This is a genomic window from Pseudomonas sp. CBC3 (assembly GCF_037967085.1).
Lineage (GTDB): Bacteria > Pseudomonadota > Gammaproteobacteria > Pseudomonadales > Pseudomonadaceae > Stutzerimonas.
The window spans coordinates 1-57671 of sequence record NZ_JBANEO010000005.1 but is presented as its reverse complement, the minus strand read 5'-3'; the positions used below and the strand labels follow the sequence as shown (position 1 = coordinate 57671).

General features: G+C 59.7%; 50 protein-coding genes and 1 rRNA gene (1 of these 51 running past the window's edge). 17 read left to right on the top strand and 34 right to left on the bottom strand.

What is annotated here, in order from left to right; genetic code table 11:
* Positions 1–597, bottom strand: the 5' portion of a protein-coding gene (locus V6943_RS18915; RefSeq protein ID WP_340555064.1) for a cytochrome-c peroxidase. It extends 435 nt beyond the left edge of the window; the window shows 597 of its 1032 coding nt (coding positions 1–597); its start codon is at positions 595–597; its stop codon lies beyond the left edge, outside the window.
* Positions 598–913: 316 nt separating this feature from the next.
* Here V6943_RS18915 and V6943_RS18910 point away from each other — a divergent pair, with 316 nt between their 5' ends.
* The 4 genes from V6943_RS18910 (at position 914) to V6943_RS18895 (ending at position 5253) form a co-directional block, all read left to right on the top strand.
* Positions 914–3358: a Lon protease family protein gene (locus tag V6943_RS18910; RefSeq protein WP_340555063.1), complete on the top strand. Its 2445-nt coding sequence runs from the start codon at positions 914–916 to the stop codon at positions 3356–3358.
* 175 nt (positions 3359–3533) lie between these two features.
* Positions 3534–3869, top strand: coding sequence for a PA4575 family protein (locus tag V6943_RS18905; RefSeq protein WP_340555062.1), 336 nt, complete (start codon positions 3534–3536; stop codon positions 3867–3869).
* 164 nt (positions 3870–4033) lie between these two features.
* On the top strand, positions 4034–4522 hold the full coding sequence (locus V6943_RS18900) for a TIGR00645 family protein (RefSeq protein ID WP_131651883.1): 489 nt from the start codon (positions 4034–4036) through the stop codon (positions 4520–4522).
* Between the two features lie 113 nt (positions 4523–4635).
* Entirely contained in the window at positions 4636–5253 is a 618-nt protein-coding gene (locus V6943_RS18895; RefSeq protein ID WP_256049976.1) for an FKBP-type peptidyl-prolyl cis-trans isomerase, read from the top strand.
* A 14-nt stretch (positions 5254–5267) separates the two neighbouring features.
* Here V6943_RS18895 and V6943_RS18890 read toward each other — a convergent pair whose 3' ends face one another.
* Positions 5268–5495 (bottom strand): PA4570 family protein, encoded by a 228-nt coding sequence (locus V6943_RS18890; protein WP_131651881.1) that lies wholly within the window; start codon positions 5493–5495, stop codon positions 5268–5270.
* Between the two features lie 158 nt (positions 5496–5653).
* The gene (locus V6943_RS18885; protein WP_340555061.1) at positions 5654–6622 is read right to left on the bottom strand and encodes a polyprenyl synthetase family protein; all 969 of its coding nucleotides are present in this window, start codon (positions 6620–6622) and stop codon (positions 5654–5656) included.
* Positions 6623–6869: 247 nt separating this feature from the next.
* On the opposite strand from V6943_RS18885, the gene rplU reads away from it, so the two are divergent.
* From rplU to V6943_RS18860, 5 genes are all read left to right on the top strand, one after another.
* Complete coding sequence (rplU, locus tag V6943_RS18880; RefSeq protein ID WP_019339712.1) at positions 6870–7181, top strand: 50S ribosomal protein L21; 312 nt, start codon at positions 6870–6872, stop codon at positions 7179–7181.
* A gap of 35 nt (positions 7182–7216) precedes the next feature.
* Positions 7217–7474 (top strand): 50S ribosomal protein L27, encoded by a 258-nt coding sequence (gene rpmA / locus V6943_RS18875; RefSeq protein WP_003281574.1) that lies wholly within the window; start codon positions 7217–7219, stop codon positions 7472–7474.
* Between the two features lie 163 nt (positions 7475–7637).
* Entirely contained in the window at positions 7638–8855 is a 1218-nt protein-coding gene (gene cgtA, locus V6943_RS18870) for an Obg family GTPase CgtA (RefSeq protein WP_340555060.1), read from the top strand.
* 107 nt (positions 8856–8962) lie between these two features.
* On the top strand, positions 8963–10081 hold the full coding sequence (gene proB, locus V6943_RS18865) for a glutamate 5-kinase (protein ID WP_340555059.1): 1119 nt from the start codon (positions 8963–8965) through the stop codon (positions 10079–10081).
* A gap of 8 nt (positions 10082–10089) precedes the next feature.
* Complete coding sequence (locus tag V6943_RS18860; protein WP_340555058.1) at positions 10090–10551, top strand: CreA family protein; 462 nt, start codon at positions 10090–10092, stop codon at positions 10549–10551.
* Positions 10552–10895: 344 nt separating this feature from the next.
* On the opposite strand, the gene rpsT is transcribed toward V6943_RS18860, so the two are convergent.
* The gene (rpsT, locus tag V6943_RS18855) at positions 10896–11174 is read right to left on the bottom strand and encodes a 30S ribosomal protein S20 (protein WP_003281567.1); all 279 of its coding nucleotides are present in this window, start codon (positions 11172–11174) and stop codon (positions 10896–10898) included.
* Between the two features lie 214 nt (positions 11175–11388).
* Here rpsT and murJ point away from each other — a divergent pair, with 214 nt between their 5' ends.
* From murJ to ispH, 6 genes are all read left to right on the top strand, one after another.
* Positions 11389–12933 carry a murein biosynthesis integral membrane protein MurJ gene (gene murJ / locus V6943_RS18850; RefSeq protein WP_340555057.1) on the top strand — a complete coding sequence of 515 codons (1545 nt, stop codon included), beginning with the start codon at positions 11389–11391 and terminating at the stop codon, positions 12931–12933.
* An 84-nt stretch (positions 12934–13017) separates the two neighbouring features.
* Entirely contained in the window at positions 13018–13968 is a 951-nt protein-coding gene (gene ribF, locus V6943_RS18845) for a bifunctional riboflavin kinase/FAD synthetase (protein WP_340555056.1), read from the top strand.
* A gap of 1 nt (position 13969) precedes the next feature.
* Complete coding sequence (gene ileS / locus V6943_RS18840; RefSeq protein WP_340555055.1) at positions 13970–16801, top strand: isoleucine--tRNA ligase; 2832 nt, start codon at positions 13970–13972, stop codon at positions 16799–16801.
* 201 nt (positions 16802–17002) lie between these two features.
* The gene (gene lspA / locus V6943_RS18835; RefSeq protein WP_256049984.1) at positions 17003–17506 is read left to right on the top strand and encodes a signal peptidase II; all 504 of its coding nucleotides are present in this window, start codon (positions 17003–17005) and stop codon (positions 17504–17506) included.
* The gene (locus V6943_RS18830) at positions 17499–17936 is read left to right on the top strand and encodes an FKBP-type peptidyl-prolyl cis-trans isomerase (RefSeq protein ID WP_340555054.1); all 438 of its coding nucleotides are present in this window, start codon (positions 17499–17501) and stop codon (positions 17934–17936) included. The genes lspA and V6943_RS18830 overlap by 8 nt, the downstream gene beginning before the upstream one ends.
* 152 nt (positions 17937–18088) lie before the next feature.
* Positions 18089–19033 carry a 4-hydroxy-3-methylbut-2-enyl diphosphate reductase gene (gene ispH / locus V6943_RS18825; protein ID WP_340555053.1) on the top strand — a complete coding sequence of 315 codons (945 nt, stop codon included), beginning with the start codon at positions 18089–18091 and terminating at the stop codon, positions 19031–19033.
* Between the two features lie 76 nt (positions 19034–19109).
* Here the strand turns inward: ispH and V6943_RS18820 are convergent, their stop codons facing one another.
* From V6943_RS18820 to V6943_RS18790, 7 genes are all read right to left on the bottom strand, one after another.
* Positions 19110–19526, bottom strand: a complete 417-nt coding sequence (locus V6943_RS18820; RefSeq protein WP_340555072.1) for a type IV pilin protein — start codon at positions 19524–19526, stop codon at positions 19110–19112.
* 34 nt (positions 19527–19560) lie between these two features.
* The gene (locus tag V6943_RS18815) at positions 19561–23262 is read right to left on the bottom strand and encodes a pilus assembly protein (RefSeq protein WP_340555052.1); all 3702 of its coding nucleotides are present in this window, start codon (positions 23260–23262) and stop codon (positions 19561–19563) included.
* An 11-nt stretch (positions 23263–23273) separates the two neighbouring features.
* Positions 23274–23885: a PilX N-terminal domain-containing pilus assembly protein gene (locus V6943_RS18810; RefSeq protein ID WP_340555051.1), complete on the bottom strand. Its 612-nt coding sequence runs from the start codon at positions 23883–23885 to the stop codon at positions 23274–23276.
* Positions 23882–24733, bottom strand: coding sequence for a PilW family protein (locus V6943_RS18805; RefSeq protein ID WP_340555050.1), 852 nt, complete (start codon positions 24731–24733; stop codon positions 23882–23884). The genes V6943_RS18810 and V6943_RS18805 overlap by 4 nt, the downstream gene beginning before the upstream one ends.
* Complete coding sequence (gene pilV / locus V6943_RS18800; RefSeq protein WP_340555049.1) at positions 24730–25287, bottom strand: type IV pilus modification protein PilV; 558 nt, start codon at positions 25285–25287, stop codon at positions 24730–24732. The genes V6943_RS18805 and pilV overlap by 4 nt, the downstream gene beginning before the upstream one ends.
* 8 nt (positions 25288–25295) lie before the next feature.
* Positions 25296–25820: a GspH/FimT family pseudopilin gene (locus V6943_RS18795; protein ID WP_340555048.1), complete on the bottom strand. Its 525-nt coding sequence runs from the start codon at positions 25818–25820 to the stop codon at positions 25296–25298.
* A 162-nt stretch (positions 25821–25982) separates the two neighbouring features.
* Positions 25983–26480, bottom strand: a complete 498-nt coding sequence (locus V6943_RS18790; RefSeq protein ID WP_340555047.1) for a GspH/FimT family pseudopilin — start codon at positions 26478–26480, stop codon at positions 25983–25985.
* Between the two features lie 140 nt (positions 26481–26620).
* On the opposite strand from V6943_RS18790, the gene thiO reads away from it, so the two are divergent.
* Positions 26621–27715 (top strand): glycine oxidase ThiO, encoded by a 1095-nt coding sequence (gene thiO, locus V6943_RS18785; RefSeq protein ID WP_340555046.1) that lies wholly within the window; start codon positions 26621–26623, stop codon positions 27713–27715.
* A gap of 235 nt (positions 27716–27950) precedes the next feature.
* On the opposite strand, the gene V6943_RS18780 is transcribed toward thiO, so the two are convergent.
* From V6943_RS18780 to tssA, 23 genes are all read right to left on the bottom strand, one after another.
* Positions 27951–28778, bottom strand: coding sequence for an XAC2610-related protein (locus V6943_RS18780; RefSeq protein WP_340555045.1), 828 nt, complete (start codon positions 28776–28778; stop codon positions 27951–27953).
* Complete coding sequence (locus tag V6943_RS18775) at positions 28775–29113, bottom strand: glycoside hydrolase family 19 protein (RefSeq protein WP_340555044.1); 339 nt, start codon at positions 29111–29113, stop codon at positions 28775–28777. The genes V6943_RS18780 and V6943_RS18775 overlap by 4 nt, the downstream gene beginning before the upstream one ends.
* Positions 29077–31488: a hypothetical protein gene (locus V6943_RS18770; RefSeq protein WP_340555043.1), complete on the bottom strand. Its 2412-nt coding sequence runs from the start codon at positions 31486–31488 to the stop codon at positions 29077–29079. The genes V6943_RS18775 and V6943_RS18770 overlap by 37 nt, the downstream gene beginning before the upstream one ends.
* A 227-nt stretch (positions 31489–31715) precedes the next feature.
* Positions 31716–32195: a hypothetical protein gene (locus tag V6943_RS18765; protein WP_340555042.1), complete on the bottom strand. Its 480-nt coding sequence runs from the start codon at positions 32193–32195 to the stop codon at positions 31716–31718.
* Between the two features lie 8 nt (positions 32196–32203).
* On the bottom strand, positions 32204–34279 hold the full coding sequence (gene tssI, locus V6943_RS18760; protein ID WP_340555041.1) for a type VI secretion system Vgr family protein: 2076 nt from the start codon (positions 34277–34279) through the stop codon (positions 32204–32206).
* A 20-nt stretch (positions 34280–34299) separates the two neighbouring features.
* Positions 34300–35277: a serine/threonine-protein kinase gene (locus tag V6943_RS18755; protein WP_340555040.1), complete on the bottom strand. Its 978-nt coding sequence runs from the start codon at positions 35275–35277 to the stop codon at positions 34300–34302.
* Positions 35274–36011 (bottom strand): PP2C family protein-serine/threonine phosphatase, encoded by a 738-nt coding sequence (locus tag V6943_RS18750; protein ID WP_340555039.1) that lies wholly within the window; start codon positions 36009–36011, stop codon positions 35274–35276. The genes V6943_RS18755 and V6943_RS18750 overlap by 4 nt, the downstream gene beginning before the upstream one ends.
* Positions 36011–39559 (bottom strand): type VI secretion system membrane subunit TssM, encoded by a 3549-nt coding sequence (gene tssM, locus V6943_RS18745; protein WP_340555038.1) that lies wholly within the window; start codon positions 39557–39559, stop codon positions 36011–36013. The genes V6943_RS18750 and tssM overlap by 1 nt, the downstream gene beginning before the upstream one ends.
* Positions 39560–39574: 15 nt before the next feature.
* Complete coding sequence (gene icmH / locus V6943_RS18740) at positions 39575–40447, bottom strand: type IVB secretion system protein IcmH/DotU (protein ID WP_340555037.1); 873 nt, start codon at positions 40445–40447, stop codon at positions 39575–39577.
* Positions 40448–40452: 5 nt separating this feature from the next.
* A complete protein-coding gene (gene tssK, locus V6943_RS18735) occupies positions 40453–41784 on the bottom strand; it encodes a type VI secretion system baseplate subunit TssK (RefSeq protein WP_181104860.1) in 1332 nt (443 codons plus the stop codon).
* Positions 41781–42266, bottom strand: coding sequence for a type VI secretion system lipoprotein TssJ (gene tssJ / locus V6943_RS18730; RefSeq protein WP_340555036.1), 486 nt, complete (start codon positions 42264–42266; stop codon positions 41781–41783). The genes tssK and tssJ overlap by 4 nt, the downstream gene beginning before the upstream one ends.
* Positions 42267–42271: 5 nt before the next feature.
* A complete protein-coding gene (tagH, locus tag V6943_RS18725; protein WP_340555035.1) occupies positions 42272–43465 on the bottom strand; it encodes a type VI secretion system-associated FHA domain protein TagH in 1194 nt (397 codons plus the stop codon).
* 20 nt (positions 43466–43485) lie between these two features.
* The gene (locus V6943_RS18720) at positions 43486–43620 is read right to left on the bottom strand and encodes a type VI secretion protein (RefSeq protein WP_340555034.1); all 135 of its coding nucleotides are present in this window, start codon (positions 43618–43620) and stop codon (positions 43486–43488) included.
* 232 nt (positions 43621–43852) lie between these two features.
* Positions 43853–45397, bottom strand: coding sequence for a sigma 54-interacting transcriptional regulator (locus V6943_RS18715; protein WP_340555033.1), 1545 nt, complete (start codon positions 45395–45397; stop codon positions 43853–43855).
* Positions 45369–47969, bottom strand: coding sequence for a type VI secretion system ATPase TssH (gene tssH / locus V6943_RS18710; protein ID WP_340555032.1), 2601 nt, complete (start codon positions 47967–47969; stop codon positions 45369–45371). The genes V6943_RS18715 and tssH overlap by 29 nt, the downstream gene beginning before the upstream one ends.
* A 10-nt stretch (positions 47970–47979) precedes the next feature.
* A complete protein-coding gene (gene tssG, locus V6943_RS18705) occupies positions 47980–48987 on the bottom strand; it encodes a type VI secretion system baseplate subunit TssG (RefSeq protein ID WP_181104842.1) in 1008 nt (335 codons plus the stop codon).
* On the bottom strand, positions 48951–50741 hold the full coding sequence (gene tssF, locus V6943_RS18700; RefSeq protein ID WP_340555031.1) for a type VI secretion system baseplate subunit TssF: 1791 nt from the start codon (positions 50739–50741) through the stop codon (positions 48951–48953). Before tssF ends, tssG begins: the two co-directional genes overlap by 37 nt.
* A 27-nt stretch (positions 50742–50768) precedes the next feature.
* A complete protein-coding gene (locus V6943_RS18695) occupies positions 50769–51155 on the bottom strand; it encodes a hypothetical protein (RefSeq protein ID WP_340555030.1) in 387 nt (128 codons plus the stop codon).
* Positions 51148–52593, bottom strand: coding sequence for a PAAR domain-containing protein (locus V6943_RS18690; protein WP_340555029.1), 1446 nt, complete (start codon positions 52591–52593; stop codon positions 51148–51150). Before V6943_RS18690 ends, V6943_RS18695 begins: the two co-directional genes overlap by 8 nt.
* A gap of 9 nt (positions 52594–52602) precedes the next feature.
* A complete protein-coding gene (gene tssE / locus V6943_RS18685; protein ID WP_256050012.1) occupies positions 52603–53010 on the bottom strand; it encodes a type VI secretion system baseplate subunit TssE in 408 nt (135 codons plus the stop codon).
* 4 nt (positions 53011–53014) lie between these two features.
* Entirely contained in the window at positions 53015–54493 is a 1479-nt protein-coding gene (gene tssC, locus V6943_RS18680; RefSeq protein WP_340555028.1) for a type VI secretion system contractile sheath large subunit, read from the bottom strand.
* A 20-nt stretch (positions 54494–54513) separates the two neighbouring features.
* Entirely contained in the window at positions 54514–55020 is a 507-nt protein-coding gene (tssB, locus tag V6943_RS18675; RefSeq protein WP_340555027.1) for a type VI secretion system contractile sheath small subunit, read from the bottom strand.
* A 33-nt stretch (positions 55021–55053) separates the two neighbouring features.
* Positions 55054–56616: a type VI secretion system protein TssA gene (tssA, locus tag V6943_RS18670; protein WP_340555026.1), complete on the bottom strand. Its 1563-nt coding sequence runs from the start codon at positions 56614–56616 to the stop codon at positions 55054–55056.
* A gap of 888 nt (positions 56617–57504) precedes the next feature.
* Here tssA and V6943_RS18665 point away from each other — a divergent pair.
* A 16S ribosomal RNA gene (locus V6943_RS18665) occupies positions 57505–57671 on the top strand; the annotation flags it as partial.

Here is a 57671-nt window from a genome sequence, read left to right as displayed (position 1 = left end):
GTCGTCACCCTTGAGGAAGCGGTCGAACGGCGAGTTGGGCGTGGTCAAGCTAACTTCGAAGGCCTCCAGGGCATAGGCCATATTGTCGAAGCTGACCGGGTCCTTGTCCTTGGGGAACGCCTTGGTGAACTCGGCGACGTATTCGGGAATGCTCTTGAGCGTCGCTTCCACGCGCTCCGGCGTGCTGTTCATCTCGACGCTGGCCTGCACGGGGCCCTTGGCCTGTTCCTGCAGGTCCTTGGCGCGGCCATCCCAGAACTGCGCGGCGTTGAATACGGCGTTGAGCACGGTCGGCGAGTTGCGCGGCCCTTTCTGCCAGCCATGGCCGATGGAGGTGGTGACGTTGTCGCTGCCGCCGATGCTGAGGTTGTGGCAGGTGTTGCAGCTGATCACGTGGCTGCGCGACAGGCGCGGCTCGAACCACAGCTTGTGCCCAAGTATCGCCTGGTCTTCGCTGACGGTCTGGCCACGGACTTCGGTGACCTTATCCGGGATCGGCTGGAAAATGGCGTTGGCGCGGTCGCGCAGTTCGTCGGCATGGGCGGTGCCGGCGACCAGCAGCAAACCGCTGAGCAGCAGAGGAAGTGGGGCGCTCATCAGTGGGGCTCCTTATAGATGTTGGCAGGTTCTAGGAGGCCTGTTTCCGTCGAGCGACGGCTTGATTCAGGTCAAGCGATAGCGAGCTTCAGACGCTTGCTATCAATTAGCTCGCTACTAAATGTTTCGACGTTAGTTGCGTTGAAGCCCGGTGATCTGGTCAAGAAAAATGCCCACTCGATCTTCCGCCTCTGAGCCGCGCGCTTGTCGTACGCCGTCTCGGGGCGCTCGCCTGCCAGCCTTGCAGCAGGGCAGTGGCAACGCCAGAATGGCGGCATCAATCGTGGTCACACGGCCACTCCAGCAAGGATTTCCGATGCCCCAAACTGACGCTGCCGGCCTGCGCCTGGCGCCCGAGGCGCTGACCCGCCCCTTCGAACCCAGCCAGTTCGACTTCAAAACCACTGATGAACTGGAACCTTTCCTGGGCGTTCTTGGCCAGGAGCGAGCCGTCGAGGCCTTGCAATTCGGCGTGGCGATGCCGCGTCCCGGTTACAACGTCTTCGTGATGGGCGAGCCGGGTACGGGGCGTTTCTCCTTCGTGCGGCGCTATCTCAAGGCTGAAGGCAAGCGTCTGGATACGCCGTCGGATTGGGTGTACGTGAATAATTTCGACGAGCCCCGCGAGCCGCGCGTGGTGGAACTGCCACAGGGCGGCGCGGGTGAATTCATCGCCGACATCGGTCAACTGATCGACAATCTCATGGCGACCTTCCCGGCGGCGTTCGAGCATCCGAGCTTCCAGCAGAAGAAGAGCGCCATCGACCGCGCCTTCAATCAGCGCTACGACAAGGCGCTGGATGTGATCGAGAAGCTCGCGCTGGAAAAGGAAATCGCACTTTACCGCGACAGTAGCAATATCGCCTTCACGCCGATGAAAGACGGCAAGTCGATGGACGAAGCCGAGTTCGCGCAACTGCCGGAGGCGGATCGCGAGCGCTACCACGAAGATATTTCCGCGCTGGAAGTGCAGCTGAACGAGGGGCTCGCCAGCCTGCCGCAGTGGAAGCGCGAGTCGAGCAACCAGTTGCGTCAGCTCAACGATGAAACCATCAGCCAGGCATTGCAGCCGCTGCTAGCGCCGCTGTCGGAAAAATACGGTGAAAACGCGAGCATCGAAGCTTATTTGCAGGCCGTGCAAGTCAATCTGCTGAAGACCGTGGTGGAGCAGCTGGTCGACGAGAATCGCCCTGACGCCCAGACCCGCCAGCTGCTGGAAGAGCAGTACAGCCCGAGCCTGGTGGTCGGGCACCCGCTGGACGGCGGCGCGCCGGTGGTGTTCGAACCGCACCCGACCTACGACAACCTGTTCGGTCGCATCGAGTACAGCACCGATCAGGGCGCGCTTTACACCAGTTATCGCCAGCTGCGTCCGGGTGCGTTGCACCGCGCCAACGGCGGCTTCCTGATGCTCGAAGCGGAAAAGATGCTCGGCGAGCCTTTCGTCTGGGAAGCGCTCAAGCGTGCGTTGCAGTCGCGCAAGCTGAAAATGGAATCGCCGCTGGCCGAGCTAGGGCGTCTGGCCACCGTCACCCTGACGCCGGAAGTCATACCGCTCAACGTCAAGGTGGTGATCATTGGCTCTCGGCAGCTGTACTACACCCTGCAAGACCTGGATCCGGATTTCCAGGAGATGTTCCGCGTACTGGTCGACTTCGACGAGGAGATCCCGCTGGCCGAGGACAGCCTCGAACAGTTCGCCCAGCTGATGAAGACGCGCACCTCGGAAGAGGGCATGGCGCCGCTGACCGCAGCGGCGGTGGCGCGTCTGGCGACCTACAGCGCGCGCCTGGCCGAGCATCAGGGGCGCTTGTCGGCGCGTATCGGCGATCTGTTCCAACTGGTCAGCGAAGCGGATTTCATCCGTCAGTTGGCCAAAGACGAGGTGACCGATGTTGGCCATATCGAGCGAGCGCTGAAAGCCAAGGCGACTCGGACCGGCCGTGTCTCGGCGCGAATTCTCGAGGACATCCTCGCCGGAGTCATCCTCATCGACAGCGAAGGTGCGGCCATCGGCAAGTGCAACGGCCTCACTGTGCTGGAAGTCGGCGACTCGGCGTTCGGCATGCCAGCGCGCATCTCCGCCACCGTTTATCCGGGTGGCTCGGGGATCGTCGATATCGAACGCGAGGTCAACCTCGGCCAGCCGATTCACTCCAAGGGCGTGATGATCCTGACCGGCTTTCTCGGCAGCCGCTACGCACAGGAATTCCCGCTTGAGATTTCCGCCAGCATCGCGCTGGAGCAGTCCTACGGGTACGTCGATGGCGACAGTGCATCGCTGGGCGAATGTTGCGCGTTAATCTCAGCCATTTCACGTACGCCGTTGAAGCAGTGCTTCGCCATCACCGGCTCGATCAACCAGTTCGGTGAAGTGCAGGCGGTTGGTGGCGTGAACGAGAAGATCGAAGGCTTCTTCCGTCTCTGCGAAGCGCGCGGTTTAACCGGCGAGCAAGGCGCGATCATACCTTTCGCCAATGTGACCACATTGATGCTCGATGAGCGTGTGCTGGAAGCCGTACGTCAGGGGCGCTTCCACGTATATGCGGTCCGCCATGTGGATGAGGCGCTTTCGCTGCTGGTGGGCGAGCCGGTAGGTGCGGCGGACAAGGACGGAAACTTCCCCCGAGGCAGCGTTAACGGCCGGGTGGTGGAGCGCTTGCGCGATATCGCCGAGATCGAACTCGAGGACGACGGCAAAAGCGATGCGGCGTCTCCGGAGGAGGTGCTGGCACAGGCGAAGGGGGACGAGCAGAACTGACCGGTTCTGCATTGAGCAAAAACCGGACGGAACGATACGGCCGGCGGCGGGTCTGCAGTGGACGAGAATTCCCACTCTCTGTCCACATGGTTATCCACAACTTCTGGGGATAAACAGGTTGGCCCGCCCATTCGTCCTGGATGACGGTGCGCAACCGAGCGCGAGGATCGCCGTCATGTCGCAAACACTCTGTCTGAACCGTCAATGCCTGGGTCTGGTTACCCGTATCGAATGCATCATTCTTCCACTAAACGGCGGCCAAGGCTTGTGGACCTTGCTTTGTGCGGCCGGTATCGACGCCGGCCAACCCACCGCGATCAAGGCGCAGGGCCCATTCCATGGGCCTCGCGAGGCCGAGACGGTGCTACAGGCGATCGCCAGCAATCTTCACGGGCAGGGTTATTGTGAATCCGACTCGCCGTCGATCTGGCAGCTGCACATGCACGCCGAGTTGCGCAAGATCAACGCCAATCAGGCGCGCTATCTGAGCGGTTGGGAATCCAGAACCTGATTCCTGGCGACGCTCGTGCTGGGCTAGCAGAGCTGACTTTGCGAATCGAGCCGGCGCTCAAGATTCTTATCCACACGAAAATCTGCTGTCATAAAGGCATTCTTGAAGGCGCTGTGGCGCTGCGTATACTCGCTGCCGATATCAGCTCCTCATAGTGAGAACAGATGGAACGCTTCGTCGAGAACACCATGTATGCGGCCCGCTGGCTGCTTGCGCCTATTTACTTCGGCCTGGCATTCGCCCTGCTGGCCTTGGCGATCAAGTTCTTTCAGGAAATCTGGCACATCCTCCCGGCCGTGCTCTCGCTGAGCGAAGGCGATCTGATCCTCAAACTGCTTTCGCTGATCGACATGGCGCTGGTCGGTGGCCTGCTGGTCATGGTGATGCTCTCTGGCTACGAGAATTTCGTATCGCAACTGAACGTCGATGAGGGCAAGGAAAAGCTAGATTGGCTGGGGAAAATCGATTCCGGCTCGTTGAAAATGAAGGTCGCGGCATCGATCGTGGCGATCTCATCCATTCATCTATTGCGCATGTTCATGGACGCTCAGCAGCTCGAGAGCGAGCAATTGATGTGGTACGTGATCATTCATTTGACGTTCGTCTTCTCCGCCTTCGCCATGGGTTATCTGGACAAGATCACCAAGCACTGAGCGAAAATCTTCCAGCTGCAAGCCGCACGTTTAGGCCACGAGGTGCGTGAACGGGCAGGCCGGGCCGCAAGCTGTGCTAGGCTAGCCGCCCTTTTTTCCAGCGGAGCTCAGGCATGACCGACCTCAACCTAACCACCGACGAAACGCGCGTGAGCTATGGCATCGGCCGCCAGCTGGGCGATCAGCTGCGCGAGAATCCGCCGCCCGGCATCAGCTTGGATGCGGTCATCGCTGGGATCCGCGACGCCTTTGGCGGTGTGGCCAGCCAGGTCAGCCCGGAAGACCTGAACGCCAGCTTCGCCGTGATCCGCGAGCGCATGCAGGCCGAAGCCCAGAAGAAGGCCGAAGCCGCTGCCGGCGAGGGTAAGGCGTTCCTCGCCGAAAATGCCAAGCGCGAAGGCGTCATCACCCTGGCCTCGGGGCTGCAGTACGAAGTTCTGACAGCCGGCGAAGGCGCTAAGCCGAGCCGTGAGGATCAGGTCCGTACGCATTACCACGGCACCCTGATCGACGGCACTGTATTCGACAGCTCCTACCAGCGCGGCCAGCCTGCCGAGTTTCCTGTGGGCGGCGTGATCGCCGGCTGGACCGAAGCGCTGCAACTGATGGGCGTCGGCAGCAAGTGGCGTCTCTATGTGCCGAGTGAACTTGCCTACGGCGCCCAGGGTGTCGGCAGCATTCCGCCGCACAGCGTGCTGGTTTTTGATGTCGAGTTGCTGGCCGTTCTGTAACGGCAACCAGTCCGCTACGGGCGCAACGCCCGGGCATAGGAGAACAGGAACAGGTTGCGTACCTGTTCCTTGAGCACGCAGGGTTCACTGGTGCTCAACTCCTGCAGATCCAGATCGCCCTGATCACGAAGCTCGTTCAGGGCGTCTCCCTCCAGCGAAATGCATACCGCACCGGTATCGCGATCGAGTATGCGCAGGTAGGGTTGTGGGCGGTCCAGCCATGCATCAATCAGATAAGTCATGTTCGGCTCCAGTTGATTTCCTTAATGAGAATAATTGCTATTTGCAAAGATGCAAGCGCAAAAACGCTCATCGGGATCGATGGCCGAGCGGAGTGTCGAGGAGGGGCGAGGCGGGCGGCAAGAAACTGAAGGGTGCCAATTGCACCCTGTTTGCTGGATCAGTGCGTGCGAGCGACGGCGAAGCGGCTGAGTTCTACCAATGCATCGCGATACGCGTTGGGCGGAAGCAGTTCAAGACAGTCGATTGCTCGATCGGCATAGTCGCGTGCCAGGCGTGCGGTGTATTCCAGCGCGCCGCAGGCCTGTACGGCGCTGCGGATGCTTTCGAGGTCTTCGATACCGCCTTTCTGGATGGCCTTGCGCACCAGTGCGGCCTGCTCATCGGTGCCTTCGCGCATGGTGTAGATCAGCGGAAGGGTCGGCTTGCCTTCAGCCAGGTCGTCACCGACGTTCTTGCCCAGGGTTTCGGCATCTCCCTGGTAATCGAGCAGGTCATCGACTAGCTGGAAGGCAATGCCAAGATAGTCGCCAAAGGTGCGCAGCGCTTCGCGTTGTTCCTCATTGGCCTCGGCCAGAGTGGCGGCGCTGTGGGTGGAGGCTTCGAACAGCATGGCCGTCTTGCCGCGAATGACCTCCATATAGATTTCTTCGGTGGTGCTGGCGTCGCGGACTTTGGACAGCTGCAGCACCTCGCCTTCGGCAATCACGCGCGTGGCCTGGGAAATGATGCGCATGACTGGCATCGAGCCCAAGTCGACCATCATTTCGAACGAACGTGCATAAAGGAAGTCGCCGACCAGTACGCTTGGGGCGTTGCCCCATAGTGCATTGGCGGTGGAGCGGCCGCGGCGCATGCCGGACATGTCGACCACGTCGTCATGCAGCAGGGTCGAGGTGTGCAGGAATTCGATGATGGCGGCCAGTAGGCGCAGCTGATCACCCTTGAGGCCGAGCGCGTTGCCGCTGAGCAGGACCAGCAGCGGACGCAGGCGCTTACCGCCGGCGGAAGTGATGTAGTCCCCGATCTTTTCAACCAGCGGTACGCGAGACGTCAGCTGGTTACGGATGATGCCGTCGACTGCGGCAAAATCGTCAGCCACTACTTGGTAAAAGGACTGGGGGTGCATCGGGGACGAGTACTCCTCGGAGGTTGCGCGGCATGCTATGGGGCGGGTCTGGTACTGTCAAGGCGAGGCCAGGCGGCTATTGCGCCGGGTCTAGTGGATGCGTACAATCGCGGACCCTGAACATTCCCCCTGGGCATTTCCCTGCCTTACGCAATTGCAAGAGTGTCCCTCCGGACCTCGAGCAGCCATGCCAGCCACTAACTATTTCACTTAAGCGCTGGGTGAGCAGGATCAACGGAGATACAAGATGTACGCAGTTATCGTTACTGGCGGCAAGCAATATAAGGTCGCCGAAGGCGAATACCTCAAGATTGAAAAACTCGAAGTTGCCACTGGCGAGGCAGTCACTTTTGACCGCGTTCTGCTGGTTGGCAACGGCGATGATGTCAAAATCGGCGCTCCGGTGGTCGATGGTGCCAAGGTCACTGCTGAAGTGATTGCTCAGGGCCGTCACGACAAGGTCACCATCATCAAATTCCGTCGTCGTAAGCACCACATGAAGCGTCAGGGCCACCGTCAGTGGTTCACTGAGGTCAAAATCACCGGTATTCAGGGCTAATCGGGCCTGAATCCCCTTATAGGAGTATTGAACTCATGGCACACAAAAAAGCTGGCGGTTCTACCCGCAACGGTCGCGACTCAGAAGCCAAACGACTTGGCGTGAAGATGTACGGCGGCCAGGCCATCAAGGCCGGTAACATCATCGTGCGTCAGCGCGGCACCCAGTTCCACGCCGGTTACGGCGTTGGCATGGGCAAGGATCACACCCTGTTCGCGAAAGTCGAAGGCGTGATCAAGTTCGAAGTGAAGGGCGCTTTTGGCCGTCGCTACGTGAGCGTCGTCGCAGCCTAACTGCGGCGTTGCTGGAAAAGCCCTGTCATGCGACGGGGCTTTTTTGTTTCTGTATCCTCTATAGGGCTCTTGCAAAACACTGCTTTGCTCTAGTTTTCGCTGGGTTCTGCAAGACCCTTATATTCCTGTTTTCTAGCCCGTCCTTGCGGCGGGAGGCGTTCCCATGAAATTCGTCGATGAAGTATCGATTTTTGTAAAAGCCGGCGACGGCGGTAATGGCATGATGAGCTTCCGTCGCGAGAAGTTCATCGAGAAAGGCGGCCCCAACGGCGGCGATGGTGGTGACGGCGGTTCCATTTATCTGATGGCCGATGAAAACCTCAACACGCTGGTCGACTACCGCTACACCCGCCGCTTCAATGCGCCGAATGGTCAGAAAGGTGGTAGCACCGAATGTACTGGTGCCAAGGGTGAGGATTTGATTCTGCCGGTGCCGGTCGGCACGACCGTGATTGATGCGGCAACGCAGGAAGTCATCGGCGACCTGACCAAGGCTGGTCAGCGCCTGCTGGTCGCGCAGGGTGGCTGGCATGGTCTGGGTAACACGCGCTTCAAATCCAGCACCAACCGGGCGCCGCGGCAGACCACGCCGGGCAAGCCGGGCGACGCGCGCGATTTGAAGCTTGAGTTGAAAGTGCTGGCTGATGTCGGTCTGCTGGGTCTGCCCAATGCCGGCAAGAGCACGTTCATCCGCTCCGTGTCGGCTGCCAAGCCGAAGGTCGCGGACTACCCATTCACCACGCTGGTGCCGAACCTTGGTGTAGTCAGCGTGGGGCGCTACAAAAGCTTCGTGATTGCCGACATTCCGGGCCTTATCGAAGGTGCATCGGAAGGTGCGGGGCTGGGGATTCGCTTCCTCAAGCACCTAGCGCGCACTCGTTTGCTGCTGCACTTGGTCGACATGGCGCCACTGGATGAGAGCGATCCGGCCGATGCCGCCGAAATCATTCTCAACGAGCTGGAGAAGTTTAGCCCCGCGCTGGCTCAGCGTGATCGTTGGCTGGTGCTGAACAAGGCAGATCAGCTGCTTGAGGAGGATCGCGAGGAACGCGTGCGTCAGGTGGTGGAGCGTCTCGAGTGGACTGGGCCGGTTTTCGTGATTTCCGCGTTGGAGCGGGAAGGTACCGAGGAATTGAGCCAGGCGATCATGCGCTATCTGGATGAGCGAGCGCTGCGTATTAGCGAAGAGCCGGCCTATGCCGAGGCGCTTGCCGAGCTGGATCAGCAGATCGAAGACGAGGCGCGTGCCCGCCTGCAGGCGCTCGACGATCAGCGGGCGTTGCGCCGCGCTGGCGTCAAGCCGGCAGATGAGGCGGATGACGACGACTTCGATGATGACGACGATGACGAAGACGGCGCGGAAATCTTCTACGTGCGTTAAGGCTTGTTGTGGTGGTTTGCGGATATTTGTGCGGGTGCTCGGTGGGCTGGCTGGTCCGTTGCCCGCCGGCATGGTTTTGGCCGGATATTGGATAGAAGGCGGGATCGATGCGGGACAAGGTGAGCGGCGCGCGGCGCTGGGTTGTTAAGATCGGCAGCGCTTTGCTGACCGCTGATGGTCGCGGTCTCGATCAGGCGGCTATGGCTGTGTGGGTCGATCAGATGGTGGCGCTGCGGCAGGCGGGGGTCGAGCTGGTGCTGGTTTCCTCCGGCGCGGTCGCTGCCGGCATGAGTCGCCTTGGCTGGGCGGCACGGCCCAAGGCTGTTCACGAGCTGCAAGCTGCGGCTGCGGTGGGGCAGATGGGGCTTATTCGTGCTTGGGAGGCCAGTTTCGGTCGTTGCGAGCAGCAAACTGCCCAGGTGCTGGTGACCCATGACGATCTGTCTGACCGCAAGCGCTATCTCAACGCGCGAAGCACGCTGCGTACGCTGATAGATCTAGATGTGGTGCCGGTCATCAATGAGAACGATACCGTCGTCACCGACGAGATCCGTTTTGGCGACAACGATACCCTTGGCGCGCTGGTGGCTAATCTGGTCGAGGCCGACTTGCTGGTCATCCTCACCGATCGCGACGGCATGTTCGATGCTGATCCGCGGACTAATCCCGACGCCAACCTGATCAGTGAGGCGCGCGCCGACGATCCCGCACTGGACGCGGTTGCGGGTTCGACGGGCGGCGCGCTGGGTCGTGGGGGTATGCAGACCAAACTGCGCGCGGCGCGCTTGGCGGCGCGTTCGGGGGCTCATACGGTGATTGTCGGTGGGCGCATCGAGAGCGTGTTGACGAGGCTGAAGGCCGGAGAGCAGTTGGGTACTCTGCTGGCGCCCGAATGCAGTCGTCATGCCGCGCGCAAGCAATGGCTCGCGGGGCATCTGCAGACGCGGGGAACGCTGACGCTGGATGCCGGTGCGGTGCATGCGCTCAAGCAGGGGAATCGCAGCTTGCTACCGGTCGGTGTCAAAGCGGCTCAAGGCGGGTTTCGGCGAGGTGAAATGGTGGTCTGTGTGGGGCCGGAAGGGCAGGAGGTTGCTCGCGGTCTGGTCAACTACAGCGCCGCCGAGGCTCAGCGGATCCTGGGGCATCCATCCGACGAGATCGAGAAGCTGCTGGGTTATGTCGACGAGCCCGAGCTTATTCATCGCGACAACATGATTCTGGTATGAGGTGTTCGATGCAATTGGTGAAGGCTTTGATGCTGCTGCTGGCCTGCCCGGCAGTCGGCATGGCGCGCGAGGTGGGCGAAGTCGACACCGTGTTCAAATGGCTAGGACCGAATCACAAGATCGTCGTGGAGGCATTCGATGATCCCAAGGTCGAGGGGGTGACTTGTTATTTGTCGCGCGCCAGAACCGGCGGCATCAAGGGTGGGCTCGGCCTTGCCGAAGATCGTGCCGAGGCGTCGATTGCCTGTCGACAGGTTGGGCCGATTCGCATGAATGATGAGCTTGAAGATGGCGAGGTCGTGTTCAAGGAGCGGACCTCGCTGGTGTTCAAGACCATGCAGGTGGTGCGTTTCTTCGATGAGGCACGTAACACGTTGGTCTATCTGGTTTACAGCGACCGGGTGATCGAAGGCAGCCCGCAGAATGCCGTAACGGCCATTCCGATACTCCCTTGGGTGCGCAATCCATAGGCAACGAAGCCAAGCATCGCGCCTATAAGGTTCGTGGCTCGTAGGGTGCGCTCCGCGCACCGAAACTTGGGGCCTTGTAGTCCAGTCCTGGCTCGTTTCGGTCCGGCTTTGCCCGGTGCGCGGAGCGCACCCTGCACGCCGGCCAAGCTGTTGTCAGCTCTGCGGTCGCTTGGCTGATGCACGTTTTTCTTAAGTTCTCTTTCCTGCGGAGGAGGGCTTGCTACACATGGTCGATCATTCGCTGCATAGCCGCTTAGAGCGGCAATCGCTCGCCAGTGCTCGATTCAAAAAAACCAGGCACAAAAAAACCGGCGCTAGGCCGGTTTTTTTCAAGAACCTGCAGTTTAGGCTGCAGCAGCTTCGCCGAGGGCCTTGATGTGGCCGTTCAGGCGGCTCTTATGGCGAGCGGCTTTGTTCTTGTGGATGATGCCCTTGTCGGCCATACGGTCGATCACTGGCACGGCTGCGGTATAAGCAGTACGAGCTTTATCCAGATCTTTTGCATCAATGGCCTTGACCACATTCTTGATGTAGGTGCGGACCATGGAGCGCAGGCTGGCGTTGTGGCTGCGACGCTTCTCAGCCTGAATTGCGCGTTTTTTGGCGGAAGGGCTGTTGGCCACCGTCGAACTCCTCGAAAACGTGGGATTACAAAGCAAATAAGGCCGCGAATCATGCCGATGCGGCGCGGGCTTGTCAAGCATGACTGAAGATTGATGATGCTGGCCGGACAGAAGGGCTACCGCTAAACTCGCGGCCTCTTTATCTGTCGTAATTGCCCATCGATTCCGATAGCAATGCCTAGACGGAACCCCTGAGCAACTTTTAGGAAAACCAATGTCCGATACCGGCAAAAGCGGATTGCTGCGCTCCAGCGCGGTCGTCAGCGTGATGACGCTGCTGTCCAGGGTGCTGGGCATGGTACGCGATATGGTCGTGGCCAGCTACTTCGGTTCCGGGGCAGCGGCGGATGCCTTTTTCATTGCCTTCAAGATCCCTAACTTCCTGCGCCGCCTGTTTGCTGAAGGTGCTTTCGCCCAGGCCTTCGTGCCGGTGCTATCGGAGTACCGAACCAAGCGAACGCTGGCTGAGGTCAGGTTGCTGGTCGATCGCACGGCCGGCATGCTCGGGCTGATTTTGACCGGCATTACGGCCATCGGGGTGCTGGCATCTCCATATGTGGTGATGCTGTTCGCGCCGGGATTCCATGATGAGCCGGAAAAAATGCAGCTGGCCGGCGAGCTGTTGCGCATCACGTTTCCGTACCTGCTGTTGATTTCCCTGACGGCCTTCACGTCTGGCGTGCTCAACAGTTATGGGCGCTTCGCTGTGCCGGGTTTCACGCCAGTATTGCTCAATGTCTGCATGATCGCTTCGGCGGTATTCCTCACGCCTTATTTCGATCAGCCCATCATGGCGCTGGCCTGGGGTGTGTTCATCGCGGGTTTTGCCCAACTGGCCTTCCAGCTTCCTTATGTCGCCAAACTGGGGTTGTTGCCGCGGCCTCGGGTGAAGTTCGGTGACGAGGGCGTGCGACGGATCATGCTGTTGATGGTTCCGGCACTGTTTGGCGTATCGGTCAGTCAGATCAATTTGCTGCTCGATACGGTGCTTGCTTCATTCCTGCAGACCGGCAGCGTGTCGTGGCTTTATTACGCGGATCGGCTTTCGGAGTTGCCGCTCGGCGCATTCGGTATCGCCATCGGCACGGTCATTCTTCCGAGTCTGTCGCGTCAGCACGCCGGTGAAGACCCAAAGGCCTTTTCCGACACGCTCAACTGGGCGCTGCGAATGGTGCTGCTGGTAGGTATTCCTGCGGCGCTCGCGTTGGGCATTCTGGCCGAGCCGCTGATTGCCAGCCTGTTCTTCTACGGCGCGATGAGCGAGGAGGCCGTGGTGCAGTCGGCCCGTGCGCTTGAGGCTTATTCGCTTGGGGTGCTGGCATTCATGCTGATCAAGGTGCTCGCGCCCGGCTTCTTCGCTCGCCAGGATTTGAAGACGCCGGTGCGGGTCGCAATCATCTGCATGGTTGCCAACATGGTGATGAATCTGATCCTGATCTGGCCGCTCAAGCATGTCGGGTTGGCGCTGGCGACTTCGCTGTCATCGATGCTCAACGCCGGACTGCTTTTTTGGGGCTTGTACAATATCGGCGTGTTTCGAATTGCGCCGGGCTGGGGTGTATTTCTCCTGCGTCTGGCGGGCGGTTGTGCCGCTATGGTGGCGACGATCTGGTGGCTCAATGCACCATCGGTCGAGTGGTTCGCCTGGGCGTGGCAGCAGCGTGCATTGCAGCTGGGGCTGCTGGTGGTGGCCGGGATCGGGGCTTTCGTTGCAGCGCTGCTAGTGCTCGGTTTGCGACCGCGTCATCTTCGTCGCTGATTGGCCGGCCATGCTCACGGCAAACCTGTCCGCGACTGCCGGCTCATGCGTATAATCGACGACTTTTCAAGCAAGAAGTGCGGTATGCAGCTGGTTCGAGGTCTTCATAACCTGCGTCCCCGGCATCGGGGTTGCGTCGCCACCATCGGCAATTTCGACGGCGTTCACCGGGGGCATCAGGCCATTCTGGCCCGCCTGCGCGAGCGTGCCGCCGAGTTCGGCCTGCCCAGCTGCGTGGTGATTTTCGAACCCCAGCCGCGTGAGTACTTCTCGCCGGACAAGGCGCCCGCACGCTTGACTCGGCTGCGCGAAAAGCTGCAGTTGCTCGCTGAACAGGGCGTCGATCGGGTGTTATGCCTGGCGTTCAATCGTCGTTTGCGCGAGATGAGCGCTGCTGAGTTCGTCCACGCGACGCTGGTCGAAGGGCTTGGCGTTCAGCATCTCGAAGTCGGTGATGATTTTCGCTTCGGCTGTGATCGTGCCGGGGATTTCAATTTTCTATTGAAAGCGGGCGCTGCCGAGGGTTTCAGTGTCGAGGCTGCCACCACCATCGAGGTGGAGGGCGAACGTGTCAGCAGCACGCGGCTGCGCCAAGTGCTGGCCGATGGCGATCTGGCCATGGCCGAGCGCCTGCTCGGTCGTCCGTTCAGCCTTGCCGGGCGGGTCATGCATGGGCAGGCACTAGGGCGTCAGCTTGGCGCGCCGACGGCCAATATTCAGCTCAAGCGCAAGAGCACGCCGCTTAGCGGCGTGTTTGTGGTGAGCGCAGAAGTCGACGGCATGCAGCAGCCGGCGGTGGCTAACATTGGCATGCGTCCATCGGTCGAAAGTGACGGTAAGCCCCATCTCGAAGTGCATTTGCTCAATTACCAGGGCGACCTCTATGGTCGCCTGCTGCGCGTGACCTTTCACCGCAAGCTGCGTGACGAGCAGCGCTTTGCCTCGCTGGAGGCGCTCAAGACGGCGATCGAAGCCGATATCGCCGCGGCTCGCGAATACTGGCGAGCTTCACCCTTTACCACGAGTCAGGACTGAAATGACCGATTACAAAGCGACCCTCAATCTGCCGTCCACGGCATTTCCGATGAAGGCCGGTCTGCCACAGCGCGAGCCGGAGACCCTGCAGCGCTGGAACAGCATTGACCTCTACGGGAAGCTGCGGCAGATCGGGGAGGGTCGCCCGAAGTTCGTCCTGCATGACGGCCCGCCGTACGCCAACGGCAGCATTCACATCGGCCATGCGGTGAACAAGGTCATCAAAGATTTCATCGTCCGCTCCAAGACCCTCGCGGGCTTCGACGCACCTTATGTTCCGGGCTGGGATTGCCATGGTCTGCCGATCGAACACAAGGTTGAAATCACCTACGGTAAAAACCAGCCGGCCGACCTGACCCGCGAGCGCTGCCGTGCCTATGCGGCCGAGCAGATCGAGGGGCAGAAGGCCGACTTCATCCGCCTTGGCGTGCTCGGTGAGTGGGACAATCCTTATCGCACCATGGATTTCGCCAACGAGGCCGGCGAAATCCGCGCACTGGCGAAGATGGTCGAAGGTGGTTTCGTCTTCAAGGGCCTGAAGCCGGTGAATTGGTGTTTCGACTGCGGCTCGGCATTGGCCGAGGCAGAAGTTGAGTACCAAGATAAGAAGTCCGATGCTATCGATGTGGCTTTTCAGGTCGAGGACGCGGACAAGCTGGCAGCGGCTTTCGGCGTGGCGGCGTTGGCCAAACCGGCCAGTATCGTCATCTGGACCACCACGCCCTGGACCATTCCGGCCAACCAGGCACTCAACGTGCATCCCGACTTCGTCTATGCCCTGGTCGATACCGGTGAGCGTCTGCTGGTGCTGGCCGAGGAACTGGTTGAATCCAGCCTGCAGCGCTATGGCCTGCAGGGCGAGATCATTGCCCGTTGCGAAGGCAAGGCACTGGAACTCATCCGCTTCCGCCATCCGTTCTACGAGCGCTTCGCACCGGTCTATCTGGCTGACTACGTGGAAACCGGCGCCGGTACCGGCATCGTTCATTCCGCGCCCGCGTATGGCGAAGACGACTTCCGCTCCTGCAAGCATTACGGCATGGAGAACGACGACATCCTCAGCCCGGTGCAGAGCCATGGCGTCTACGTCTCCGACCTGCCGTTCTTCGGCGGCCAGTTCATCTGGAAGGCCAACCCGGCCATCGTCGAGAAATTGCGCGAAGTCGGCGCGCTGCTCAAACATGAATCCATCCAGCACAGCTACATGCATTGCTGGCGCCACAAGACGCCGCTGATCTACCGCGCCACGGCGCAGTGGTTCGTCGGCATGGACAAGGTCGCTCACGACGGCAGTTCCCTGCGTCGCCGGGCACTGGACGCTATCGAACAGACCGAGTTCGTTCCCGCTTGGGGCCAGGCGCGGCTGCACGGCATGATCGCCGGACGCCCGGACTGGTGTATCTCGCGTCAACGTACCTGGGGCGTGCCGATCCCGTTCTTCCTGCACAAGGAAAGCGGCGAGTTGCATCCGCGTACCGTCGAGCTGATGGAAGCGGTGGCACAGCGCGTGGAGCAGGGCGGAATCGAGGCCTGGTCGAAACTGGACGCTTCCGAACTGCTTGGCGAGGAGGCGGCGCATTACGAAAAGATCAGCGACACCCTGGACGTTTGGTTCGATTCCGGCACTACGCATTGGCACGTGATGCGTGGCTCGCATCCGATGGGGCATGAAAATGGCCCCCGTGCGGACCTGTATCTGGAAGGCTCCGATCAACACCGTGGCTGGTTCCACTCGTCGCTGCTGACCGGTTCGGCAATCGACGGTCATGCGCCATATAAAGGGCTGCTGACCCATGGTTTCGTGGTCGACGAGAACGGCCGCAAGATGTCGAAGTCGCTGGGCAATGTGGTTGCGCCGCAGGAAGTCACCGACAGCCTGGGCGCCGATATCCTGCGTCTCTGGGTGGCGTCCACCGATTATTCCGGTGAGATGGCGGTTTCTAAGGTCATTCTGCAGCGCAGCGCGGACTCCTATCGCCGCATTCGCAACACTGCACGCTTCCTGCTCTCCAACCTCGACGGTTTCGACCCGGCGCAGCATCAGGTTCCGGCTGATCAGCTAATCGCACTCGACCGCTGGGCCATCGATCGCGCTTTGTTGTTGCAGCGGGAAATCGAAGAAGCCTACGGCACCTACAAGTTCTGGAACGTCTACCAGAAAGTGCACAACTTCTGCGTACAGGAGCTAGGCGGTTTCTACCTCGACATCATCAAGGACCGTCAGTACACCACTGGTGCTGACAGCCTGCCGCGGCGCTCCTGCCAGACCGCGCTGTACCACATCGCCGAGGCACTGGTGCGCTGGATCGCGCCGATCCTATCGTTCACCGCCGATGAGATCTGGCAGTACCTGCCGGGCGAGCGTAACGAATCGGTCATGCTCAATACCTGGTACGAGGGGCTGGCCGAGCTGCCAGACAATGTCGAACTGGGTCGTGAGTTCTGGGACAAGGTCATGGCAGTCAAGGCTGCGGTGAACAAGGAACTGGAAACCCAGCGCGCGGCCAAGACCATCGGCGGCAACCTACAGGCCGAAGTGGTGCTCTACGCCGAAGACGCCCTGGTGGCGGATCTGGCCAAGCTGGGCAACGAGTTGCGCTTCGTGCTGATCACCTCGGCGGTGAAGATAGCGCCTCTAGCCAACGCACCTGCCGAAGCCGTCCAGAGCGAGCTGTCAGGTCTCAAGCTGCAGGTCAGCAAAACTGACTATGCCAAGTGCGGCCGCTGCTGGCACCACCTGCCCGACGTCGGTGGTCACGCGGCGCATCCAGAGATCTGCGGCCGCTGTGTTGAAAATATCGAAGGCGCTGGCGAGGTGCGTCACTATGCGTGACAGCGCACGTGATCGTAGGGTGGGTTCCCACCGTGGACTTTTGCGGTCTGTCGCGAGCGTCGGCTTCGTAGGGTGGGCTTCAGCCCACCGTTGGCAGAACGGACGCAATCTCGGTGGGCTGAAGCGGAGCGCCACCCGGCCCACCCTACGATTTGACCCGACGGCGGGCGCAACCCGCCATGCTCTTTCGAGGGTAGAAGCATGACGTCGCGTTTCGGCAAGCTGTCATGGCTATGGCTTAGTGTGTTGGTCATCGCCCTCGATCAGGCGACCAAGCATTATTTCGAAGCCAACTTCAGTCTGTACCAGAAGGTCGATGTGATCCCCGACTACTTCGCCTGGACGCTGGCCTATAACACTGGTGCGGCATTCAGCTTTCTGGCCGATCATTCCGGCTGGCAGCGATGGTTGTTCGCGGCGATTGCCATTGGCGTCAGCGTCGTGCTGGTGGTCTGGATGAAGCGTTTGAAGCCCGGCGAAACCTGGCTAGCGGTTGCCCTGGCCCTGGTGTTGGGCGGCGCGCTCGGTAATCTCTATGACCGCGTCGTACTGGGCCATGTCGTCGATTTTATCCTGGTGCATTGGCAGAACCGCTGGTATTTCCCGGCATTCAATATCGCCGACAGCGCCATCACCATCGGCGCAGTGATGCTGGCGCTGGACATGTTCCGTAGTAGTAAAACGGGAGAAGCGGTAAATGACTGAACAACGCATCGCGCAGGATATGCAGGTCACCCTGCATTTCGCGCTGAGTCTGGAAAACGGCGAGCAGGTCGATACAACTTTTGACAAGCAGCCGGCGACCTTCAAGGTCGGTGATGGAAATTTGTTGCCGGGGTTCGAACAGCAGTTGTTCGGGCTCAAAGCCGGTGATAAACGCACCTTCCAGATCGCACCAGAGCAAGGCTTCGGTCAGCACAATCAACAGAATGTCCAGACCATGCCGCGCAGCCAGTTCGAAGGTATGGAGCTGTCCGAAGGCCTGCTAGTAATTTTCAACGATGCCGCCAAAACAGAGTTGCCAGGTATCGTCAAAGCCTTCGATGAGCGTCAGGTGACCGTGGATTTCAACCATCCTCTGGCTGGCAAGGCGCTGACGTTCGAGGTGGAGATATTCGAGGTCAAGCCGGTCTGAGTGGAGCTTCCGAGGTAGGCTGCTGTAGAGGCAGGTTGCTGGCGAACTAGCGTTAGCCCATCAACACCACAGGTTGCTGATATCCGCTTTGTTTCATACCGCTGCCATGCGTTACACCTAATACTCACCTGCTTCGCGTGCCGAGAATACATATGCAAATCAAACTCGCCAATCCGCGTGGTTTCTGTGCCGGCGTCGACCGTGCCATCGAGATCGTCAACCGTGCCTTGGAAGTATTCGGGCCGCCGATCTATGTGCGCCATGAAGTGGTGCACAACAAGTTCGTGGTGGAAGATCTGCGCGAGCGCGGCGCGATTTTCGTCGATGAGCTCGATCAGGTGCCGGATGGCTTCATCGTCATCTTCAGTGCCCACGGTGTTTCCCAGGCGGTGAAAATGGAGGCTGACAGACGTGGTCTGAAGGTTTTCGACGCGACCTGTCCGCTGGTGACCAAGGTCCACTTGGAAGTGACCAAATACAGTCGCGAGGGGCGAGAGTGCATCCTCATCGGCCACGAAGGCCATCCGGAAGTCGAAGGCACCATGGGCCAGTACGACACCGCGAACGGCGGCTCGATCTACCTGGTCGAGGACGAGGAAGACGTCGCCCAGCTACAGGTGCGCAACCCCGAGTCGCTGGCGTTCGTGACCCAGACCACGCTGTCCATGGACGACACCAGCCGCGTGATCGACGCCCTGCGAACGCGCTTCCCCAGCATCGGCGGCCCGCGCAAGGACGACATCTGCTACGCCACCCAGAACCGCCAGGACGCTGTAAAGCAACTGGCCGGTGAGTGCGATGTGGTCCTGGTCGTCGGCAGCCCCAACAGCTCCAACTCCAACCGCCTGCGCGAACTGGCCGAGCGCATGGACACCCCCGCCTACCTGATCGACGGTGCCGAAGACCTCAAGCGCGAATGGTTCGCCGAAAACGCCCGCATCGGCATCACCGCCGGCGCCTCGGCACCTGAAGTGCTGGTGCGTGGAGTGATCGACCAGTTACGTGAGTGGGGCGCGAAAGGGATGGATGAGCTGGAAGGGCGGCCGGAGAATGTAACGTTTTCGATGCCGAAGGAGTTGCGGATTAAAGCGCTGTAATAAAGAAGCCCGATCCATGATCGGGCTTCTTGTATCTGATGGTTGCTCTTTTCTCTGGAGTAGTGGCTACACCAGTTTACCTCCAGCAATCATTAACGGATTTTACGCTACCGCTGCGACCCTTTGCGCCCAAGGCATTGAGAGTGAGATTGCCACATTTGGTGTCGCCAAAGTTCTGTGTGGCTGTGAGTGTATAACCGCCATCATTGTTTGATTGGCTGACACCCAAGGTGTACTTACCGGTTTCCGATGTATTGCCACTCCTCAGGCCAAGTTTGGCGATATCGGCGTTAGAAGTAATGTAAACATTGTTCTGCGAAAAATAGCGTTCCTGCCGTGCGGAGGCATCGTTCAACAGGGCCTGACCTTCGGTGCGATTGCCACGCTTGACGTATTCGTCATAGCTCGGGTAAGCAATGGCCGCCAGTATGCCGATGATGGCAACCACAATCATGAGTTCGATCAGGGTGAAACCGTTCTGGACGTGTTTCATGGACTGCGCCGTTGATGCTACTGGTTTCATTTCGTTATTCCCCTTCAACTCGGCGCCAGCTCTGGCGGCCCAGACTGGCGGGGTCTGGGTAGATATTCACGCATTCTTGGCCCGTGCAGTATTGGTACGTTCCGTCGGAGTCCTGCGAAAGAGTGCCGCCCCCTTCGCCGTCCTGGCGGACTGCCGAAATGTTGGTGGTGCCGACATCTGTGGTGGGTTTGTAGTCGAATGCGTTGTGAAGCGTTCTACCGCCAGTGAAGGGATTGATGGCATAGGTCCAGTTGGTGGCACCATCGCCGCAGGGGTCGTCGTTAGGGATCAGCGACTGGAAGAATACGGTGCGGCCCAGTTGCGACATATTCTCCACGACCATTTCTCCATCGCTCTGACGTAGGTTCAAATACCAGCCATTCTGTGCGGGCTGGTTGTCGCTTGCCTGCCAGCTTACATTGTTGTTGCTAAGGACCAAGCCTTGGCGGCTCGAGCCGTCGGCCTCGACGGTAGTCTGGGTCACGATTTCTTGTTCTTGCAGGCTGCTGCGGCTGATATTGGGATTGCTGGCCTCCTCGCCCAAGGTTTGCTTGTCCCAGATGCCATAGACGGTCTGTGCGATGCTCTTGTCGCCTTCCTTGTCGCCGGTTTCGAAGAACTTTCCTGTACCGAAAACGACTAGATAACCGAATCCGCTTGGGTGAAGTACGAGGCTGGGCGCGGAGGTGATGGGCTGGCGAGTGCTGCCGTTGTCTGCCACCGCACTGAACAGCGGCTGACCGCCATAGGCCACCTCGAAATCCGAGACGACGTTTTCGCTATCGTCTTCGGTGGTGAAGGGCGCGCTGTCGCTACGGCCGTTACGCAGCAAGTCGAAACGCCAGACGTTGCCTTGCAGATCTCCCGCGTAGGCATAGTCCGCTACGCCGTCGGCATTGTAGTCGGCAAGCTTGGGTGTCGACAGGCCATTGGGGATACCATCCACACCTTCCACTTCCAGGTTCTTGAGCAGCGTGCCTTCCATCGCATCGACAATGTAAAGCGCGGCCTTGCCATTGGTATTGTTGGCGCTTTCGTAGCCATTCCCGAACACTACGGTCCATGTTCCGGTATGCAGGCGGGCAATGGTCGGCTGGGAGAAGCTGTAACCCATCTTCACCTCAGCATCATCGGGTAATTTGCTGTCATCGAATTCCCAGAGCAATTTCTCTTCGCCAGGATGGGTGATATCCAAGGCGAATATCGACTTGCCGCCTGCTTTCAGGGTGCCGACCAGAATGGTGCGCCATTCTTCACCGTCGTATACATCGGCCACGACGGGGCTGCCATCGACATAGAACTCATGACTGTAATTGGCGCCGGTCAGCTTGTTCAGCTTGGGGAACACCGCAGTTGGAATGAAAGCGAACTCCTCGACCCCGGTTTGAGCGTTGAAGCCATGCAGCATGCCATCGTTGCCCCCAACATAGAGGCGCGGGGTGCGTCCGGCGATTTCCTCTGCAAAGGTCGTATAGGCAGTGTTGCCTTCGAGCCTGTTGGTGAAATTGATCAGATAGCGCGGCCCGGACACTACGGCCGGGCTAGAACCGTAGAAGTCGCCCAGCACGCCGCTGCGTTGGCGGAAGGTGCTGCCTTCACCGCTGCGATCGCCTTGAAGATATTCCAGACGCTGTTTGCCCAAGTTATCGACTACGTTTGCATTTTCAGGATCGCGGCTGAGCAAGTTCGCCAGAGTGCCGGTAGTGTCAGCGGAGCCGGCATTGTCCCAGTTGAAGTCCATCAGCCCGCTATTGTCATTACCGGCAATCATGATCTTGCGGTTTTGCCAGCCTGGCATCTTGCCTTTGGCGCTCCATATTTCGGTAGTTTCGAACGCGTTGCTTTGAGAGTTCCAGGCTTTCTCGAAGCGTTTGACATCGCCTGACCAGTTATCGTCGCTGGCATAGGAGGTCTGGTAGGAAACGGTCTTGACCGTACCGTTGTCGTTCTCGTCGGTGCTGATCTGACCGGAATTAATGGCGGGCCGGGCAGCGGTGGACTTGCGGTCGGCAATGCGGGAAAGGATATCGTCGAAGGCCTGAACCATAGACTCAGGACTATCAGCGCTGAAGAATTCGCCACGAGAGTTGATTGCGGCGTGCCACAGGTCATATACGTTGTTGCTGCTGCCACTGGAAGCTTCAGGCCAGTCCTTAGTGCCTGCTGCCAGAGCTTCATAGCCCGTGCCTTGGTGGGTACTGCCTGACCAAGGTATACCGGCGCTATTCAGGGTGCTGGTGAGACCAAGGCCCATGATGAAGTTGGTCATATGTTGCCAGGTGGCTGGGTCGTTGCGCGCGTCCCAGTAGTCGGTAGCGTTATCGCCACTTTTGAATGGAATATAGGCGGGAAGCTCGTTATCCAGATTGGGGTTTAAGTCTGTTGCCCAGTAATGCATGGCCAAGTCGGCAAGCGTACTGGCTTTATCATCCTGATAAGGGTGTTGCCCTGCATAGTTTTCGCCGTCAGGGAGTGTGAAGTTGGCATTGTCATGGCGAAATGAACTGGGGTTAGTGGTTGTCGCGTTCCACATGCCGTCGGTCATCAAGATGTGGTAGCTCGCCCTGCAGGCGTAGGTATTGTCGTCAGTGTTCCTGTCGGAAGAATTTCGGCTATTGGGGTACTTATGCCAGGCGACATCTTCCTTGAAAAAATCCCCGGCCCTTTTCATCGCTGCCGGGAGAGGGGTTCCACTGTTGAAGTATATGTCTTTGAGCCAGCTATAGAACTGCCCCTTATGCAGCGCATCGTACTGGCGGAACTTGTTGTCCTTACAGAGCGAGGTGTTGCCGCCATTGAGTGTGGTACAGCGTGCAAGATCCTGCCAGCCCAGGCGAACGGCAGGTGACAATTGTGAGAACGCCATGCTGGTGGCAGATAGCGTTGCCAATGCTCGCGTTCTGTAAAACGAATACCAAATGGCGAAGTTCTCTTTTTCGCTATCCGGTACAAAAACAAGTTTGTAGCAGTTGGTGTCCGACGTGGTGTTGGTGCAGTTTCTAAGTGTCTGGTCGTAGGAGTAGTAGTAGGCCGGTGTTCTGGCTGTGTACTCGTTGTTATTCCGTGTGCAGGAGAAGCCACTGGCGTCCAATACCGGGCCGGATTGAAGGATTTTGCATGTGTAGTTGCGGTTTCCACTATTTCCGGAGCGGGTGACTTCAAATTTGATGCCGGCTGCGCTGGTTTCTTCTTTCGTTGTATTTGAGGAGAATGTTACGGTCACTCGGAAGTCATTGGTTGGGCCGTTGAGCCGATTGTGGCTGCCGCTAGGCATTCGGTACTCTTTGCCTGTTGGGCGGTAATAGTCGGACAGGTCAAGCGTCCCGTCCGCAGGCCTGAAACCATTAATAGGGGCATTGGTGAATTGGGTTGAAAGTTCAACCTCATTGCCGCTCTCATCGAAAAACGGGGGAATAACGTAGTTAGTATCTGGCCTGTAATACATCGGGTTGAAGGCATTTGCGGCATAAAGGCGTGTAATGCTGGAGCCGCTGATGACACTATTTTCAGCCGAGTCAGGAACGTAACCCCAGGACATACTGCCCGATTCATCCAGGGTCAGAATGATATTGGGTGGAACGCCTACAGTCAGACTCAACGGACTCTGTGAGACCGCCGCATGGGTGGCGGCAGCGTTGAGCAGGGCTACGCCGAAGGCTGCGTACGACAGCGTCTTGGCGGAAGCAATAGGTCGAAAACGAGACATGATTTCGGCTCTCAATTGTTAAGGCCAAGGTAGATGTTGGCGTGCGTCGACTGTAGGTACATGGAATCGCCGGTCTTGCCATTGTTGAGGTAGAAAAAGGTGCCACTTCCCTCGCCGCGCCCGCCGTATTCGGCATTAACGGCGGCGTTGCTGGCTTCGTCCGCCAGAATGCTGTGGTAGTACGCATCGCCTTCGTTTTCGGTTTGGACTTTCGGGTCGGTGCCTCGATAAGGCATCCAGATGCTGGATGACACTTCGAGAAAGTTGCTGCTTATCAGTTCGGGCTGCTCGACGAAGGCCAGCAGGCTATCGGTCTTGATTTCGAGCAGACAGGGTTTATTGAGACCGTTTGGGTTCAATGTGTTTGATGTGGAACAGTTTTGAGCATTGGCTTCCAGTTTGTCGGCCAGGTTTCCCGGGCCATAGAAGCGGAACTCGGCTTCGCGCAGAGCTGCGTCAGCAACATTCTGGAATTGCATGTCGTGAGCACGGTTGGCGGTGATACGCGATTCGAGGGTGACACCGCGCATGCTGCTGACTGCCAGCAGGGTCAGCACCAACAGCATCACAAGGGAAACGAGCAATACCGCGCCGCCTTGTGATTTGCGAAAGATAGGGGTCATGGCATGAGGTTCCTGATAGTCTGAGTGCTGCCCGCAACCTGATAGATGCGCTTGTTGTCCGCCTCCTGCAGCTTGGTCTGGGTGTCTGCAGATGCCTCGGCCAACCAGTCAGCGAGTACCTTTGAGTCATCACCTTCGCGCTGACCTGCACGGCTGGTGAGCAGCAAGGCGTAGCGCACACTGCGGATCGCGCCGCTGGCCGGGGACCAGTCTGCTTGCGAAATGAAGGTCGTGACTTCCTTTTCAAGCAGATCAGTGTTGCCCACGCCGAAATCCAGACGAAGATCAGCGATGCCGCGAAGCAATTCGCCGTACTGGGGACTAGCTGCGTTCAGGCTTTTGCATAGGAGGCGGCCATCCTGTAGCTGGCTGTCAGTGCTGGGTTCGTATTTGAACGCCAGTACGGTCAGGTCGCTTTCGTCAGGGGGGGCGGAAGGAAACGCTTCGTCATATACGACGGGGCTTGCAGTGCCCTGGCAATCCAGTTCTCCGCTGATCCGAGGTTGGTAGCGGATGCAGAAGCCGATACCTTCGTTGGGGGCGAGCCCGGTAATGGCGTGCCCGGCGTTAAAGGCAAGGCACCCGTCCGCGGCAGAGCGGTCGGGGAAGACGGTGTCCAGCAGGATGGATGGCTTGCGGCGATAGCCAGCCTTGCTCAAGTAGTCACTGATTATGAGCGCGGCAAAGCGACTGTTCTCAAGATTGCCGGCCTGATTTTGCTGAAAGACATAGTTGCGCTTGTTGTCGAGGTACACCTGCGTAATACCGAGAATCAGGAAACTGCTGATCGCAAGTGCAATTAGCAGTTCAATCATCGAGAGGCCGATTTGGCGTTTAATGCTGTTCATGGTTCTACCCGCACGGTGTAGGTGCAAATGGTGCTATCGGGATCGCTGGCATCAAGACAGGCTCCCTCGCGAACTTGCCAGGCCATGCGAACCTCGATCATCGAACCCTTGTTATCGCAGTTGTCGGGAGTTGAACTGCGGCAAATGTAACCGTGGTCGTTGAACAACTCTGCGCCACCGGGAAGCAGCGCCTCGACCTTGTCAGCCCAGCAGTCGCGAAGTTCCTGAGCGGTTTTGGCGATGCGAGTCGGACTGGCCACGCAGGCAGCGCGGTCATTGAAGTCTTCACCTGCTTCCTTGTAGAGCAGGGAAGTGTCTTTCATGCCGCTGTTCATAGGGAATTGCGGTGGCGCCATGTTGAAGAGTTCTTTCGGATTGGCTCGGATGATTTCGATCAGGTCGCCAGCCAGTACGATGGCCGTGTTGCGTTGCACGGAATCTTGGGTGTACTGAATGCTGCGTCCTTGTAAGGCCACCATGCCGAGCACGCCGATGGTGGTCAGGAGCAATGCCACGAGTACTTCAATCAGGCTGAAGCCTTTGTTGGTCGTCATCGCATACCTCATAAGCTGCAGCTGCTCAATGCGGTGCCGGTGGAGTCCTGCTTGCCGCGTGAATGGAGGAGTGTGCCGCCACTGGGCTGCACTTCGAGCAGGTAGCCGGTACTGGGGTCGGCATCCAGGCAAATGGTGAAGCTCGCGGCCGTGGCGGTGCCGTTGGAGCGATAGAGCAGTTTGTCGTCGCTCAGTGCGGTATTAAGGATTTCAACCTGCTCAGGGGTGTGTTCCAGGACGCGCTCAATTTCTCCATCCGTGCAATTGTTGCCATTGCTAGTGTCGAATTTGCGGATGATCCAAGGATCGCCGTTAGTGCAAATCTTCACTTCATAGGTTGCACGATTGATCGCCGCTTGCCCGCGTGCGTACTGCAGAAAGGCTGCCAGTTCCGCAGCTTTATTTTGCACTTGGTTACTGCGGATTAAAGCGTTGAAGCTGGGTATGGCGATACTCGCAAGTATTCCCAGTAGTGCGAGGATGATCATCAGCTCGACCAATGTGAATCCGTGCATGTCGGTTCGGCGTGACATGGTGTGCTCCATGGAAGTCTTGAGCGGATGATGCAAATGCGCTATTGCCATGTCTTGAGATAGAGGATGGTTGGCGTTTTCGCGTGGACGGACGGTGCGATTATCCGTGTTACGCGACAGAGGGAGTGTGATCCGTGCCAAGATTCGCTGCCATTTAGGCCTTTAAGAACCACACCGGTTGTCGCTCCTGTTCTCTGCCGGCGTGCCTTGGCGCAGGCGCCCTTGACGGTTGAGGATCAATTGCCAGGTCACTTGCTGTTTGTCGCATTGATAGAAGCGTCCATTGCCGGTAGGGCTGGAGCCGTTGTCGCGAAAGCGAATGCTCTGTTGGAAGCCGCTCCAGCGCAATTCGTGATGGATGGGAAGTTGCATAAGTTGCAGCAACTGATTGTCTGAGGTGCGCACGAGCCAGCCGCTAGCCCAATCGTCAGAGCAGGTCTGCCCATCAGCGCTGCCGCAGACCTCAACGGTATGGCGCCGCAGGACTGCCTCTGCGCGGGCGCTGTTCAGGACGGACTCAACCTGTTCCATAAGCGATTGCTGACGATTGCGGGTGACCAGGCCATCAAAAGCCGGTACGGCGATGTTGGCGACGATAATCAACAGGGCAAGCGTGATCAGCAATTCAACAAGCGTAAAGCCTTGATCCTTGTTCGGCATGGTGCGGTTCCTTTGCACGTATGATGTGCCGCCTTCCTATGGCGGTGCCGTCCTAAATCGGCGATGTCTTTTTAGACCAGCCTAGGTTCCAGCCCAAGGGCCTAGGGTTGGAAATGTGAACCAGTGTGTCGGAGGACCATGTGGAACGAGAAACCATCATCATTGGTGGCGGCGTAATCGGGTTGTTGTCGGCTTACGGTCTCGCAAACGCGGGGCAGACTGTTGTCTTGCTGGAGTCCGGAAGTGTCGGCACTGAAGCCTCCTGGGCCGGTGGCGGTATCGTTTCCCCGCTTTATCCATGGCGTTACAGCCCGGCGGTTACGGCTCTGGCTCATTGGTCGCAGGATTTTTATCCGCAGCTTGGCGAGAGTCTCTTCGAGCAAACCGGAATCGATCCGGAAGTGTACGAGACCGGGCTTTACTGGCTGGATCTGGATGACGAAGAGGAGGCGCTCAACTGGGCCGAGCGTCAGGCGCGCCCGTTGCATCGAGTATCGATGGAGCAGGTTCGCGCTTCCGTTCCGTCCTTGGGAACGGGGTTCTCACGCGCGGTGTTCATGCCAAGCGTTGCCAACGTTCGCAACCCGCGTCTTTTGGACGCTTTGCGAGTGGCGCTTGCCAGACTGCCGAACGTGCAGGTGGTCGAGCATTGTCCGGTTACTGGTTTCATTCGTGATGGCGAGCAAATTCTAGGAGTCGAGACGGCGCAAGGTGAAATGCGCGCTGATCGGGTTGTTGTCGCGGCAGGGGCATGGAGTGGTGATTTGCTCGCCACGCTGGGGCTGGAATTACCGGTCAAGCCGATGAAAGGACAGATGATCCTGTTCAAGTGCGCCGACGATTTTCTGCCGAGTATTGTCTTGGCCAAGCGGCGCTATGCTATCCCTCGTCGTGATGGACATATCCTGGTTGGCAGTACTCTTGAGGATGTCGGTTTTGACAAGACGCCCACCGGCGATGCCCTCGAAAGTCTTAGAGCGACGGCAATCGACCTACTTCCCGCCTTGGCTGATGCCGAAGTAATCAAACACTGGGCAGGGTTGCGTCCCGCCTCGCCTGAAGGCATTCCCTACATCGGGCCGATGCCGGGACACGACGGGCTTTGGCTCAATTGCGGACACTTCCGTAACGGTTTGGTACTGGCGCCCGCTTCGTGCCAGTTGCTAACGGATCTGATGCTTGAGCGCACTCCTGCTATCGATCCAGAGCCTTATGCGCCTAGCGGTCGGTTCTGATTTGGGATCGGAACAATGCAATGGTCCTTCGTTACATCTGTATACGGACCACTGACTGAAATTTTTCATTTGAAGTCCTCAGGGTGCTTCGCAGTTGTTTCGATTGCTTGCTTGGTAGCTCGGCTTAAAAGGCATTGCCGCTTGCCTCGCAATACTTTCTGAAGATCAATTTTTTATAAAACTTATCTTTTAGAAGATTTTAAGAATTCTTGCGTGAGGATTTCTTAAAATGAATTCATTGTTCGCAGAAATTTATATCTTCACAGTGTAGCCAGGCGTTAATTAACGTGCCTTTTTTTGTCACGTAGCGAATTTTGTACCAGAAATAATTTTCATCTGATGTCGCGTCGGTAAGGGCTACCTCGTCGCCGTTGATCAAATACATTTTAGTAGCTTGGTTAATGTTTGGCTCGCTGTAGAGAGTAGCCTTTTTGGAAATAACAGTTGTTGAAAGTGGGGTGCGAAGCCGATAGTCGAGACTATTCTCGACTAGCAAATTACCTGTTTTTATTCCGTCTAGGTAAAGGGCGCGATTGATATAGTCACATCCTATGCAACTGTCAGAAATCGTCAGGATGAGATCATTGTTTTTTATCTTATATATGTCTTCATGCCACTTTGCACCGCTTCTGTAGCTGCTGATTAGATAATCATTTTTTATAGAATAATTGCATAGCTGGCTTTGAAGTTTATCCATGGGGCGTAGTGTTTCATTCTCACTGTCGTATCGATAGACCTTGGAACAAGCGTTCACACTGCCTTCTGCGGTATGCGTCAGAATTACCTCCGAAATCCCATCCAATGTCAGATCTTCTAATGAAATTTGACTATATTCATTATCTATTGCATCTAGCATGGTTTCTGGGGTTGTGATGGCTTTGCACATGCCTTCGTGGCAGGCTGTAATTGAAAGATCCGTCCCAGAGCCATTGATGGAAAGCATTGTAGCTTTTTCTTTATTCGTGGCTGCAAACGTGCTCGTGAAAACAAAAAGGACAGCGCCTGCTAGGAAACAATAAATTAAACCAGCTTGAGAATTGATATTAATTTTTTCTTTCGTCATGTCAAATTCCATTCCCTCTTAATGGCCGCAAAAATTTCTTTTCGCTCAGCTAAGCCATTGTATCCACCATTGACGGCCAAAGTAATTAGTTCGACATTGTTTTTTTCATGGTCAATCAACACGTTAATGTCGCCATTGGCATTATATTTTTTATATATTCCTCCAATGTTCCGCCAGAACCAGCAGGATGCATCTACCGCATTGTACATATCTGATGCAATCAGGCCCGGAGAGTCTATGAAGTTCATCCCTCGGTATCTGGAATACGCTGCATAGTTATTTTTCCAGGTGAGTTGGATTAGCCCTTTTCCTTTGTATCTTGGGCCATCTCCCATTTCTGTATTTCCTCTGCGTATTGCATCACGATGTTGACTAGGGTTGTATCCTTCCCTGACGCAAACTCAATTGTTGTCTCGAAGTGTGCCGACTCATGGTAGCACTGAGCCAAAAAGTGAGCTTTTTGATAACTTGTGGTGATGCCATGTCTGGTCAAGGCAGCATTCAATATCTTTACGAACTCCTCCTTGTCAAATCTGTAAATAGCAGGATAGTTCTCTTGGAAACGCGTAACGAAGCTTCTAGGACCGCCGCGTCCGGTGAACCAATCACCTGGTTTTTTGAGTATTTTTTCTAGGAAGGAGACAGTGATTTCTTCGGTTCGCGGTGATGAGAAGGTTGCTAGGAGTCCAATGGGCTGCAGATGCCAGACCTTGCCTGATGCATCCAACTTCAGGCGGTCGGCTACATCGCCCCACCAGCTCAGGGTCTTGATGCGGTTCTTCTCTTCGACCCAATCCTGATTCGGATCATCGGGGCTGTGGCCCATCAGATCATCGAGTTCGTCCCAGCGCGAAGCCTCCCAGAACCACTCGCTTTCATGCTGCGTGACGAGCTGCGAGATAGATTGGGCGTGCCAGGGCTTTGCCAGTGCCGCCTGGATCTCTTCCGAGGTCATCTTGCTGTCGCGGTTGGTGTCGATGATGTCGTAGAGACGGCTGCGTACCGGGCCTTTGTCGGATTGGTCGATCGCGCCCTGGTAGCTGGCCTTCTCATCGTCGGACAAGCGGCGAGCCGCGTTGAGGTAGTAGGCCAATCCAGCGCTGGGGGTATCGGTATCCTCAAGAAAATCGAAGCCTTCCCATTCCCACGGGCTGTGGCGAGTCGTGATGAGCTTCTGCTCTGCCAGCCAGCCGTTGATGGGTTGGCCATCCTTGTCGGCCAGCAGGCCATCGAGGCGCCACCAGTTGGTCTCGGGCGAGCAGCCGGTTGCCGTTTTGCTGGCGGGGATATTGATCTTGGCCTCGGCGGGTAACGCATCCAGCAGGCTCTGCGGCAGGATCAGGTCAACGCCTATCTCGGCTCCGTCGTCGGTCAGTTTCGGCGGATTTCCGGCCTTGATGTCATCACGATGGGGGATCAGCTTGCTGGCGCCGGCGTGGACCTTGAGCCGGGTCTTTTCCTCCTCCGGCAGGTTCAGCGCCCAAGTACGGCTTTCGCTGATGAACGTCGGCACGTCTTCGCAGCTGAAGACCTCCAGGTGCAGTAGGTCCTGGGGCGAGCCGTCGCTCTGGTTCTGGTACTTCCCTACGTGCCCGATCAGGTCGCCCGCCTTGATCGGCAGGGGCGGATCCAGCAGCACCACGGTGCCCATGGTCTTGGGTTGCGATTGAGCCGTCAGGAAGGACGAGGAAACATAGCCGGGAAGGCTCCCGTCGTCCCCGGGTGTCAACGCCGGTTCATTGTTGCCACTGATCACCTGCTCGAGCTTGAGGAACGCCCCTTCACCCGAGGCGCGGATCTGGGCGCCTTTGCTCAGTTTGCCCACGATTGAGGCATCGCAGAGAGCATCGGCGCGTACGTTGAGCTCGCTGCTGCGGGTGTTGACGGTATAGACACCGGATCCCCAGAACGCCGGGCGCTCCAGTTTTTCGTCCTGGCGGTAGTCTTTCCAGCACTTGAGGTGCATGTACAGGCTGTAAATCGTCAGCGCGGGCGGCTTGGGTTTCGACTCGTCAGCGGTGGCAGGTGCCTTGGCCTGGAGCGTATGCCTGACCAGCACGAAACCAGTAGAGAACGGAGCGCGTATCTGAAGCGGCGGCCGACCGGCGTAGGTGCTGACGGGGTACTCGTCATCGATGCGATAAGCGACCACTTCACCATGGGTCATGCAGTTGATGCGGCTCTGATCGAAGGCTTCGGACGTGCCCTTGTCCAGGTGAATGCCGCCATGCCACAGGCCGTTTCCACCGATGGGGTAGAACCCGGCCTTGGCCTTGCTCAGGGCGGTCAGATGCTGAAGCGAGTGGCCCGCAGACGGCGTATAGGGATAACACCAGTCATCCTTGGCAGCGCTTTTGCCGCCCTCGGCAACGCCCGGCTTGGCATCGTCCGGGTTCAGGGTGCCGTTCGCCATGTCCGCGAGGTAGCGTTTGAAATCACCTTCTTCGAGCTCGGCGTGAACGTGGATGGCGTAGCTCTGTGCGCCCGACCGGTCCGTGCCGGCCTGGAGGCCGATGTGCTGGCCGTAGGTGATAGCGTCCCCATCGTTGACCTTGAAGGTGGGGTGGAGGTGCAGGATCTGCCCGATCAGTTGGCCATTGGTGGGGGCGTCATAAATTTTCAGCGTGCCGTAAGCGCGGCTGGTCTTGGCATAGCCGGCCAGCGGGCTGGGGACCGGGATGGACCGGTTGCTGCCGTCCACCAGCAGCACGAAATCCTTCTTGACGAGGGTGCGTCCGCCGACATGGCGCACCTCCTCGAGCTGGCCACTGATGGTTTCGTAGTCCCGGTTGGGTTCACGGCCGGCTGAAGGGTGGTGCTTGGCCAGGTCCTCGTAGCGGTTTACGTCTTCGATGCGGCTGCCAACACTTTCAACGATTCTGAAGCGACGCCCTGTCATGACTTGTCCTGTGAAAAGGTTGTAATCGTATTCAACGCTCAGAGGCCGCAGGCCGCTCCGAAGGTCTTGTAGGTGTCCGTCTTGCCGGCTGATTCGAAGGTGAGGTCGACGTGGCGGTCATCCGACTCGTTGTATTCCGAATGATTGAACTGGCTGACCGTGGTGAGCGTGGCGCTCATGCCCTCGTAGGCGTAGGCCGTACGGGTCGCGTCGATGTCGGTCTGTTGAAGTTCATGGACGGTGCCGGCGATCTTGACGAAGAGCACTTCATCGAGTTCAACGGCGATCGGCTGGGCGTCATCCAGGGCCTGGTACTGCTCATCGGCCGGCACCAGTGCGCAGCGGTAATTCTCGATTCCGCCGCCCTCCTGATATTGGGTGACGGCTTCCTGGTAGGTGATGGACTCCAGTTCGGCGGCCGCGCAGCCAGTCAGATACCCACAGGACAGGATGAATAAGAGTGCCTGGCCGACAAGGTGACGGCCCATGGGTGTTTGTTTCTCGGTCATGACGTTCATGGTTCGACTCAGCCTGAAAAATTCATGGTTCTTTTGACTTTCTTTTTGGGGTTGATCAGGCCAGCTAGCGCCTGCTCCAGCTGATTTCCCGCCTTGTCCTTGTCCGCTGTGCCCGGCAGCACCGGCAGCACCGGCAGCTTGACACCGATTCCCGAACCCTTGCCCGGCGCTCCGCCTGCGTTGATCTTGGTCATGGGGCCGCTGACTGTGATGCCGCCTGGATCGAGCTTGATGAAGCTGCCGCCGGCAGTGAGGGTCAGTTCGATGCCGGCTTCGATGACCATCTTCTGGCCAGCCTTGAGGTGAATTTCGCGGCCGGCCTTGGTCAGTTGGGCGGTGCCGAGTTCGATGTGCTGGTTTTGGCCAACGCTCATGTGGTCGTCCGGTTTGATTTCCGCCTTGCGGTCGCCGGTGATTGTCAGGTGTTCCTCAGCCTTGAATTCGCTGTAGCTATCGGCCTCGACGGTGTCGTGGCGTTCGTGCCCGGCGCGGATCTTCTGATCGTGCTCGATGTTCTGGTCCCAGTTGCGCTGAGCATGTAGGTAGATCTGCTCGGCGCCCTTGCGGTCCTCGATGCGCAGCTCGTTGTAGCCGCCCCCGCCCGGTGAAGTCAGGGTCTTGAATACTGTGCAGGTTTTGTTCGCCGGCAGGTCATAGGGCACCTGGTGTTCTGCGTGGTAGAGGCAACCACTGACGAGAGGCAGATCGGGGTCGCCTTCGAGAAAAGTAATCAACACTTCCATGCCGACGCGCGGGATGGCGATGCCGCCGTAACGATCACCCGCCCAGCTGCTGGCAACGCGCAGCCAGCAGCTGGTCTTGTCGTCGGCGGTACCGATGCGATCCCAGTGAAACTGGACCTTTACGCGACCGTGCTCGTCGCAATGGATTTCTTCCCCGACGGGCCCCGTGACGACGGCGGTCTGACTTCCGAGAACCCTAGGTTTGGGGTGATGCAATGCCGGGCGATAGGGAATGTTCCAGAGAGTGGCGGTGAAGTGGTTGCGGTAGCCCTGGGTGAATGTGTTGCCTGTTCGATCCAGCCCCTCTCCCCGGAGGGCGGAATTCGTGATCGACTCTTCCAGCACCTGCGGCTGCCTGCCTTCGTGGATCACCTCGGTGAGCAGCCAGAGATCGTTCCACTCCGGTCGCGGGTGGTCGGAGATTTCCAGCAGATGACCGCTGACCAGCTTGTGCTGGTCACTATCGCCTTCGGCCAGGCGGTAATCGGCGCGGTGGCGTTCCAGAGCGCGCTGGGACAAATGTTTACCGCGCGTGCGGTCGGTGAAGCGGCCGGGGTAGTCGTAGTCTTCCAGGTCCGGCTGCGCCGTTGTCGGCTGTCCGGAGGGGCCGTTATGAGCGGCTCCCATCACCAGGCGCGGCTGTTCGAAATCATAGTCACGCCGGCTGACGCGGTTGGTGCGGGTTTGCAGACGTACGGCGAAGCCTTTGATCACCGGTTCGTCGGCGACCAGGCCGCTGTTCTGAAGATAGGCCGTGGGTTGCCCGAGTTTGGGAAAGCTGGTCTGGTCATCGCCGAACACCAGTACATGGCCGCCCGAGCTGTGCTCGAAGTGGTAGTGGATGCCTTCTTCCTCGCACAGCCGCTGGATGAAGTGCAGGTCGGTCTCGTCGTATTGCGTGCAGTAGTCGCGCTCGGGATAGATCACCGGACCGAGTTGAAAGCGATAGGCATTGGTCTGGATGCCGTGACCTTCGAGCACCTGGGCGACGATCTGCGGCACGGTCAGATGCTGGAAGATGCGCTGATCGGTGCGGTGGGCGAGATAAGCGAGTTGCGGGACGATGGCCAGCCGGTAGCGTGTCAGGCGCTTGCCGGACTCGCCCTGGGCGACGCGGTGGATCAGACCATGGATGCCGTTGCCCGACGGTGAGAGGGCGAGAAAAACCGGCTGGTGAAGCAGGCTGTGCAAGTCCAGATCGGGGCGCTCACTGACCAGCTCCAGGTCGAAGCGATAGGGTTGGCTGATGGCCTCGCGACCGGTGAACGCGAGCACTTTCAGATCATGCTCGACGCCTTCGATGGTGAGGCTGAAATGGGTGTCATTGGCCGCGTTGAACATCGCGCTTCCTTGTCCTTGTGTCATCCATGGGTGCGCCCGAACCAGCGTTGCAGGCGGCTGGGTGCGGGGCGGCGGAAGATATCCAGTAGCTGGGTCACGCTGCTTGTTCGCTTGTCTGCATCGAAGGCGAGTGCCCTATGCAGCGAGTGCCAAACATGAGTAGGCAGCTTCGGCGGGCAGCGCAGCTCTTTTTCCAGCGCCATCGCTTTGGCCTGCTTGGCGCTCAAGCGGCGGAATGGGTGTTTGCCGCTCGCTAATTCGAACAGCAGGCAACCGAGCGCGTAGATATCGCTGGCTTCAGATAGCTCGGCGCCGTCCAGCAGCTCAGGGGCCGCATAGCGCGTCGTCCACGCCTTGAAACGGTTGCGCGAGAGGCGCGGTAGATTATTGAGTACGCCCTCGAGTGGCTGGCCGAGCCCGTAATCGAACAGGCGTAACCCGTCCTCTGCGAGTATCACGTTGCTCGGTTTGAGGTCTCCGTGAATGACGCCGCGGCTATGTGAATACGCGAGCGCTTCGAGTAGCGGCAGGGCGATCTCGTGCAACTCGTTCCAGGTGAGCCCTTCGGGATGCTCGCTGAGCAGCTGGTCGAGTGTCGGGCCCCTGAGCAATTCGAGGGTGATGAAGGCACGCTGGCTGGCGGTGTCCACGTCGAAGCCGAACAGGCGCACGACGTGGCGATGACTCAGCCGGGCAGTCAGTGCGAATTCGGTGTAGAGCAGCGCATGGGCGTCGGGGTATTCAGCAAAATCGTCGCTCAGGGTCTTCAGCGCGACGTAGGGCTCCGGATCGCCGAATTGTTCGCGCAATAGATCCCGCGCTCGGTAGACCGCGCCCATCCCACCGACTCCAAGCAACCGTTCGATCCGGTAACGCCCGCCAAGCACCTGAGGCAGCTCACCGGTTGTAACGGTTGCAGGCGTTGGTGCCTGCCCCGGCGCAGCAGTGGCGGCGAAGGCAAAATAAGTCAGATCCGAGGCGCACAGAGGTTCGTTCATCGACGCACCACCACGGCGCTGAGATTGTCCCGCGCCGGACCATCCAAGGCTTGGTCGAATAGGCGCTGTAGCGCAAGTCCGGTCGACGGCGAGTTCAGCGCCGCGCTCAGCGTATCCGGCGGCAGACTCTGGTAGAGCCCGTCGCTGCACAGAAGCAGAGTGTCGCCGGGGTGAACGTCGAACTCGAGGATATCCAGCTCCAGTTGCTCGCTGGCGCCGACGGCACGGGTGAGCGCATGTGCCGCAGGGTGGCGCGCAGCTTCCTGCGGGCTCAGGTTCTGCTCGTCGATCAGTTGCCGCAGCAGCGAATGGTCGCGCGAAAGCTGATACAGACGGCTGCTGCGCCAGAGGTAGCAGCGGCTGTCCCCGGCCCAGACGCAAGCGGCGCGTTCGCCTTCCATCAGCAGGGCGACCACGGTACTGCCGATGACTGGGTCGGGACGTTCGGCGGTGACCGTCAGTTCCTGTCCGAGGCGGCGGTTGAGTTCGTGCAGACAGTGGCGCAGGCTGACCAAACGCTCGGCCAAACTGCCTTCGGGCAGCTCGGCCAGTTGCTCGACGATCAGGCGGCTGGCCAGGGCGCCGTTTTGGTGACCACCCATTCCGTCCGCGACGACCCAGAGACCTTGCTCGGGGAGGTCGAGAAAAGCGTCTTCGTTGCGTGCGCGGACCTTGCCTCTATCGGTCCGCGCGGCACTTCGCCAGTTGACGGTCCGGCTCGGCGTCCCGGTCATCACAGGGTCGCCGGCAGCTTGAAGTCACGCAGCAGGGCGATGTCGAACGGGTTCGGCGAGCGCTGGCTGTGCAACAGGTAGTTGGCGTGGCGCCCGCCGAGGTTGGCCTTGAGCATCAATACATCACGCCCGCTGTGGTAGTCGACCTGCATCAGATCCAGCAGGCGGAACAGCGACCAGGGGCCAGTGTTCTTTTCGATACCGACGCGGCGTCCACCGAGTTCCTCGACCACCAGGCTGGTGCGGCCATCGTCCGCGGTAGCCGGCCAGCTGAAAGCGGTCTGCACGATCGGCCCATGGCGGTATTCCATCTGCTGGTTGCCGAAGCGGAAGTCGGCGCGACCCAGGCTCGAGTCCAGCGAATAAGGCTCCAGCTTGAAGCGGATCTGTGGCTCGTTCGGGCTCTCCGCGAAAAAGCTGCGGCGGATGGTCTGTGCATGTCCCATCTGCGCCAGGAATTCGCGCGACAGCGGCAGGCCACGACCATCGACGCGGCGCAGCTGGTACTGGCCGGCGCTGCCGCTGACGAAGGGTTTGAGGTAGCGATCAAAAAAACCGTCGGCAACGCCTTGTGCCTTGAAGAATTCACGGAAATCGGCGATCGCGACGTCGCTTTCACTGTGAGCGCTGAACGGATAGCGCTGACGCAGCGACGTTTTGTAGAACGCATACAGCTCGCCCTGGTAGCGCCGGTTGAGGTAGTGATAGGCGTCGTTCAAGACTAACGTCCAGCTGTCCTCGGCGAGCAGGCCGAGCCAGTTGCCGATGGGTTGCGGCAGACGGGCCGCGCTGGTGCGTAACTGGTTGATCGCGTCGCGCTGGCCGCCCATACGCGCCTTGGCCAGCTCGAACGCGGCCTGATCCGGCGCGCTGGCGTGGGCCAGGCTCGCCAGTTGCAGCTGCAACGCGTCGAGCGCCTGCAGCGTTGGGATCAGCTCGGCGCTGGCGCCCTCCTGTTCGTCGAGCAGGCGATGCAGCGGTTCGAATCGACGCTCAAGCATCTTGCGCGCGGTGTCCGGCAGCTTCTTGGCCAGTGCGGCCTGGGTTTGTTCTGCAGCGGCCGAGGCCAGTTTGGCAGCCTTGCCCAGTTTGCCATTGGCATCCTTGAGCGCATCGGCGGCATCGGCGGCATCTGCAGCATCACCTGCGGCGTCCGCTGCGCCGGCAAAGCGGGTGTTGTCGCGCACTTCAATCAGTAATTGCAGCAGTGGCGAGTTAGCCGCGCTCAGCCCGCTTAGTAGTACAGCACCCTGGCCGGCGCCAGCAATCGGCTCCAGCGACAGCTGTGCCACGGCTTCGCCCCAGTAGTTGGCGTAGTCGCGAAAGTAGAGCTGTTCCATTTCCACCATCAGGCGCCCGAGGTCCTTCAGGCTCAGGCTGTCGCCCTCGCCGAGCACCCAGTTGTCGCGCAGGATCTCGCGCACCAGGTCGCTGCCCTGGGCGACATAGAACTTCAGGTAACCGTTCTGGGTGTAGAGGCCGGGGATGGCGTAATCGCCGCCGTTGAACAGCGCGCCTTGGGGGCCGAGGCGCTGGCTGAAGCGGTAGTCGGACAGGCTGCGGGCCTGATCGCGCAACATACGGTAGACGACGTTGGCCAACGATTCGCTGCGCAGCACCTGGCGCGCCTCGGCGACAAGCTGATCGTTGAGCGTGTAAGGCTCGAAGCCTTCTTCGAGCAGGCGCTCGAAATGTGTGTTCAGACCGTTTTGTGCCACGGCATTGCCTGCATAGCGCAGCGACCAGTCGGCTGCCAGCCACTCCTTGAGAAAGCCTTCGTCGCGTCGCTGCTCCAGGTTGAGCATGAGGTAGGCGCGCAGGCTGCCGAGTAGGCGTTCGCGATCGGTGAGGTTGGCGCGTACCTGGGCTTCGAGCTGGCGGCCGACGCGCGGCAGCAGCAGGTTTTCCAGCTCTCGGCGGTACGCCTGACGCAATGTCGGATCGACGTCCTCGCCCTGGTAGAGTCCGCCGCGCTGCAGGTAGGACACCTCGGCTTTATCGGGAAATACCTGGGTTGCGGCATAGCTGGTGTCCAATGCCTTGAGCGTGCGTAGCGCGTCGTCCTGAGCGGCGATTCCCTGGTGCTCGTCGCCCAGCCGATCGGCCAGGCTGCGCAGCTGCTCGAGCCGCTCATGATTGCCGGAGAAACCATTGGCCCAGAGCGCGCCGAACAGCGCCAGGCAGGCGAAGCTCGCGGCATACAGGGCGCGCTGGCCCCAGTCGATACGGCGCACTTCCTTCTGGTCCAGTCCGGCCAGGTCGGCCTCGGGGAAAATCACTCGGCTGAGCAGGTGATTGATGAAGCGCGCTCGGCCACTGCGCAAGATCGGCAGTGCGTTGCTGGACAGCCCGAGATTACGACCGATGCCGCTGGTCAGCGGATCGAGCCCGCCTTGCAATTGCGGCGCGCTGGTCAGGTAGAAGCCGCGCAGCTGGCTGGCACGCTGGTAGCGGTTGCCGGAAAACGCCAGCTCTATGAACAGGCAAAGGCGCTCGCCGATCTGACCGAGCTGATGGGGAAAGTCGAGAATGCGGCCGCGACGCTGGGTATCTCGCTCCTGGTGCATGCGTAGAATCACCTGGCTGTTGAGCCGGCGTAGTAGCTCCTCGAATTCGCCTCGGATCACATTGACGTCGGTGCCGTCCTGCTCTTTGCGGAAGCTGGCGCCAAGCACCTGATCGCTCTCTTCGCGTGACAGCTGATCGAAGAACTCGTCGAAGCCAAGCACCTTGTCCGCCTTGCTCAGCACCAGATAGACCGGCACGTCGGCGCCCAGACGCTGATGGATCTCGTGCAAGCGCTGGCGGCTTTGACGCGCCAGGGTTTCGAGCTCCAGTTCGCTCGATTGCAGCAGTTGTTCGACTGGAATGTTGACCAGCACACCATTGAGCGGACGCGCACGGCGGCGGCGTAGCAGGCCGAGCAGTGTGTCCCAGGCCTTGCCGTCGACAGAGGCGTCGGGTTGGGTTAGGTAGCGGCCGGCGGTGTCGATCAATACGGCGTGATCGGCGAAGTACCAATCGGCGTAGCGGGTGCCGGAGACGTCCTTAGTCAAGCGCTGGTTTTCGCTGCGGTTGAGTGGAAAGTCCAAGCCGGAGAAATCGAGCAGCGAGGTCTTGCCGCTGCCCTGGGGGCCAAGCAACAGGTACCAGGGCAGGTCGTTGCGCCATTTCTCGCTACGCCCGCGGTACAGGCTAGAGCGCTTGAGAGTGCGCGTGGCGTCCCGGTAGCGTTGGCGCAGGATGCTCTGTTCCTCACTGACCAGCCCTTCGCGGCGCAGGCGCTCCTGCAATTCGTCATCGCTGGCCTCGGCCTGCTGACGACGGGTGCTGCGCCAGCTGGCGAAGACCATGAACAGGCCCCAGGCCAGGCATAGACCGGCGATGGTCAGCAGGCGGCTGGTCGAGGATCCCCAGAATTTGTAATCGTCCACCGCCAGCAGCGGTCCGACGAACCACACCAGCAGGGCCAGTACCAGCAGGACGCATAGGCTCCATACCCAGGTCTTGCGGAAAAACGCGGCAAGCTTGCCGAAAAAAACCTTCATGGCATTACGTCCTTGTTACGACTGAGGCTCGATCTGAACGGTTGGATCGACGGGTTGGTACGGCTGCAGCACGGTGTCGCGTTGCTCGCCAAGTACCCAGGCAAAGCCTGTGTACAGCATGCCCAGGCAGACCAGCGTGAAGAGAGCGACCAGCCACCAAGGCACGATGCGCACCAGGTGCCGACGCGTGTCGCGCAGGCCTTGCCAGTGCGGTGAAACCTCACGCGGCACGTCGCCGCGCAACTGGCGGATCTGCCGGTACAGGCTGTCGCGTACCGCTTCGAGTTCAAGCATGCCGCGCGGCAGTACGCGGTACTTGCCCTCGAAGCCCAGCGACAGGCAGAGGTACATCAATTCCAGCATCGGCAGGTGCTTGACCGGGTTGCGCGAGAGGCGCTCGAGCAACTGAAAGAACTTTTCGCCGCCGAAGGTCTCGTTGTGAAAGCTCGACAGCAGGCTCATCTGCGACCATTCGCTTTCGTTGCCCCAGGGCGTGGTGACCACTGCTTCGTCGATGACGGTGCACAGCACGTAGCGCGCCGCCATCACCTGGCTGCTTTCGGCGCCGTCGTGCAGGGCGCGGTGTTCGAACAGCTTGAGCTCGCTTGACAGGCGCTGATTCAGCGCGTGCAGGTCCTCGCCTTCGAAGCTGTGCTTGAGCCGCACTACCTCGGAGAGCAGTGAGGAGGCCGCCGCCACTAGCGGGTTGAGGCTGATGTTGAAGGTTTCCGCCGGGCGCAGGCGGGCGGCGTAGATCATCCGCTCCTCCAGCTGTTCGAATTTGGGCGGCGTGCTGAAGTCGGTCAGCGGGCTCTGTGCCGGGGCGTCGCCGTGGCGATTGAGGATGACCGTCTTGTCATCCTGTCCGTAGTCCATTTCTCTGATCATGTCGGTCAGTTCCTGATCGCCCAGAATTTCAGCTCAAGCCCGGTGAACTCACCGGACACGTGGAAGGCGAAGCCGCCGGAGCGCTCCAGTTGCGCCAGCTCCTCGGAGTTGAGCTCTAAGGCGAAGTAGGTTTTGCCGGAGTGGAACGGGATCTGCCGCGGGGCCACCGGCAGCGGTTTGACCTTGATACCCGGCAGATGCAGGTTGACCAACTGGCGAATGCGCTCGACCGGGCCGACCTTCAGATGGGCCGGCAGGCGTGTGCGCAGTTCTTCGGAGTCGCACTGAGCGCTGGCAGCCAGCACGAACGAGGCGCTGCCGAGCAGTTTGTGGTCGTGCAGCGGCGAGACCTGGATGCCGTACTGGCGTTGCTGTAGCAGCAGTTCGATGGCGTGTTGCTCGAGCACCATCGACAGCACCTGGCGGATCGCATCCATCAGCTTGCGAAACGACAGCCCCTGGTCGTTATGCAGGTAGCGGCCATCGAGGCGCGGGCGCTTGGTTTCGCTGGAGAAGGTCGCCAGTTCGCCGAGTAATCCCAGCAGCTCGCGATAGATCTGTTCGGGGTGGACCCGGTCGATGCCCAGGTAATGGCGCAGCACCGGCTCGTAGCGGTTGATCAGCTGCAGCATCATGAAGTCGCCAACCTCGGCACCGCCGACCTTGCCGGTGGCGCGGATGCGCTCGGCGAGAATGTCGCCGCGATGGCCGAGCATGCTGATCACTTCCTTCAGACAGGACAGCAAATAGCTGGACGCCTGAAAGTCGATGAAGGTCGGGATGTATTCGGGATCGAGGCTGATGACGCCATCAGGCGTGGTGTCGAGGATGTCGCAGAGTTTGAGCTTCACATAGGCCTGGTCACTCTGCTGCTCACCGAGCAGTAGGCGAAAGTCCGGTCGAGCGGTGCTGACCTGACTACTGCTGGCGTCACCGGCGTTGGAATCGGCGACCTCCTCGTCGACGGCGGTGTAGCGTGCCAGCACGTCTTTCTGTTCCGCTCGACGGCTCTCGATATGGTTGCCGGTGACCAGAGGCAACGCCAGATAGACCGGGGTATTGCTGGTATTGGGCGACACGTCCACGGCCAGCGGCTCACGTTCGGCGCCGATCTCGAACAGGCTGCCATCAGGAAGGAGGCCGCTGGCCTGGCTGAGTACCAGCTTGCCCATGTTGAGAAACTGACGGTCAATCTCCAGCCCGAAGAAACCCCAGGCGTAGTGGCCGAGTTTCTGCGTACGCAACTTGAGCTGCGCGTCGTAATGACGGTCGTTTTGCTGGAAGTGTTGCGGGCGCAGCAGCATACCCTCCTGCCAGACCACTCTGTTCAGGCTCATCGATCAGTTCCCTTCGCGAGTGGGTCGACGGCCTGGATGCCGTGCTCGTCGAGCGTCAGCTCGATGCGGTTCTGCGCCTTATGCTGCAGCGGAATGACGAAACGCCAGCTGGACTCCGGTAGGTCGCGGTAGGCGGCCAGCACGCCGACATAACGGCTGTGCTCTTGCACGAACAGTTTGAGATCGCGCTGCTCGCCGGGGCGTAGTTCCAGCTCCTCCTGAATCACCAGGTCCGGTGACAGGACTTCCTTTGGCCGCTGGTAGAGCGAGAAGAAATCAGCGTTCTCAAAGGCCACCGAATGCGTGAGTTCGATCAGGCGTATCACGATGGGCGATGGGCGACCGTTGAGGTCGGGATTGAGCCGGTCGCTGCCCTGCAACGACAGGTCCAGCTTGGTCAGATGGGAATTGGGCGAGAGCGCCGAGCAGCCGGCGAGCGCGGCCAGCGCAGCAAGCACCGCAGCGGGAAAAAAGCGAGACATGGACATCATCCTTGAAGGTCGGTGTTGAGCGTGGCGATCAGGCGTACCTGTTCCTCGTACGCCTGGGCGAAGTCGCGGGTGAATAGACGTTCGCTCCAGTCGTCGTCGCGCTGCATGGCTTGATGCAGTCGCCGGTATGCGCGCCAGCGGCCGCCGGACGTGGAAATCAGCGGTTTGTTGTCGCGTTCGAAGCGCAGCGCCAGTTGTTCCGGCGACAGCTGCTCGAACATGCCCTTGATGGCCGCCCGGCTGGCGGCCAGCATTGCCACCTGGTGCGCCTGCAGATCACGGTAGGCACGCGCTACGGCTTGCTCAGCCGGCAACTGGCCGGCCTTGCCGTTGCGCAGCAGAAGACTCAGCGCTTCGCCACTGTCGATGCTGTGCTTGAGCGGATTATTGCCGGCGCTCTGCACGGTGGTCAGTGACAGACGCAACTCGTTTTTCAGCTCGCCACGGGTGCGCAACGCCTGCTGCAGCCCGCCGACGCTTTGCTTGAGTAGACTCGCCGCTTTTAGAGCCAGCGCTTGGCGCGCCTGCTCGTCGAGATCGTCCAGGCTGACGCCTAGCGCCTCGCCGAATCGCGTCCAGAAGTCCGGCGGCAGGCGTTCGGGTTCGGGCGCGGCTTTGGGTTGGGCGGCTGGTGTGGGCATCACCAGCTCGGGGATCTGCAGGTTTTCTTCGTCGATCTGTGCGTAGTCACGCTGCTGCGCCTGGGCTCGAGACGGGGCGAGCACGGCGGTCAGGTCGTCCACCTCGGCATAGACGCGCTCCTGCTGATCCAGTGCGGTCAGCGGGTCGAGGTCGAGAAAAGCGTCGTCGGGAATGATGCTGCCGGCCGGCTGCGGACGGCCGAGGTCGCCTTCGAAGGAAGCCGGGTCCTGGATCAGCCGAGCACGGATTTCGAAGTCGCCCAGGCAGTAGACGCTGCCGTGCTCGATGCGCTGCGCCCGGCCCTTGTCCAGGCTGGCGCCGCTGTCCTTGAGCTGAATGCCGTTGCTGCTGGTGTCGGTGAGGAAGAATGCGCCGTCCCGGTAGCTCACCACGGCGTGGCGGCTGGACAGCACGCGCTTGCGGTCCGGAATGACCCAATCGCAATCCTCGGCGCGGCCAATGATGCCGCCGGCCTGCTTGAAGGTTTTACTGCTGATGAGGCCCGGTACGAACTGCTGCGCACTGACCATATCGAAAACCAGTTCCATGGTTTTTTCTCCTTGGCGGGTCAGTTGCTGCGGGACGACGCCTGCGGATCACCCAGCGGGCGGTACTCGTCGTCGTTGAATTTGTAGTTGCCGGAACAGCCAGCAAGGGCGAGGGATGCAGTGAAAAAAACGAGGGCGCAATAGCGGGCTAGCACGCGATTTCCTCCTTGAAAGCGTGTGGGCGGACGGCCCCGCTAACGCAAATGGCGAGGCGGGACGCAGGCCGTGCATTAAAGTTCACCCGCCTGCTCGCGTGGGTGAACGAGGTCACGAAAAAGGGCGGGGTTGGCTTGGAAACGAGAGCTATGACTAATAAGCGCTGCATCATCCACGCCGGACGTTTGTTCAGGTTGGTATCAGCGATCTAAAGGGCCTGGTTTCTTGAACTCATAGGTCGCTGGCGCTAACGCCCAGCCGCTCCATGCGATAGAGCAGCGTACGGCGCGGCAGACCCAGCTCGCGGGCTGCTTGGCTTTGGTTACCGCCGTTCTTACGCAGGGAATCGATCAGTAGGTTGCGTTCGACGCGCTCCAGCCGTTCGCGCAGGTTGAGGGTGCTGTCGAGCGCGTTTTCCACCGTGCGTAGGTTGAAATGCTCCGGCAGCAACTCCCCGCCGTCGCAAAGCAGCACGGCGCGCTCGACAAGCCCCTTGAGTTCGCGCACGTTGCCCGGAAAACCATAGCTGGCGAGCTGCTCCAGTGCGGCGTCCGACCAACGCACCGCATCGCGCTGCAGGAAGCCGCAGGCCTTCTCGGCGAAATGCCGGGCCAGACGCAGGATGTCCTGGTCACGCTCGCGCAGGGGCGGCAGTTCGATAGGGAACAGCGAGAGTCGGTAATAAAGGTCCTCACGGAAGCGGCCCTGCTCGACGCGCTTGAGCAAATCCTGATGCGTTGCGGCGACGATGCGCACGTCGACCTTGTGGGTTTGAGTACTGCCCAGCGGTCGGACTTCGCCTTCCTGCAGGACCCGCAACAGCTTGGCCTGCAGGGTCAGCGGCATGTCGCCGATTTCATCGAGGAATAGCGTGCCGCCATTGGCGGCATCGAACAGGCCTTCGTGGTCGCGCTCGGCGCCGGTGAAGGCTCCCTTGCGATAGCCGAATAGCTCGCTTTCGAGCAGATGCTCAGGCAGCGCCGCGCAGTTTTGCACGACGAACGCCTGACTGCGGCGTGCACCGCAATCATGGATGGCACGAGCAACCAGTTCCTTGCCGGTACCGGTCTCGCCAGTGAGAAGCACACTGACCGGATTGTGCAGGACCTTTCCGATCAGCCTATAAACGGCGCGCATGCGCGGACTGTCGCCGATCAGTCCGTAGTCGCTGGCGCACGGTCGTGCTGTCGGGATTTGCGCGAGGGAGGGCTTTGTCGCACTGTGCAAATGATGCAGCAGCTGCACTTGGCTAAGCGCGAAGCGGCCCAGGTTGGCGAGGCTTTGCGCCGCGTCACTGAGATCGCGGCCCACGGTATTTGCTGCCACCAGCAACCCGGCGGCATGGCCCTGCGAAACTTGCAAAGGCAGGCACAGCAGGCTGCGCCACGGCCGCGCTGACTCGGGTAGAAATCCGGTCTGGTGCAGGCTGGCGTCGAGCGTTTCGAGGCTCAGTGGACGATTCTGATTGAGGCAATATTGCAGTAGCTGCTCGCCATCGTAGTCGCTTGGCAGGCTCGCGGCCTCGTGCCGCTGGCGCTTGCCTTCGAACCATTCGGCCGACAGCGTCAGACGGGTATGGGTCGCATCGAGCAGATACAACTGGGCGAGCGGGCAATCGGCCAATTGGGCGGCAATCGCGACCAAGCCCTCCAGCCATTCACCGGCATCGCCCGTGCAGGACAGTTGGGCGAAGCGGCCCAGGAGCGCATCGGCGTCCAGCGAGGGTGGCGATTCGGCGAATACCGCCTTAAGCGAACTCACAGACGACCGCCCCATCACTGTCGAGGGTGGCGTGCACTTGCCTGAGCGTTTCGCCTCCGGCCATGGCATCGAGCAGGCGATCAACTACCTGTGGCTGCAGGTATTGTTCGATCAGATGGTCGATCAGGCGCGCGCCGCTGCCGCTGTGGGTGCAGCGCTCGGCCAGGTCGTCCACCAGTGCTTCGCAGTGGCTGAAGCGCAGTTGGCGACGGGCCAGGCGCTCGCCGAAGCGCGACAGCTTGAGCGCCACCAGTTCTCTGAGCAGCTCGCCTTGCACCGGGTAGTAGGGCACCACCCGCATGCGGGCGAGGAAAGCGGGTTTGAAGTGCTGGGTCAGGGCAGGGCGGATGGCCAGTTCCAGCTCTTCGGCCGCGGGCTGCTGGCCGCCCTGGCAGAGGTTGGCGATACGGTCGCTGGCCAGGTTGCTGGTCATCAGAATCAGGGTGTTGCGGAAGTTGATCTCTCGGCCCTCGCCGTCGTTGGCTACGCCCTTGTCGAAGATCTGGTAGAAAATGTTCATCACGTCCGGGTCGGCTTTCTCGACCTCGTCGAGCAGCACCACCGAGTAGGGTTTCTGCCGCACCGCCTCGGTCAGCATGCCGCCTTCGCCATAACCCACGTAGCCGGGTGGCGCACCGATCAGCCGGGATACGCTGTGCTTTTCCTGGAATTCCGACATGTTGATGGTGGTGAGGAAGCGCTCGCCGCCATACAGCAGGTCGGCCAGCGCCAGCGCGGTTTCGGTCTTGCCGACCCCGCTCGGCCCTACCAGTAGGAACACGCCAACCGGCGCGTCGGGCTTGTTGAGGCCGGCGGCGGTGGCGCGCATCGAGCGGTCCAGCGCCTCGATGGCCTGCTCCTGGCCGCGCACGCGACGGCGCAGGTCGTCGGCGAAGCTGAGTACCTTGCTGTTGTGCTCGCGCGCCAGTTGAGAAAGCGGCACGCCGGTCCAGTGGCTGATCACCTCGGCCACCAGGCGCGGGCAGACTTCGAAGCTCACCAGCCGTTCGGCGACCTGGGCGCCGGCGAGTTCGGTCTGGATATCACGCAGCTCGGCTTCGAGCTGTTCGAGATCGGGGCGCGCTTCTTCGTCGGTCTCGATTTCGGGATTCAGTCGAGCGGCAGCGCATTGCTTGCGCAACTCCAGCAGGCGCTCGGCGAGGCTGCGTTGAGCTGACCAGCGGGTCTCCAGCTGTTCGAGTTCGGCGCGGGCACTGGCCAGGCGGGTTTCCAGACGGTTCAGGCCATCGGTTTCGATCTGCAGACCGGCGTCGAGATCGCGGCGCAGGGCCAGCCCCTGACGCTCACCTTCGGCGATTTCGCCACGCAGACGTTCCAGCGCTTCCGGCGCGGCCGCCAGGCTGATACGTACCCGGGCGCAGGCGGTGTCGAGCACGTCCACCGCCTTGTCGGGCAACTGGCGTCCGGCGAGGTAACGGGCCGACAGTTCGGCGGCGGCGACCACGGCGTCGTCGCGCAGGTAGATACCGTGGCTCTTTTCGTAAACCGGCGCGAGGCCGCGGAGGATTGTCACCGCTTCGTCGACGATGGGCTCGTGCAGCTGGACCGGCTGGAAGCGCCGTGCGAGGGCCGGATCCTTCTCGAAGTATTTTTTGTACTCGCTCCAGGTGGTGGCGGCGATGGTGCGCAGTTCGCCCCGCGCCAGGGCCGGCTTGAGCAAGTTGGCCGCATCGCCGCTGCCGGCTTGGCCACCAGCGCCGATCAGGGTGTGGGCCTCATCGATGAACAAGATGACCGGTTTCGGTGAGGCTTTGACCTCGTCGATCACTCCTTGCAGGCGACGTTCGAACTCACCCTTGACGCTCGCGCCTGCTTGCAACAGCCCGAGATCCAGGCACAGCAACTCGACGCCCTTGAGCGCTTCCGGTACTTCCCCTGCGGCGATGCGCAGAGCCAGTCCTTCGACGATGGCGGTCTTGCCGACGCCAGCTTCGCCGACCACGATCGGGTTGCTCTTGCGGCGACGGGCGAGGATATCGATCATCTGGCGGATCGCTGCGTCGCGGCACAGCACCGGGTCGAGTTTGCCGTCGCGCGCCTGCTGGGTGAAATTGTGAGTGAAGCGCGACAAGTTAGATTCGCCCGCCGGCGTCGCCTTGCCCGGAGCAGCCTGCGGCTGCTGCGCCAGGGCGAACTCGCGCAGGCGCTCGGCATTCAAACGTGCCAGTAGCGGCTGATAGTGGCTACCGGCGTAACGCATCGGGTTGCGCAGCAGCGCAAGGATCAGGGCGGCCTGGTCGATCTGGCTCTGGCCGAGTTCAAGGTTGCCCACCAGCAGGGCGTCTTGCAGCCACTGCACCAATTCTGCGGAAAACACCGGGTTGCGCGATTCGCTGTGTTCACCGCGCGGCTGCAGCGCCTGGGCCAGTGTGCCCGGTTCAATGTTGGCGTCCTGCAGAGCACGTGCGAGTAAGCCTTCGGGGCGTTCCAGCAGGCCCAGCAGCACATCTTCGACCAAGATCTTGCTGCCGCCCCGCATCACGCAGCGTTCGGCTGCGACTTCCAGGTCGCGCTTGGTCTCGGAATCGAGGGCCTGGACCAATTGTTGGAGGTCTACATTAATCATTTCATCTTCCTTAATGAGTCTGGCTGCCCAGGGTGACCATGCCGTCGGCGCGTTCGCTGCCGAGCCAGCTTGTCCAGCCGAGGCGGCAGGGATTTTCGGCACCGATGCGCAGGTCGCGGATTTCGTCCCGGCGCAGTTCCAGGCGGATGTCGTAGTCGAGCGGGTCACGCAGCGTGAAACGGACCAGCGCGCAGAGCGGCTGGTAACCGCTGCCCACGGGCAGGAATTCGTGGAAACGGTCCCAGCTCAGCTGACGGATATGGATACGAAACTTGCCGCCGCGATCACGTACCCGCTCGCCCAGCACCAGGCTTTCGCCGAGCTGGCTGTTGGCTAGGCCGAGGCGGTTCTGCTGCTCGGCGATGATCTCGACCTGACGCTCTAGACACTGCTCGATGCGTAGGTCGGCGTGTTTGAAGTAATAGCGCAGCACGGATTCGATCAGGGCGGCCGAATGTGCGCGCAGACTGAGCAGGCCGAGATAGGGCAGCAGGCGCTTCCAGTTCAGCTCCGAGGCGGCGCGGATCTGCTCGCCGCCCAGTCCGATCAGCGCGAACAGTTGCTCAGACAACGGATCGCGCGCGCCGCTGGAGAAGCGCGCGTGGTAGCGATATTTCTGCCATATCGGCAGCATCAGGCGCTGCAGGCGATTGTTGAACAGATCAAGGAATTCGCGCGTCGGGTTGCCCTCGGGGCTGTCGCCCAATGCCTGGTCGGCATAGAAAGCGGGCAGCGGCGAGCCGGCACCGAACAGGCTGATCAGATTAATCCGCAGGCGTGCTCGCAACTCGCCGCGCTCTTCGAAGAACTCCACGCGATCGATGTCGCTGCCGGGAAAACCTAGGCTCGGGTTGGCCTGGAACTCCAGGTGTTCGTAGAGCGACTCTTCGTCCAGATCGGGGTGTGCAGTCTTCAGGCGGTCCATCACCAACAGTACACCCTGGAACAGGCTGTACTCGCGAATGCCCCGGCTGATCCGGTTTACAGCAGGGGCTGTTGCCCCATACGCGGCGTCCATTGGTACACCTCTCCCTGTGTGCTCCTGACGCGCAGCTCGTGGTACGAGTTGAGGCTGGCGTACAGCGCGAAGAATTCATTGAGTATCGAGGCGAAGAGGAACAGATCGCCCTCGCCGAGATAACCTTCGAGGTCCATTTCGAGTTCGGTACGTACGCCGCGTACCGGCAGCCCGCGATGCAGTCGATCAACATGTTGATGCCCGATCTGCTTGAGCCCACCGAGCAGGCGCTCACTGACCTTTTTCGCGTGCTGGTCATAATGGCGCGGCAAGTCGTAGGTCTCGAGGATCACCTTCAACGCCTCGACGTTGGCCAGCGACAGGTAGTTGAGCGACATGTTGCTGATCAGCTTCCAGAGGAAGTCCCGGTGTAACGGCGGCGCGTAGCTCGGCGTCACGGCGCTGATGTTGCGAAAGGTGAGGAACTCAGGCGTGTCTTCGCTGGGCATACAGATGTCACCCAGGCGCAACTGGTGCGGCAGGTTCTGGTTGGTGCAGGTCAGTTCGATGGACAGCGTCTCATGTTGATCGAGGTTGCGCAGGCCGAAGCTGAGGTAGGTCTCCAGACCATCGCCGAGCATCGAGGGTTGCTGGCGGACGCTGTAGTGTGGACGCGCCAGGGGTACGTCGAAACTGGGGTCGTGTTCGAACGACTCGAACGGGACGTACTCTTCGTAGCCCATGCCGCCGGGTTTCCAGCCGGTGACGCGATCGACCGAAAAAACACCACACTGGCTGCTGTCGAGTTCCGAAGGCAGCAGCAGATATTGGTCCTGTTTGCCATCGAGACGGATAGGGACGGCGTCGTGTTCGAACAGGTTGACTACCGGCGTGCAGTACAGGCGGACATTGTCCAGCGTCGGGCGAATGCGCTGAACGCCGGCCTTGTGGATGTCGAAGCGCAACTCGAAGCCCCGGGCCTGTTTGAGTAGTTCTTGCGGTAGGCGCTGTAGCGCGTCGAGGCCAGGTAGATCGACGAACAGGAATTTTTCCTGGAACGCGAAATATTCTTGCAGGTAGCGATACCCGCGAAAGGTATTGAGCGGGTAGGGAATAAGTGCCTGGTCTTCGGCAAAACCCACTGGCTGCAGCTTCGCTGGATCGAGCCGCAAGCCCGGCAGTGGGGCACCGAAATCGTCGGTGAATGGCTTGCCCTGAGCGTCCAGCGCGACCAGTTGCACGCCGTTGAGGTGACGCAGCAGGCTCAAGTAGAGCATCTGGCTGATGTACCGTTCGCCAGCCAGATGCAGGCGCAGTTGCTTGAGATTCAATTCGCCGAGCTGGCTGCCGGCCGTCATCTGCAAGCGCAGGCTGAGCAGCGCGCCGTCGCCTTTGACCGAGTAATCCAGCCCTTCGAGTGCCAATGGCAATACTTCGGTGGCGTAGGCGGTGCGGAACCGGCAGGTCACGCCCTGGATCGGCTTGGACTCGACCGGCGTGTTGCGCGGCACCATCAGCGCTGGGCCGGGCTGTTTGAGCGGATCGAACTGGAGCATGCTGAACGCCGGCAGCGGCCGCATATAGTTCGGCCACAGCAGGTGCATCAGCGAATGGGTCAGCTCTGGCAGCTCATCATCGAGCTTTTGCCGCAGACGCCCGGTGAGAAAGGCGAAGCCTTCCAGCAGCCGTTCGACATCCGGGTCGCGCCCGCTCTGGCTGAGGAACGGCGCCAGCGCCGGGCTGCGCTCTGCGAAACGCTTGCCGAGATGGCGCAGGGCGGTGAGCTCGCTCTGGTAGTAGTGGTTAAACGACATGCTTTTTGCTCATCCCTGGGCTTGACGTCACGGGCACAAAGCCGTGTCGCGGATCGTCCATATGCTTATGGCGCGGCTTTTACGTTCAATCGATGAGTGCTCCAGCTGCGCAAGGAGGTGCTCTTTACCGAGCAGGATCGACTCGCCGTGCGCGGCGATGTCCAGGCGGTAGCCGGGCGGGAGGCTCTTCTCGATGCTTTCACTGAATGAGATATGGGACAGCACCTCGACGGATTCGCCTGGCATCAGCCGTTGACCAGGAGCGAAAGGTGCCTTGCCATTGGAGTACTCGCGGACGGACACCTCGACGGGGTAGGCGCACGTGTTCTCGAAGTTAGCAATGAATGCTGCTTTCGGTTGCGCACTGCAGCCGACCACAATAAACGAGCAGAGCAGTAGGCTTCGCTTAAGCATCGAATTTCACCCGGGTCAGCCACAGCAGTCCCTTGACGTCGTTCTCCGAGGCCACGGAGCGCGCCCAGTGGTCCTGCATATTGCTCGGCCCCTCAGAGTGGTAGTGCATAAGGTCAATTTCTCCGCTGGCAGGTACCGGATTGTTGTCCAGCGGTTTCTGGGTGAGGATCGTAGAGGTCGACTTGTGACTCCAGGAGTACTCGGGAATCACTCCTCCATCGCCATACTGGTTAAGGATCAGGTGGCCCAGCTCATGGGCAGCAGTATGCTCGAACTCCTGATCAGCGAAACTGACCGGATAGTTAGCGGCGGCCCACCAACCCTGGTTGTGGTAAATCTTCTTGAACATGGCGAAGCTGGTGGAACGGCCGAAATCGTCACTAATCGAGGCAATCAAAGGAAAGTCCTTGGTGCCAGGGTTTTCATTTACCTGCGCCAATACCTTGACCTGGAAAGCGCCGTTGTTGGTCTGGATGGAGGCACCAACGGCACCGCGACTTCCATTACGCGACCAGTAGCGCTCGACGCCGGCCTTGGCCAGGGCCTTAAGCTCCTCGAGCGTTCTGGCCGTTCGTTGAGCGTTACTGCCGGCGACCCCACCGTCCGAAAAGCTAGGGCGGACGGTGAGCTTCACTGTGCCGCCGTTGCGATGAACGCGCGCATCGACCCAGGCCACTTCTTTCGCAGAGTTGCTCAGGCGCAACTCCGTCACCTGTTCTTCAGCATCCTTATAGGCTGTTAGCCGTACCAGAAGCTGCTCGCTCTTCAGCACACGTGTGTCAAGAATCCCGCTCTGGTCATAGCCATCCCACTGCCAGAGGTGCTCACCCTCATGTAATAACGGTGTGGTATCGGTTTCGCTGTAAAGCAACGTTTCACCATCGAAAATCTCTAGGGTCAGACTGTCAGCTTCCTGCTTGCGGTTGCGTATCAAAAAATCGATGGTTTCCTGATTCTTCGTCGTGCCTTGAGCCAGTTCCTCGTAATCGGGAATCATCAAGGGCGTCAGCACACGATTGCCTCCTTGTTTGAGGCTAATGCTGTAATCCAGTCCCGTCTGTTCAGCCGCTTGTGCCGGAGGAACAAGGACATTGACGAGAGTTGCTGCTGCCGCTGCGGCCAGAGAAAGGGGGGCCACCGGGCTGAACGCAGCCCTGCCACCACTCGTACCGATAATCACCGTGCCGGATCCTTCCACCACTACATTGCCATGGCTGCCCACACTGCCGACCACCGCCGCCGGCTTGCCATTGATCAGCACGGTGGGAATAACCGCACCAGTCATGGCACCGCCACAGGCGGAGGCATCACCCATGCGCGCGGCCGGCATGCCGTCGAACAACACGTCGGATGAGCCTGCCTCTATCGGGTTGGTGCCGTGGCCCTTTTTCGGGCAGTCGGTGGGGTCGCCCAGGCGGGCTGCAGGTTTACCGGACATTGGCTCTCCTTAGTGGACTTTGACTTGTCCGCTGCCATCCAGACTTGCGGAAAAACTCACTTGACGCTTGGTGCCGTCCAGTTCCAGCAGGCCTTCGATGGCGAAAGACAGGCTCAGTGGGTCGTAGTCGCGGGGTAGGGATATCACCCGCACCTGGCTCAAGCGGGGTTCGTACGCTTCTATAAAGCGTTCGATGGCGATACGCGCCTGTTGCAGCGAGTCGTGCAGCGACAGGCGCATATCGTTCAAATCGGGCAACCCGTAGTCAGGCAGCGTTTGCACGCTGCCTGCTCGTGTGCTGAGCATTTTGGCGAGATGGGCAGCCACCGAAGCCATCGCCGCGACTTCGCGGCTCCAGCCGGCGCGCTTGTCGGCGTCACCGCCGAGGCGTTCGAAAAGGCTGCCGTATCCGTTCAAGTGCTTATTCCTTGTCCAGCTTGCCAACCAGCGACAGGGTGAAATCGGCACCCATGTACTTGAAGTGCGGGCGCACGTTCAGGCTGACGCGATACCAGCCCGGCTCGCCTTCCACATCGCTAACGACGACCTGTGCGGCACGTAGCGGACGGCGGCTGCGAACTTCGGAGCTGGGGTTCTCCTGATCGGCCACGTACTGGCGAATCCACTTGTTCAGCTCCAGTTCCAGGTCGGTGCGTTCTTTCCATGCACCAATCTGCTCGCGCTGCAGCACTTTAAGGTAGTGCGCCAGGCGATTGACGATGAACAGGTAGGGCAGCTGAGTGCCGAGCTTGTAGTTGAGTTCAGCGTTCTTGCCTTCCTCGCTGTTGCCGAAGAACTTCGGCTTTTGTGCGGAGTTAGCAGAGAAGAATGCGGCGTTGTCGCTGCCCTTGCGCATGGTCAGGGCGATGAAGCCTTCTTCGGCCAGCTCGTATTCACGACGGTCGGAAACCAGCACTTCGGTCGGGATCTTGGTTTCGATCTCGCCCATGCTCTCGAAGTGGTGCAACGGCAGATCTTCCACCGCACCGCCGCTCTGCGGGCCGATGATGTTTGGACACCAGCGGAACTTGGCGAAGCTGTCGGTCAGGCGGCTGGCGAAGGTGTAGGCGGTATTGCCCCACAGATAATGCTCGTGGCTGTTCGCTACGTTTTCCTTGTAGACGAAGGATTTGACTGGGTTGTCTTCCGGGTCATAGGGGTTACGCAGCAAGAAGCGCGGGACGGTCAGACCCACGTAGCGGGCATCTTCCTGCTCGCGGAAGCTCTGCCACTTGGCGAACTGCGGGCCTTCGAAGTGATCCTTCAGATCTTTCAGGTCCGGCAAGCCGGTGAAGCTTTCCAGCCCGAAGAACTTCGGGCCAGCAGCAGCGATGAAAGGCGCGTGAGACATGCTCGCGACCGAAGCCACGTACTGCATCGTCTTGACGTCCGGTGCGCTAGGGTCGAAGAAGTAGTTGGCGATCAGAGCGCCGACCGGCTGGCCGCCGAACTGGCCGTACTCGGCGGTGTAGATGTGCTTGTAGAGGCCGGACTGGACCACTTCCGGACTGTCTTCGAAATCCTCCAACAGGTCTTGCTTGGACGCGTTGAGGATCTCGAGCTTGATGTTCTCGCGGAAATTGGTGCGATCGACCAGCAGCTTGAGACCGCGCCAGGAGGATTCCAGCGCCTGGAAGTCGGAGTGATGAAGAATCTCGTCCATCTGCCGGCTGAGCTTGGCGTCGATCTCGGCGATCATGCGGTCGACCATGGCCTTCTTGACTGGCTCTTGTTCGTTCTGCGGCTTGAGCAGTTCTTCGATGAACGCGGAGACGCCGCGCTTGGCGATGTCGTAGGCTTCGTCGTCCGGGGTCAGTTTGGTTTCAGCGATGATGCGGTCGAGAATGCCGAGTTCGGCGAGGTTTTTGCCGGCTTCGAGGGTTGCTGCACTAGTGCTCATATTGGCGTTCCTTGTCGGTGTTAAGCGTCCAGTTGTTCTTTTGCCGCGAGGCCCAGTTCACCGAGTACACGCTCGCGCGAGTCGTCGTCGGCCAGTACGCTCTCGATGGCCTTGCGGAAGGCGGGAGCGTTGCCCAGCGGGCCTTTAAGGGCGACCAAGGCGTCACGCAGTTCCATCAGCTTCTTCAGTTCCGGTACTTGCTCGACCAGGTTGGCGGGGTTGAAATCCTTCATCGAGTTGATGTTCAGCTGCACGGCCAGTTCTTCGTCGGTGGCTTCGTCCTGCAGGCGGTTGGGCACGGCGAAGGTCAGGTTCAGTTCCTGCTTGGCCAGTACTTCATCGAAGCTGTTTTTGTCGATGGCGATCGGCTTGCGGTCTTCGATCTTGCGATCGTCGGCGCGTTGGGTGAAATCACCGAGCACCATCAGCTTCAGTGGCAGCTCTAGTTCTTCCTGGGCGCCGCCGGTGGCGGGCTTGAAGGTGACATTGATGCGTTCCTTGGGGGCTACCGAGCCTTCTTTGGCCATGGGTCTTCTCCTTTACGTTTACGGCCCGGGGGCCTAATCGAGTACCACTTCGAGGTCGAGGTGGCACAGCCTGCGGTAAATCTCATCCTTGCTTTCACGTACGGCGTGGTTCTGAGGCAGCAGCTCACAGCAGTTATGCAGCAGACGCAGAACCTCGAGTGCGAGATCGGGTTCCCAGTCACCGAGCCCGGAGGCTTGCAGCGTCTGATCAAGGGATTCGAGCTGGGTCTTGGCCAAGTCGTATTTCTTGGCTTGGAAGCACAGCCGGGCCAGAGTCAGCTGCCAGAAGAAGCGCTCGCGTCCGCCGCGAGCCTGGTTGAGACCCGGCTTGAGGCTCTGTACGGCGCTTTTAAGGCCATCCTTGCGCAGCTGCGGAAGGACGTCCTGGAGGGCTTCCTCCCAAGCGGGGGGGGCGCCGGTCTGGCTAGTGAGCGATTCGCTCGGCGCTTGGGCGGGTTGCACGTGGGGCATCACCCTGGCGCTGATCCAGGCGCGAGTTTCCGCGTGGGCAAAGGGCGTGCCGTCATGGAAGCGCAGCTCGTCGAGACCCGGCATACGTTGCAGAAACAGCGCAAGCTGGATTTCAACCTCACGCATGGCCTGCTTGGCGTCGAGCTCATTCAGGCATTCCCAGGCCAGGCGCTGGCCATCGAGCCAGAAAGGTGCGCGAACGATACTGGCTTCTAGATCAGCCAGCAGATCGGCGTAGAGGCCCTGGGCGAAACGTTCGCGATAATTGGCCAACTTGTCTGCTGGGATGCCACGCAGAGTGGTGATTTGCTCAGCGTTGCGCTCGGGCAGGCTGTCGATCTGCAGCCACAGTAGGGTGCGTGCCAGCCGAAGCGGTTTGAGGTCGGTTGCTTTTTGCTTCAGCCACCAGCTGCATAATGGTCGTGCCTGGTCCTGCAGGCCGCGCAAGCTTTTGTGCGCGTCCTTCTCATGTTCGACCGGAGTGGTTGCGGTTAAGACCTGTGCGGCGGCCTGTTTGACTTGGGCAATGGCCGCGCCGACGGGGCCTGGCTGTGGGTGGGCAATGCCGGCACGCTTGACCATGTCGTCGAGCCGCCGACAGAGCGGTAAAAGGAGGGGGGCCTGAACACCTAAGTGGGACGCCAAGCTATTTTCAAGGCTCCGGAGCTCCAGTGCGATGTGCTCGAAAAGCGGTAGCTGCTCTCCCATGGGCACGTGATCGGCCAGCACATCCTCCATACGGGGTACTAGCCAGGTTATGGCTGCTGAGCGAGTGCGTGACTTGTGAGGGTGGAGCTCATCCCAATGAGCGCTGCATAGGTAGCTGAGCATGGTGACGCCGGCATGGAGTCCTGTGAACGAATCGCGCTGATACAGGCTCCACGTTAGCCATGCGGCTATCCGCAGATCTTTTGTCTGGGTAGTTAGCAGCCGTTCGCTGCCTTCGCGCACGAGTTCCCAGTCGATGGCCCCGGCGATGTGTACCGAGGTGGCCTTGCCGAGCTCTTGTTCAAGAGCTTCATACTCGACAGCGTAGCGGAGGTCATCGCCTGCGAAACAGGTTGCTGTAATCGGAGATTTCGCTACCGCTAAATAATGAGCGGCTAGCTTGGTAGAAAACGTCATTCCGTGACTCGATCGTTCCTGCTTAGCAGTGCTGCAGGGCGCTTCATGCGCTGGAGATGCTGCGTGCAAATACGGGCACGCCTAATGAGATGCGCATCCTATGCGTGATGCATTGATGCGACTGTGAAGTAGTTTACAACTATGGGGTGATGCGTCCCGGGCGCGGTCGCTCATGCCCGAGATGAGCACTGGTTAACTTCTTGAGAGCGTTTCGTGTTGAACCGCAAAGCTTGTATATGGTCTCGCCGCTCCATTGATGTTCGGGGTGTCCCTCGGTCTTGGTTTTCTATATATGTACAGTTTGCTCTTATAATTCAGAAACACCGTTGACATGCATTTCTGGGTGCCTATAATGCGCACCTTCTCCGGTGCAGGCCCTTGGCGGAACCTCTTGTAAATCAAGAAGTTAGCCAAATTTAGGGCTTGCACGGACGGCGAATTCGAGTAGAATGCGCCGGGCTGACAGGGTGGTGGTTGAGTCCTGTTGGTGGCTTCGGTCAGGTTGATCGAAAGCGGTTTCACGAGGCGGTTGACAGCGGGTTTGAACGCTGTAGAATTCGCCTCCCGCTGACGAGAGGCTCTAGCTGATCGAAAGCGCAAGCGGTTGAGAAGAAAGAAAAACTTCTTCAAAAACAGCTTGACGAGACACAAGGCTGCTGTAGAATGCGCGGCCTCGGTTGAGACGAAAGACTTGATCGAAACGCTCTTTAACAACTGAATCAAGCAATTCGTGTGGGTGCTTGTGAGGTAAGACTGGTAGTCAGCAAGATTATCAGCATCACAAATACTCGGCGAGAAATCATTGAGTGCTCTTCTTTAGAGTGACCTTGAGAAGAGATTGCGATTGCTGAGCCAAGTTTAGGGTTTTCTCAAAACCCAAGCAGTATTGAACTGAAGAGTTTGATCATGGCTCAGATTGAACGCTGGCGGCAGGCCTAACACATGCAAGTCGAGCGGATGAAGGGAGCTTGCTCCCTGATTCAGCGGCGGACGGGTGAGTAATGCCTAGGAATCTGCCTGGTAGTGGGGGACAACGTTTCGAAAGGAACGCTAAT

What these genes read in the sequence shown, in the direction of transcription:
- V6943_RS18910 (WP_340555063.1), top strand. Translation starts at nt 914, where the DNA reads ATGCCCCAAACTGACGCTGCCGGCCTGCGCCTGGCGCCCGAGGCGCTG.
- V6943_RS18905 (WP_340555062.1), top strand. Translation starts at nt 3,534, where the DNA reads ATGTCGCAAACACTCTGTCTGAACCGTCAATGCCTGGGTCTGGTTACC.
- V6943_RS18900 (WP_131651883.1), top strand. Translation starts at nt 4,034, where the DNA reads ATGGAACGCTTCGTCGAGAACACCATGTATGCGGCCCGCTGGCTGCTT.
- V6943_RS18895 (WP_256049976.1), top strand. Translation starts at nt 4,636, where the DNA reads ATGACCGACCTCAACCTAACCACCGACGAAACGCGCGTGAGCTATGGC.
- V6943_RS18890 (WP_131651881.1), bottom strand. Translation starts at nt 5,495, where the DNA reads ATGACTTATCTGATTGATGCATGGCTGGACCGCCCACAACCCTACCTG.
- V6943_RS18885 (WP_340555061.1), bottom strand. Translation starts at nt 6,622, where the DNA reads ATGCACCCCCAGTCCTTTTACCAAGTAGTGGCTGACGATTTTGCCGCA.
- rplU (WP_019339712.1), top strand. Translation starts at nt 6,870, where the DNA reads ATGTACGCAGTTATCGTTACTGGCGGCAAGCAATATAAGGTCGCCGAA.
- rpmA (WP_003281574.1), top strand. Translation starts at nt 7,217, where the DNA reads ATGGCACACAAAAAAGCTGGCGGTTCTACCCGCAACGGTCGCGACTCA.
- cgtA (WP_340555060.1), top strand. Translation starts at nt 7,638, where the DNA reads ATGAAATTCGTCGATGAAGTATCGATTTTTGTAAAAGCCGGCGACGGC.
- proB (WP_340555059.1), top strand. Translation starts at nt 8,963, where the DNA reads ATGCGGGACAAGGTGAGCGGCGCGCGGCGCTGGGTTGTTAAGATCGGC.
- V6943_RS18860 (WP_340555058.1), top strand. Translation starts at nt 10,090, where the DNA reads ATGCAATTGGTGAAGGCTTTGATGCTGCTGCTGGCCTGCCCGGCAGTC.
- murJ (WP_340555057.1), top strand. Translation starts at nt 11,389, where the DNA reads ATGTCCGATACCGGCAAAAGCGGATTGCTGCGCTCCAGCGCGGTCGTC.
- ribF (WP_340555056.1), top strand. Translation starts at nt 13,018, where the DNA reads ATGCAGCTGGTTCGAGGTCTTCATAACCTGCGTCCCCGGCATCGGGGT.
- ileS (WP_340555055.1), top strand. Translation starts at nt 13,970, where the DNA reads ATGACCGATTACAAAGCGACCCTCAATCTGCCGTCCACGGCATTTCCG.
- lspA (WP_256049984.1), top strand. Translation starts at nt 17,003, where the DNA reads ATGACGTCGCGTTTCGGCAAGCTGTCATGGCTATGGCTTAGTGTGTTG.
- V6943_RS18830 (WP_340555054.1), top strand. Translation starts at nt 17,499, where the DNA reads ATGACTGAACAACGCATCGCGCAGGATATGCAGGTCACCCTGCATTTC.
- ispH (WP_340555053.1), top strand. Translation starts at nt 18,089, where the DNA reads ATGCAAATCAAACTCGCCAATCCGCGTGGTTTCTGTGCCGGCGTCGAC.
- V6943_RS18820 (WP_340555072.1), bottom strand. Translation starts at nt 19,526, where the DNA reads ATGAAACACGTCCAGAACGGTTTCACCCTGATCGAACTCATGATTGTG.
- V6943_RS18815 (WP_340555052.1), bottom strand. Translation starts at nt 23,262, where the DNA reads ATGTCTCGTTTTCGACCTATTGCTTCCGCCAAGACGCTGTCGTACGCA.
- V6943_RS18810 (WP_340555051.1), bottom strand. Translation starts at nt 23,885, where the DNA reads ATGACCCCTATCTTTCGCAAATCACAAGGCGGCGCGGTATTGCTCGTT.
- V6943_RS18805 (WP_340555050.1), bottom strand. Translation starts at nt 24,733, where the DNA reads ATGAACAGCATTAAACGCCAAATCGGCCTCTCGATGATTGAACTGCTA.
- pilV (WP_340555049.1), bottom strand. Translation starts at nt 25,287, where the DNA reads ATGACGACCAACAAAGGCTTCAGCCTGATTGAAGTACTCGTGGCATTG.
- V6943_RS18795 (WP_340555048.1), bottom strand. Translation starts at nt 25,820, where the DNA reads ATGTCACGCCGAACCGACATGCACGGATTCACATTGGTCGAGCTGATG.
- V6943_RS18790 (WP_340555047.1), bottom strand. Translation starts at nt 26,480, where the DNA reads ATGCCGAACAAGGATCAAGGCTTTACGCTTGTTGAATTGCTGATCACG.
- V6943_RS18780 (WP_340555045.1), bottom strand. Translation starts at nt 28,778, where the DNA reads ATGACGAAAGAAAAAATTAATATCAATTCTCAAGCTGGTTTAATTTAT.
- V6943_RS18775 (WP_340555044.1), bottom strand. Translation starts at nt 29,113, where the DNA reads ATGGGAGATGGCCCAAGATACAAAGGAAAAGGGCTAATCCAACTCACC.
- V6943_RS18765 (WP_340555042.1), bottom strand. Translation starts at nt 32,195, where the DNA reads ATGAACGTCATGACCGAGAAACAAACACCCATGGGCCGTCACCTTGTC.
- tssI (WP_340555041.1), bottom strand. Translation starts at nt 34,279, where the DNA reads ATGTTCAACGCGGCCAATGACACCCATTTCAGCCTCACCATCGAAGGC.
- V6943_RS18755 (WP_340555040.1), bottom strand. Translation starts at nt 35,277, where the DNA reads ATGAACGAACCTCTGTGCGCCTCGGATCTGACTTATTTTGCCTTCGCC.
- V6943_RS18750 (WP_340555039.1), bottom strand. Translation starts at nt 36,011, where the DNA reads ATGACCGGGACGCCGAGCCGGACCGTCAACTGGCGAAGTGCCGCGCGG.
- tssM (WP_340555038.1), bottom strand. Translation starts at nt 39,559, where the DNA reads ATGAAGGTTTTTTTCGGCAAGCTTGCCGCGTTTTTCCGCAAGACCTGG.
- icmH (WP_340555037.1), bottom strand. Translation starts at nt 40,447, where the DNA reads ATGATCAGAGAAATGGACTACGGACAGGATGACAAGACGGTCATCCTC.
- tssK (WP_181104860.1), bottom strand. Translation starts at nt 41,784, where the DNA reads ATGAGCCTGAACAGAGTGGTCTGGCAGGAGGGTATGCTGCTGCGCCCG.
- tssJ (WP_340555036.1), bottom strand. Translation starts at nt 42,266, where the DNA reads ATGTCTCGCTTTTTTCCCGCTGCGGTGCTTGCTGCGCTGGCCGCGCTC.
- tagH (WP_340555035.1), bottom strand. Translation starts at nt 43,465, where the DNA reads ATGGAACTGGTTTTCGATATGGTCAGTGCGCAGCAGTTCGTACCGGGC.
- V6943_RS18715 (WP_340555033.1), bottom strand. Translation starts at nt 45,397, where the DNA reads ATGGGGCGGTCGTCTGTGAGTTCGCTTAAGGCGGTATTCGCCGAATCG.
- tssH (WP_340555032.1), bottom strand. Translation starts at nt 47,969, where the DNA reads ATGATTAATGTAGACCTCCAACAATTGGTCCAGGCCCTCGATTCCGAG.
- tssG (WP_181104842.1), bottom strand. Translation starts at nt 48,987, where the DNA reads ATGGACGCCGCGTATGGGGCAACAGCCCCTGCTGTAAACCGGATCAGC.
- tssF (WP_340555031.1), bottom strand. Translation starts at nt 50,741, where the DNA reads ATGTCGTTTAACCACTACTACCAGAGCGAGCTCACCGCCCTGCGCCAT.
- V6943_RS18695 (WP_340555030.1), bottom strand. Translation starts at nt 51,155, where the DNA reads ATGCTTAAGCGAAGCCTACTGCTCTGCTCGTTTATTGTGGTCGGCTGC.
- V6943_RS18690 (WP_340555029.1), bottom strand. Translation starts at nt 52,593, where the DNA reads ATGTCCGGTAAACCTGCAGCCCGCCTGGGCGACCCCACCGACTGCCCG.
- tssC (WP_340555028.1), bottom strand. Translation starts at nt 54,493, where the DNA reads ATGAGCACTAGTGCAGCAACCCTCGAAGCCGGCAAAAACCTCGCCGAA.
- tssB (WP_340555027.1), bottom strand. Translation starts at nt 55,020, where the DNA reads ATGGCCAAAGAAGGCTCGGTAGCCCCCAAGGAACGCATCAATGTCACC.
- tssA (WP_340555026.1), bottom strand. Translation starts at nt 56,616, where the DNA reads ATGACGTTTTCTACCAAGCTAGCCGCTCATTATTTAGCGGTAGCGAAA.